Below are 57,671 nucleotides of genomic sequence, written 5' to 3' on the forward strand. Positions count from 1 at the left end.
CAATTATTAACGAAAATGATACCGTATCGATTGAAGAATTGACATTTGGCGATAATGATATGCTTTCAGCGCTTGTCAGTGGTTTTGTCCATGCAGATCAGCTGATTATTTTAACAGACATAAACGGGCTTTATGATGGAAACCCACGGAAGGATCCACTTGCTGAGAAGATTCATTTTCTGGAAAATATTACAGATGACATGGTTAATGGGACTGATGATACAGGTTCAAAAGTTGGCACAGGCGGGATGAAGTCAAAACTACTTGCTGCAAAAACGGCGATGACGCTTGGCGTACCTGTCTTTATCGGCCACGGGAATGGTACAACTAAATTGCTGGACGTATTAAACGGGGAAGGGGACGGCACTTATATTGCCAATCAGTTCCATGCTCCGGTTAATACGAGGAAACAATGGATTGCATTGCATTCGGAAAGTGCTGGGGAAATTTATGTCGATCAGGGTGCAGAAGAGGCCATTTTATATAATGGAAAAAGCTTATTACCTGCAGGCGTTTTTAATGTAAAAGGAACATTCCATAAAGGGGATGTGGTAAACGTATATGGTACAAGCGGTTTTTTGGGCAAAGGTGAAATTAATTGTTCATCAGATGAACTAAAAAAAACAGTCGAAAAACGAGATGACGTGCGTGGTGTTGGAAAGTCCGCTGAAGTTATCCATCGTGACGGCTGGGTGAAAATGGGGAGTGAATAACATGACGGAAGTGCGAAAAAAGGGGCAAGCGGCTAAAGAAGCTAGTTATGTATTGACAGGGGTAACGAGTGATGAAAAAAATGCTGCGTTACATGTTATTGCGGAACAGCTGGTAGCAGATCAAGCGAGCATTCTTGCAGAAAATGAGAAGGATATCAGCGAAGGAAAAGCCAAGGGCCTGTCTGAAGCGGTGCTCGATCGTATTATGTTAAATGAAACACGGATAAAAGAAATGGCCTCAGCGATTAAGCAGATAGCTGAGTTGGAAGATCCGATCGGAGAATTACTTGAAACGATTGAAAAAGAAAATGGTTTGCAGATTCAAAAAAAACGGGTTCCTATAGGTGTCATTGGGATGATTTACGAGGCAAGGCCAAATGTGACGATTGATGCGGCAACACTAACCTTGAAAACAGGAAATGCGGTGATTTTAAGAGGAAGCTCTTCAGCTACATTTTCCAATATCGCACTTGTTGGCTCCATTCACCATGCACTTGAAAAGAGTGCTCTGCCGGTGGATGCGGTGCAATTAATAGAGGACACAAACAGAGAAACGGCAAAAGAATTATTTCAGTTAAACGATTATTTAGATGTGTTGATACCAAGAGGTGGGAAAAAATTAATAGATACCGTTGTCCGTGAATCGACGGTACCAGTCATCGAAACAGGAGCGGGCAATTGCCACATGTTTATTGACGAAACTGCTAAAAAAGGGATGGTGGAGGAAATTGTATTAAACGCGAAACTGCAGCGGCCATCGGTCTGTAATGCAACAGAGTCGATTTTGATTCATGAGAAGTGGTTTGAGAAGCATGGAGCCAGCTTACTTTCTCAACTCGATGCAAAAGGTGTGGAGATATATGGGGATGAAGCAGTTTGTAACGCATTTTCAGAAGCAAGATCTGCGACAGAAGAAGATTGGTATAGTGAATACCTAGGTTTATCTGTCAGCGTTAAGTTGGTTTCAACGAATGTAGAGGCCATCGAGCATATAAATAAATATGGTACGAAACATTCCGAAGCCATTATTACAGAAGACGATCAACATGCTGCTATTTTCCTGCAACATGTAGATGCAGCAGCTGTCTATCACAATGCTTCTACAAGGTTTACAGATGGATTTGAATTAGGTTATGGAGCAGAAATTGGTATTAGTACACAAAAACTACATGCGAGAGGCCCAATGGGGCTACCTGCATTGACGTCGAGTAAATTTTATATATATGGGAATGGGCAGATTCGGAACTAACAAAACGTAAGCGAACAGTTAATGATGCTGTTCGCTTATTTTCATTCCATTTGAAAGGAAAATTGATTCTCTTTTTTAAAGATACCTTTATCATAGACGCGCTCATGAAATGTGACGTTATCTTGATTGTTCGATTGACCGAACAGTGCCTGTGACACCTCGGATTTTGTCGAATTCTGGATCTGATGCTCTGACCGCGGGATAAACAGCTGTGAACGCTGGATGAGGAACTCTGAACGATGAAACAACAGTCCTTCTCACCACAACAATCGGAATGAAGTCTGCCTAGTGCGATTGGGAGGGCTAAAGGCGGAAGCAGGAAACACACAACAGATCGAATCAATCAAATCGTTCATAGATTTGAAGAACAAGTGGATGAGATGAAAACACAAGAAGTGACATATAAATACAAAGTTTCTATGATGCTGGGTAATTGAAATCGGATTATCGCAGTTTGAATTCAGCATAGAAATGGGCTTATTAACAATGGATATCATATCAGCAAAGTGATATAATAAGAATATATTATGGAGGTGCTAATATGCCAAACATTCGCCCAAGTTCGGACTTGAGAAATAATTACAATGAGATATCGGAATTTTGCCATAAATATAATGAGCCAATGTATATTACGAAAAACGGCCAAGAGGATTTAGCAGTTATGAGTATTGAAACATACGAAAAAATTATTGGTAAATTTGAGCTTTATACGTTAATAGATGAAGGTATCAACTCCATGAAAGTAGAGGAAGTTCGTCCATTCAGGGATGCCTTGTCGGACATCCAAAAGGATTTATAAAGTGATTTACAATGTTGTCATTACAACGCCTGCTGAAAATGATTTACGTGAAATAGGCAGGTATATTTCAAAAGAACTCTTGGAGCCTGAATCAGCACAAAAAGTGATTGGAAAAATTGCAGATGCAATCATAAATTTGGAGCATATGCCATATAGAAATGCTCTGGTACATGATACTCGTTTAGCAAAAATGGGAATAAGGCATTTATTAGTAGGGAATTACATTGTATTTTATACTGTAATTGAGGATAGGAGATCAGTTACAATTATACGAATGCTTTATAATAAACGTAACTGGCAGAACCTGTTATGAAAGGGAGAACCACTCAATCTTTTCTCTCCTCAACACCACAAGCGCCCTATCGTAACCTGTAATTCTTTAGGAAAAAAAGTCGTTAAACAACTAAATTAGACTATATGGCATATACGCCTAATGAAATCACCATTTCTCCTAGACTTCCCCCCAATAAAATGAGGCCATCGAGCATATAAATATGGCACGAACATTCCGAAGCCATTATTACAGAAGAAGGAACTAACAAAACGTAAGCGAACAGTTAATGATGCTGTTCGCTTACTTTCATTCCATTTGAAAGGAAAATTGATTCTCTTTTTTAAAGATACCTTTATCATAGACGCGCTCATGAAAAGTGACGTTATCTTGATTGTCGATGAGCAGAACAGTGGAGGAGCGAGTACCATAATCCGGGGTTTGGATGAATAGGGGAGACAGTTTTCGTTCGAACTCTATTCCTACACCTGTTTCTGGTAAATCCTCATCTCGAGCGTGTTCTGCATCTGAAATAATCTCAAAAAGTTCATCGGGTTGGATTTTTTCCTGGTTCATGACATAGTCTCGCAGGTTTTTCTTTCCTTTTGTTACTTTTGGCCATGGAGTGTTCAGCGTATCATTACTTAACCCATGTGTTCCTGGTGCTATTTCGGTTATTTCATCATGTACATTATTGTAATGGAATAATTGGTCTTTATCGCCGACAATTACATTGAAACCCACATATTTACCTTTGTCCTGTTTTAATGTATGAAGAAATGATGTTGCAGAAATATCGTTGGCTAAATAATTCGTAACAATTTCACCCCGAGAATACGTGCCAGCTTGCATGTGATCCGGATCACGAAAATTCGTTAAGGCAGCAAAACGCCCCTGCTTTGTAACGCCAAGCCAGGTTCCCATCTGAACCAAATCCCGTCCTGCCAGAATGTGCGGTTCGTCTTCCCAAAAGTTAGCAGGCGCAGTTGGGCGACCATAAAACTCATCACGGTTCGCAGCAACAATTAATTTATAATTTGGATGATCATTTAAATGAAAATTAATTAAGCACATCGTTACATCCCCCTTTAGGGAGTATTATACGGGAGGGGGAGGGGGCATGTCGACCGAACAGTACCAGGCACGCTCCCAGTTTTTGTCGAATGCTGCTATGAACGCTGGACGAGTGCTCTGAGCGCTGGACAGGACGCTCTGGACGCTGGACGAGAGTCTCTGGACGCGGAACAAACAGCCCCGAAAGCTGAAAGGCGAACAGTGACAGGCACTGTTCGCCTTATAACTATAACTATTCTGTTTTTTCTGCTTGAGGGTCATATGTTTCGGTTTTTTTTACTTCTTCTATTGGATCATCATCATCACTCACGAGGCTGCTGGCTGATTTCTTAAATTCCGAGAGGGTTTGCCCAAAGGCAGAACCGATTTCTGGTAGTTTTTTCGGCCCGAAAATAATTAAAGTGATGATTACAATGAGAATTAAGCCCGGGATGCCTATATTTGTAAAGCCCATTTTCACACCTCCTTTTCTTATAAGTTAGGCAAGCTTACTGTTCTTTGTCTTATTAGCTTCTACAAGTTGTCCATTTTCTTCCCTGAATTTTATAATTCCTTCTGCTGCTCGATATGCGAGAGCTCCCACTGTACCAGTTGGGTTATAGCCTCCATTATGTGCGAATGCAGAAGCACCTACGACAAATAGGTTGTCCACGTCCCACATTTGGGAATAATTATTTACCGCTGAAGTTTCAGGGTCACCACCCATGATGGCACCTCCGGTATTATGGGTTGTTTGATAAGGCACAATGTTATAATGGTCTGTCATTTCAGTGGGTTCAACTATATCCGCCCCCATTTCATGGAGTATATCTGCACACTTATCCATAAGGAAATCATGTAAGTTTCTATCCTGTTCTGTATAGTCATAAGTTAACCGAAGAAGTGGGTATCCAAAGTTATCAGTATAATCCGGATCCAAATCTAAATAATTCTCCCGATGAGGCATGGATGCACCCTGGCAACTAACACTTAATGCTCGGTGATAGTATTTTAACGATTCATTTTTAAATTCCGCCCCCCAATTGGGTGTGTCTTTAGGAACGATATTGTTATTAATAGGACGCTGTCCAGTTTGGGTAATCGCAGCAACTCCACCATGTATAAAGTCTAGATCGGTATGATCAAAATTATCCCCATTATAGTCATCTACAGCAGCACCTAGTGCGCCAGCCCCCATATACGTATTGAATTTTTCATTTTCAAAGAACCCTGTGGCACCTGGAAGGATCTGATAACAATAATTTTTACCAATAACGCCAGATCCCGTTGCCCGGTCATAAGGACGACCGATTCCAGAGTTTAAAAGCAAACGGACATTATTCATCACATAGCTTGTTAATACAACGACGTCTGCTGGTTGAATAAATTCTTCTCCTGTTTGCAAATCTACATATTTAACACCAGTTGCTCTATTGCCATCGTACATCACTTCGGTTACGTTAGAGTGTGTTCTTAAATCGAAATTTCCAGTTTTTTCAGCAGTGGGAAGGACGGTAACATTCGGTGTAGACTTGGCGCCATATTCACAACCGAAACGCTCACAAAAACCGCAATATTGACATTTAGCAATGGTTTCACCATCAGGGTTTTCATAGGCTTCTGATAAATTACCTGAAGGAATATGGCCGGGGTGGAGATCTAAATTATTAGCAGCCTCTTTAAAACGTAACGTAATCGGCGTTTCCTTCATTGGTGGAGTGGGATACGGATTACTTCTTGGTGCGCTCATTGGATTTTCTTCACCACTAATACCAGTTGTTTCTTCAAACTGATAAAAATAAGGTTCTAACTCATCGTAGGTTATTCCCCAGTCTTGGATGGTATAATTTTCATCCAATTTATTTTCTCCATATTTTTCATCAGTAAGTGTCTTAATTTCAAGATCATATGGTAAGAAACGCCAAGTTTGTCCGTTCCAATGTACACCAGATCCACCAACACCTTCCCCAAGTAGGAAGGAACCTAATTGGCGCATCGGAAGTGCGCGCTCATCACTATGATTCCTAAATGTTACTGTTTCTTTAGATAAATCCTGCATCAAATCATATCGGATAGCATATCGATATTCATCGTGAACCTGTTGGAAATCCTCTGTAGATCTACCTTTTCCACGTTCAAGGCCAACGACATTTGCTCCTTCTTTGGCAAGTTCCGCAGCAATGATTCCGCCTGTCCAACCAACTCCAACTGTAACTACTTCTACCTTATCTAATTCTGTCGCCATAATTTTTTTCCTCCATTCCTATATTAAAAATGTGCTCTTAAAGCTTGTGGTTCTTTATTAATAAATTCTTCTTCTTCAATTTCATCTAAGTAACTCATATAGGTGCCTGGATACTCTTTCATCAACCAACCTTCCATATCGCCATTACCGCCGTAAAGTGGATCTGCATACGCACCTTCAATGGTAGCTGAGCGTAGCAATTCAAAAAAAGTAGTAGGCGTAACACCTTTCATTTCTACATCGTCATCTTGAAATCTACTCAATATCTGATCTTGTTGATCTCCTTCAAGATCCAAGAAAGAAGCATCAAAGTCGTTCTGGCTCTCTCTTTCTATTGCTTGAATTCCAATATCGAAGACTTCATGTCTTTTAAGTCGTGTTTGATACCCCTGAAAATCAGAACCTGGATAAAAAGGTCCTTTCATATACTCTCTATCATTATTGCCGTATGATCCAGCCAACTGGTGATCTATAAAAAAAGGAACACCTAACGTGATAGCACCGGGACCATTATCATCTTCGGGGAAAATTCGCTCCGTTGCTTCGCTTAGTATGTTAAAATCCTTTTGTCTGGTAAAATACATAAGCGCACGATTATAATCATTTTCTCCACCAGTTGTTGTTTCCGGAGCAGTTTGTTGATCGTCATTAAAAATATTTGTGCCAAAAAGTGAACCAAGTATACCGCCACCAATTGCACCACCAGCTAAGTAGCTGGAATTTCTAATAAACTTCCGGCGGGACATCCCTGATTGTTTTTTTTCATTTTCATCGGCCAATTTTATTCCTCCTCCATACATATTGAACTATTATAATTTCAATCATTGAGTATGATGCCCAATTTATTTAATTCATACGCATTTGATTATGAAATTCCTTTGGGTATATATAACGCAATTTTCTGAATTATATTGGCGGTAAAGGTAGGCGAACGATGCTTGTTCGCCTAATTTCATGCTTTTGAACTCAATAGAGAATCATTGTTCTTAAGCTAGCTTACTGTTTTTTTTCTTTTGAGCTTCTACAAGCTGTCCATCTTCTTCCCTGAATCTTATAATTCCTTCAGCTGCTCTATACGCCAATGCACCGACCGTACCTGTAGGGTTGTAGCCACCATTATGTGGGAAAGCAGAAGCTCCAATTACGAATACATTATCCATGTCCCACATTTGCAAATAATTATTCAGTACAGAAGTTTCTGGGTCATCTCCGATAATGACACCACCAGTAATATGGTCATTGTGGGCAGGGACGATATCAAAGTGCTCCGTCAGCTCAGTAGGCTCCACAGTCTCGGCACCCATCTCTTCTAAGATTTCAGCACATCTTGCCGTGATAAATTCATGTAGCTTACGGTCATGTTCGGTAAAATCATAAGTAAGTCGGAGCAGTGGGTTCCCGTAGCTGTCTTTATATGTCGGATCGAGTTATTATGTACATTTTTTACATAAATAAACTCAATTAAGAGGTATTGTCAAACAAAAAAAGGCGAACAGTGCCTGGCACTGTTCGCCTTTTGGAAAATCATACGATTAATCGCGACGTATGACTGCTTCTTCCATTTTTATGGTGTTACTCGTTGCATCATTTCCCATTTTTAAATTATCATCTGCTAGAACCAAAATATTTCCAGCTTGGACCTCATCTGTATACTTTTTTGCTTGATGTTCTGATACGCCAGAATTTATTAATTTCTCGTGTAATTCAATATGGGAATCTGTATCTGTATGCTCCGTAAATATTTTTTTTACCTTATCTATAAAGGATTCATCTTCATTTTCAGATGGATCAGTTTTAACCTTTACATCCGTGCGCTTTTCCAAATCCTTCGAATGATCATTATTTGCAAAAATGATAATGTTTTTAGCATTATATCCTTTAAGTTCTAAACGATCTACCACATTCACTGCTTCATCTTTAGAAGGATAGGATCCAATGATTTCTATGGCCATTTTAAAAACACCTCCTGTAGGAAATTATAAACTAGTATTCTTTTCCCAAGGATATAAGTTTTAAAACGTACTGTCTGTTGATTGAACAAAAGCGCAAGCGCCCGTTTAGCAACATACAAACTGCGCCCGCGCATCGCGTGTGGTTCAACGTTGCCACGCAAAGTGGCGGTTTTAGTTGAACTTCCACTGCCGCTTGGCTATTTCGGTAAATAAATTATCCACTGCTTTTAAATTCTATGGTTTCCTGCAACGAAAAAGGCGAACAGTGCCTGGCACTGTTCGCCTTTCGTTTTATCCCCAAACTTCCTTTGCGGTATCCACGATAAATTTCAATTTATCCCATTGCTGTTCTTCGGTTAATTTATTCCCGTGATGCGTAGAAGCGAATCCGCATTGGGGGCTTAGGGCTAACTGCTCTAATGGCACATACTCAGAGGCTTCTCTAATACGTGCTTTAATTGCTTCTTTATCTTCGAGTTCGCCATTTTTCGATGTCACTACACCAAGCACGACCTGAGCTCCGCCATTTGGTATGTGATCCAATGGTTTAAAATCTCCGGAGCGATCATCATCGTATTCCAGGAAAAATCCATCTACTTTTTCTTTTGCCAATAATGTTGGGGCAATATGTGCATAGCTCCCTTCAAAAGCCCAGGTAGATTGATAGTTTCCACGACAGAGATGTGTTGTCACCGTTAAGTCATCCGGTTTTCCTTCCAAAACTCCATTAATGACACGTAATGCAAGATTAATTAAGTCATCTCTGGAAGTTGCCCCATCATTAAACGGGATATCCGGTGAAGATAATCCTGCAATATAGACGTCATCCAACTGTATATAACGTACACCATTATCGTAAAAAGATTTTAATGCATCTTGATACGCTTTTATAATATCGTTTGCGTATTCCTCTATGTCAGGATAAACCGTTTCATTACGTATGCCTTTATTAAATAACTGATTCGGACTTGGAATTGTTTGTTTCGCAACAGCACGTCCGCCGACAATTTCGTTGAATTCGATAAAGTCTTTTACAAATGGGTGATCAGGATTAAATGAAATTTTATCTGTATTACGGACATCGTACTTTTCTGTTTCAACCCCATCAAATGCATATCCTTTTTCAGGTACATAGCCTTCAATTCCGTTTAGGTGCTCCAAGAAGTCGAGGTGCCACCAGGTACGTCTAAATTCGCCATCCGTTACGGCTTCCAAGCCAACTTCAATTTGCTTATCTACAATTCGTTTAATTTCACTCGTCTCGACTTCGCGTAGCTGTTCGGCAGTGATTTTATTTTCTTTAAAATCTTTCCTTGCTTCGTGTAAATTGTCCGGACGCAATAAGCTTCCGACGTGATCTGCTTTAAAAGGTGCTTTGTTTGACATGGTATATCCCTTCTTTCTTCATTTTTTTAGCAGATAGGAAAGTAACTTTCCTACTGCATCAGTGCAACTAAGCGAAAAGCCAAGTTTTCTAATAACGAAAAAACCCTCTTCTTGATATCAAGAAGAGGGTTGACGTCATAATTGGTCACTCTTCTTATCTTCAAGCATTACGCTTCTGGAATTGGCACAGTACTCAAATGAGTCTGTTGCCGAGGTATCAAAGGGCCAGTCCCTCCACCTCTCTGGATAAGAAAATCACATATTTAATTAAGTTATTATTTACTAGATTACAGGTAACTTGAAAAAATGTCAAGATAAAAATCGGAAAATTTACAATGCAACAGTAGATTGCCATATGCCGTTTTATTAAATTATTTTAAATTATTAGATAAGTATATTGACAAATTGTAAAAAGGTGAATTATGATATACATATACAAAATGTCGACAATCGGCAGACCTAAAACGTATTCTTTCCAGACTATGCAATAGACCTAAAATAAATGAAGACAATTTTATGCAGTTCCTCCATAAATGGGTGCAAATTCCCATGAGAAACAAGCCACCCCCAAGGCAGTTTGTTCATATAATGAATTAAACTGCCATAATAAGTAAGGATTTGGTTTATATTCCGTTTATATAGTGAAAACAAACTATAAGAAATGGAAAAATAGCACAAAAAGGAACATTGCAAAATCGTTCAATGAGTGAATACCGCGACACTCTGTTTGAAGGAATCAATTATGTATGAAGGGAAGGGATGGGTGTGTTACAATTTTCGGTTTTGGAATATCAAAAGAGGTTAATGAAAACAAAACAACGGATGGCAGCTGATGGAATTGATGTTTTGCTAGTGACAGATCCAGCAAACATGAATTATTTAAGTGGTTATGATGCTTGGTCCTTTTATGTACATCAGCTGCTAATCGTTATGATAGATGAGGAACAGCCGTACTGGATTGGTCGAGGCTTAGATGCGAATGCAGCGAGGCATACCAGTTGGTTGGATGAAGATCATATTCTTCCATATGCAGATCATTATGTACAATCAACGATTAGACATCCAATGGACTTTGTTTCTGACTTTTTAAAAGAAAGAAAGCGGGATAAACAGGTTATTGCAATGGAGCTTGACGCCTATTATTTTACAGCCAAATCTTATCTTAAATTAGCTAATAATTTGCTCGATTCCAAATTTAAGGATGGAACCAATCTGGTTAATTGGATTCGAATTATAAAATCAGATCAGGAAATAGCCTATATAAAAAAAGCTGCTCAAATTTCTGAAAAGGCGATGGGAGTTGCGTATGAAGCGCTTAATGAAGGTGTTAGGGAAAGTGATGTCGTTGCCGAAATTTCCCATGCGCAAATCAGTGGAACGGAGGAATTCGGTGGGGATTATCCATCTATTGTTCCATTAATACCAACCGGGGAAAAGACATCTGCCTGCCATTTAACGTGGACAGACGACGTATTTAAGGCAGGGGACCCTGTGATTATTGAGTTGTCTGGATGCTATCAGCGTTACCATTCTCCACTGGCTCGAACAGCAGTAGTTGGTTCCCCGAGTGAAGAAATGAGGCATTTGGGTGATGTTGTTGTGGAAGGGGTTAATAGTGCTTTGGATGTCGTTAAACCAGGTATAACATGTGAAGAGGTAGAATTGGCATGGCGAAATTCAATTGAAAGAAATGGTATTAAAAAAGAGTCTCGAATTGGATATTCTGTAGGGCTTAATTATCCGCCTGACTGGGGAGAGCACACCGCAAGTTTACGTCCGGGAGATCGTACCGTATTGGAACCTAATATGACGTTTCATATGATACCAACAATTGATATAGGGCATGCGGGTATGGAAATTAGTGAGTCGTTCAGGGTGACAGAAACAGGATTTGAAAAACTTAATAACTTTCCACAGGAACTTTACGTTAAACCAAATATTCGCTTGGCATAGGATGGAAAGTGAAAAAGATTGAGAGGTAAGCGTAAAGACAGTATTAACTGCCTTTATGCTTATCCGGCCAAACATCTGGATTGATGAGATTTGGTGGTTTTTCTCCATGTATTCCTTTTTCCAAATTAGTTGCCGCAAGTTCCGACATCTTCAATTCTGTCTCATGAGTGGAAGATCCGATATGTGGCAAGGTGACCGTATTTTTCATTTTGAGTAGTGGATTGTCCGTTTCCGTTGGTTCATTCTCAAATACGTCTAATCCTGCTGCAGTAATTTCGCCATTTGTAAGAGCGTCAATTAAGTCCTGCTCGACAATTGTTTTTCCTCTGGATCCATTAATGAATATTGCGGATTCCTTCATTAACTGGAATTCCCTTTTACCAATAAGTCTCTCTGTTTCTGGAGTTAATGGGGTCATAAGGCAAACAAAATCAGATTGACTAAGTAGCTCATCAAGGTCAGAATACGTTGCGTTATATGTTTCTTCTACCTCTGGTTTTCTGCTACGGCTATGGTAAACAATATCCATATCGAAACCAAAATGAGCCCGTTGTGCGATTGCTTGACCAATTCGTCCCATTCCGATAATCCCCAACACTTTATGGTGAACGTTTATACCAAAGTGCTCTGGTTCGATTGATTGGACCCATTCTCCATTTTTAACAAAGTGATCTAACTCCGGGATTCGTCTGGCTGTAGCGATAAGAAGTCCGAAGATGGTATCAGCTACTGTATCTGTTAGGATGCCTGGTGTGTTGGTTGCCATAATATTTCGTTTGCTTAATTGCTCAATATCCAAGTTATTGTGCCCAACAGAGACGTTGCTGACAATTTTAAGGTTGGGTGCTTTTTCCAGTAAATCTTTGTTTACATTTAAGTCTAAACCGATAATTCCTTCTGCCTGATCTAATTGTTTCAAGAATTCAGGATCTGTAGTAGGATCAATATTTTTAAAGAATTGAACATCATATTTTTTTTGTAAATCTTTTAGTACAGGCTTCTCTACACGTTCATAAGCGATAATTTTTTTCTTCAATTGTAGCCCCCATTTCTAAATCTTGATTACTATCAAAATAGCTATAAATGTTTGAGAAGTCAACTTAAAAAGATAATTAATTAATTGACAATTTGAAATTAATTAATTATGATGTAGATACAATGATTGTCGACAATCGGCAATAAACTTAAAAAGATAAAAACATAAAATTTAATTATATAAAAGGGGTGTTTAACATATGGTGGATGAGGATACATTTATATTACAGAAGCCGTTAAGTGAACTGATTGCCGAGCAGCTTAGACAGCGTATTTGGGATAGGGAGGTTGAATTTGGAGAGCGATTACTTGAAGTTGAGCTGGCAGAAACATTTGAAGTTAGTCGCAGTACACTTCGAGAAGCATTGAAGATTCTTGAACAGGAGGGATTGGTGATAAGCAAAGCCCGAAAAGGAACGTATGTAGCACAATTTTCCAATAAGGATCTTGAGGAGATCATTGAATTTCGAAAATTAATAGAGGCACATGCCTTTACAGATGCACTCCCTTATCTGAAAGCGGATCAATTTGAAGATCTGAAAGGTATTATAACCCAAATGAAATCAGAAGTAACAAACAAAAACTGGAATCAGCTGTTTGATCTTGATATGCAATTTCATAGTTATATCGTTAACCTTAGCGGAAATTCGAGAATTATTAAGATCTACGACTCCATTCAAGTACAAATCAGAGCTTATCTCGTGCATCTGGATCAATATTACTCTAGCCCTCAAGCGTTCTATGATGAACATAAGGAATTACTCGACGCCTTATTGACTAAAGATGTTCAAATCGTTAAGGAACGAGTCAGGGATCATATTGCATACGTCGGGGAGAATTTACTCGGTGTAAAACAATAAATAACTTTAAAATGGGAGGCCAACTCAAATGAATAAAAAATTTGCTAACGTTCAAACGGAATTACCAGGACCAAAGGCAAAGGAATTACTGGATAGAAGGCATGCGATCGTACCAGATGCGGTTGGTTATGGGATTCCAACATTTGTAGATTCGGCAAAAGGGGCTTTACTAAAAGATGTGGACGGAAATGAGTTTATTGACTTTGCAGGTGCGATTGGAACGATAAATGCTGGTCATAGTCATGAAACGGTTACGGATGCCTTACATGATCAGATTGATCGTTATATTCATACGGGATTTAATGTCATGATGTATGATCCTTATATTGAATTGGCAGAAAAGATAGCGAAACTGGCTCCAGGGAGTTTTGATAAGAAAGTGATGTTCCTAAACAGTGGAGCGGAAGCAGTGGAAAATGCGGTGAAAATCGCCCGCAAGTATACGAAGCGTCAGGCAGTTGTTTCGTTTGCTGGAGGTTTCCATGGGAGAACATTGATGACGATGTCCTTAACTGGGAAGGTAAAACCATTCAAGTACGAATATGGTCCATTTGCGCCAGAAGTATACCGGGCAGCCTATCCTTATTTCTATCGTCGACCGGAAACAATGAGTGAGGAGGAATACTCGCAATTTTTATTAGATGAAATGGAAGACTTTTTTATTAAAGAAGTGGCTCCAGAACAAGTCGCTGCTGTTATTATGGAACCTGTACAAGGAGAAAGCGGCTTCATTATTCCGGATAAAGCTTTTGTTCAGGGGATTAGTGAATTATGTAAGAAACATGGAATACTTCTTATAGCTGATGAGATACAAACAGGCTTTGGGCGGACAGGAAAATATTTTGCTATGGAGCATTTTGGAGTGGAACCAGATTTAATTACTGTTTCCAAATCAATGGCAGCAGGGTTACCAATTAGTGGTGTGATTGGCCGAAAAGAAGTCATGAACGACGCAAATGCAGGTGAACTGGGTGGAACGTACGCAGGAAGTCCGCTTGGCTGTCGGGCTGGTCTTGCTGTACTTGAAGTAATGGAAAAGGAAAACTTAAATGCACGTGCAGACGTGATAGGTCAACAAGTTATGACAACGTTTAAGCATTTGTATGATCGTTTTGATGTGATCGGGGAAGTTAGGGGTCTCGGTGCTATGTGCGCAATGGAATTTGTTAAAGATCGGAAAAGCAAAACGCCGGATAAACAAGTAACCGATCAAATTTTCAAAGAAGCACAAAGACGTGGTGTCGTTGCACTCAAAGCAGGGGTTCATGATAATGTTCTACGCTTGCTCATGCCACTCGTGATAACAGATGAGCAACTGAAAGAAGGGTTAGAGATACTAGAAGAATCAATTGAAGCAGTGCTCGCAGTAAGTGCAAAATAATGAACAAAAAGCGCAGGTCGCGAAAAATACGTTAGGATATGGAGGGTCAACAAATGACAAAGCACTATTTGATGCATATAAATGGTTTATCAGTAGGTGAAAATTTGGAAACATTGGATATTACGAATCCGGCAAATAATGAAATAGTTGGTACGGTGCCAGTTGGCGGGGAAGCAGAAGCCATACAAGCAATAGATGCAGCGGATGAATCTCTTGAAGAATGGTCCGGGTTGACTGCATATGATCGGGCGAGTTATTTAAAGAGGTTCCATCAGCTCATGTTAGACAATCAGGAAGACCTTGCGCGTACGATGACGATTGAAATGGGGAAACCTATTAATGAGTCAAGAGGTGAAGTAAAGTATGCTGCTAGCTTCATAGAATGGTATGCGGAGGAGGGAAAGCGTGTATACGGAGAAACAATTCCTTCACATGCGACAGCCAAACGGCTTCAAGTATGGAAGAAGCCAATCGGTGTTGTAGCAGCTATTACGCCATGGAATTTTCCGGCAGCGATGTTAACACGTAAAATGGGTCCTGCGTTAGCTGCAGGTTGCACGATTGTAATTAAACCGTCGAGCGAAAGTCCGTTAACCGCCATTAAAATGATGCAACTATGTGAAGAAGCGGGATTCCCTAAAGGTGTTATTAATTTGGTTACAGGATCATCCTCAAAAATAGCAAAAGCTGTTATGGAAAGCGAAAAGGTTCGGAAGTTAACATTTACTGGTTCTACTGAAGTTGGGAAACTTCTAATTAAGCAAAGTGCTGAAAATGTTAAGAATCTATCGTTGGAACTTGGTGGTCATGCACCGCTGATTGTATTGGATGATGCGAATGTTGATGTTGCTGTGAAAGGTGTGATGGCTTCTAAATTCAGGAATGCTGGGCAGACATGTATTTGTGCCAATCGAGTTTACGTTCAATCGGGTATCTATGATGAATTCGTAAACAAGTTTGCCGAAGCAGTAAAAGCACTGAAAGTTGGAAATGGTGAGGACGACTCGGTTGATGTTGGGCCTTTAATCAATGAATCTGGATTAGAAAAAGTAAATCATCATGTCGAGGATGCTGTAAATAAAGGAGCTACGATTGTTACTGGTGGAGAAGCACAAACAAATGATGGTGGTGTCTTTTACACACCAACTGTAATTGGAAATGTCGATTCATCAATGGTTATCATGCAAGAAGAAACCTTTGGCCCTGTAGCACCTGTACAAAAGATAGAATCAGAGAAAGAAGCAATCACTTTAGCAAACAACTCGCCATACGGATTGGCAGCCTATGTGTTTACAGAAAACGTTGCTAAGGGTACCCGTGTAATTGAGAAGTTAGATTATGGAATTGTCGGATGGAATGATGGTGCACCTTCAGCAGCTCAAGTTCCTTTTGGTGGCATGAAAGAAAGTGGTATTGGTCGAGAAGGAGGACGTTACGGAATTGAAGCATTTCTAGAGACGCAGTACGTGTCCATAGGAATGGAGTAATCGAAAGGGTGCCTGATAGGATTGAATGCGATCTCGTAGTCATAAGTTCAGAATCTGGATGATCTAAGGGGAGTGGTGTTCTTTTGGTAAGTCACCATAAAGAAATAACGATAAGAGCAGAAAAAATGGCTTCACAGTTGGTGCAGTGGCGCCGAACATTGCATAAGAATCCGGAATTAAGTTTTCAAGAAGTGGAAACGTCCCGAATGATCGCCCAGATTTTGGAGCAAATTCCAGGTATGCACGTGCAGGTGGAAGCAGGGTATCCTACTGCGGTAGTAGGTACCCTTTCATACGGGGAAGGGCCTACATTTGCGATACGGGCGGATATCGATGCATTGCCGATTGAGGAAGAAAATTCTCATGATTACCAGTCACGATACGCAGGTGTCATGCATGCTTGTGGGCATGATGCACATACGGCAATCGGTTTGGGAGCAGCACATTTATTGAGTGAATCGTTTGAAAATGGGGGAATTCAGGGGACGGTTAAATTTCTGTTTCAACCTGCTGAGGAACGTGCTGATGCGTATGGTTCAACAGGGGCTCCGTATATGATTCAAGCTGGGGTGCTGGATGATGTAGATGGAGTCATTGCACTTCATATGAGCCCAGAGGATCAATTGGGAGAAGTTCGAGTTCATGATGGTTATAGTATGGCGAATGTGGATGTATTTAAAGCAAAAATTAGCGGGACCGGCGGACATGGTGCATACCCGCATCAGGGGACAGACCCTATCTGGATGCTTGGTTCCGTGTTGCAGGCAGTATATGGGATTACGTCAAGACGATTATCTCCACTGGAATCTGGTGTAATCAGCATTGGATCTATTTATACCGGTGTTGCTAGTAATGTGATTCCATCCGAAGTTGACATTCAAGGAACGATTCGCAGCTATCACCCCGATGTTCGTAAGGTCATGCATACTGAACTGGAAAAAGCTTTTTCGCTGGTCACGTTATTAGGTGGCGATTATCAATTAGAAATAATGCCTGAAGATCCCGCGCTAAAAAATGACCCCGTAATCAACCAATTGATTGAAGGAGCCATTCAGGATCTTTATCCGAGCTTTCATGTATTGGATATTCCGTTTGGGCTCGGAGGAGAGGATTTCGCCCATATGACGGAAAAAGTACCAGGTGCCATGTTTTTTCTTGGTTGCGCAAAGGATGATGGAGAGGTCAGAAACCTGCACACTCCAAACTTTGACATTGATGAGAAAAGCTTGCCAATTGGTTTGTCCATCCTAACCGAAACGGCGAGACGTTTTTTAAACAGATAGGAAACGACCCTGGCCACGCTTTTGTAGCCACCATCTACTATGAAAATGGAATAACAGGAAACTCAATCATATGCATGAGGTAAGGGAGGGGTACAGTGACCTCAGATGGCCAAGGAATCAAGACGGTTACCTTAACAGACGTTCAGGAAGCCCATAAGCGGATTTCTCCAGTAGTGAAAAAGTCACCCCTGATTTATTCACCCGCATTGAGTGAATACACAGGAGCATCCGTTCATTTGAAACTGGAGAATCTGAATGTTAGTGGGTCGTTTAAAATCAGGGGCGCAGCAAATAAAATGTTGAGCTTACCATTAGGTGAACAGAAACTTGGCGTTACAACTTTTTCGACAGGTAATTTTGGAATGAGTGTCGCCTATCTTGCCAAGCAGCTGGGAATCAAAGCAATTATTTGCATTTCCAATCGTGTGCCGAAAGCGAAAGTGGATTTGATTCAGGATCTAGGCGCACAGATAGAAATTGTTGGTCAGTCGCAAGATGATGCCGAGGAACGTTGTTACCAGTTGGAGAAAGAACATGGATTGACCGTGGTTCATCCGTTCGATGATCCTTATGTGATTGCTGGTCAAGGAACGATAGGCATGGAGTTGCTTGATGACTTGCCTAAGCTCGATACGGTTATTGGAGGCCTTTCCGGTGGCGGATTGCATTCCGGAATGGGAGTTGCTTTAAAGACCAATGCTCCTAAGCTCCAACTTCTCGGCGTATCACCCATTCATGGGGCAACCATGTATGAAAGTATCAAGCGAGGATTCCCTATATCGGTAGAAGAACAGAATACCTTGGCTGATAGTTTGTTAGGAGGAATTGGGGAAAACAATCAATATACGTTTCATATGGTTCAGCAATATGTGGATAAAATTATGCTGTTGGAAGAGATAGCAATAGCCGAAGGAATGGCTTTCATGTTAGAAAAGCATCGCATGATAATTGAAGGGGCGGCAGCATCTGGAATTGGAGCTATCTTAAATAAAAACGTTCCCTTAGGATCAGAGGTAGCCGTTATTATAAGTGGCTGCAGTGTAGATAATTCAACCGTAATGGACATAATGAATCAGAATCATACGAACTAGTAAGTTGATAATGTTGTTGCAAAAAGGGAGAAATGCTTAAAAAGGTGAGGAGGCCTTCATATGAGTAAAATGTTATTTCAAGATCAACTCATCGAAAGAGATAACGTGGTTGATATAGAGGATCGAGGCTATCAATTCGGTGATGGTGTCTATGAAGTAATTGGTGTATACGACAATAAAGCCTTTATGATGGATGAACATATGGAGCGATTGCAAAGAAGTGCGAGGGAAATCCAATTAGAACTTCCATTTTCCATTGATGATTTTAAAAGTAATTTAGAGGAATTAAGAGCTGCTAATGAGTTGGTGGAAGGAATTATTTACCTGCAAGTTTCCAGAGGTGCTAGCTCCCGGTGGCATGAATTTCCTGCCTCGGATGTATCTCCCGTTATTGTTGCCTATACAAGAGCGGAAGAAAGACCGACCAAGGTAGAGGATGAAGGTGGGACCGCTGTACTCACAGAGGATATCCGTTGGTTGCGTTGTGATATTAAAACACTTAACTTACTTCCGAATGTATTGGCCAAACAAAAAGCTGTCGAAAATGGGGCTGTAGAAGCTATTCTTCACCGCGGAGACATTGTGACTGAAGCATGTGCATCCAATGTGTTTATGGTAAAAGACGGGGAAGTATATACGCATCCTGCAAATAATTATATTCTTAACGGTATTACCCGAATAAAAATAATTGAATTATGCGACGAGTTGGATATAAAGGTACATGAAGCGGCATTCACTGTTGATGAACTGCTCGCGGCAGATGAAGTATTTGTTTCGGCAACAAAATCAGATATTATACCCATTTTAAAAGTAGGTGATCAAACGATTGGTAATGGCTCTCCAGGCGTAGTCACCTTACGTATTTTAGAAGAATTTCGCTCGCTTATACGAGAACTTACAAAGGCGTGATAGATCTTACTATTTGATGAACGAAAAACGGTTAGGCAGACGTATTGGAGGGATGTTATTTTGCTTCAAACACCAACATTATCAGCTTATCACCCGACCACCGCAGAAATAGATCTTGCTGCTTTCAATGAAAATATCACCAAGCTTAAAAAGCTCGTAAAAAAAAGCATGTTGTTAGCCGTAATTAAAACAAATGCTTATGGACATGGTACGGTTCGAATCGGAGAAGAAGCAGTCAAGGCCGGAGCGGAGAGCCTTGGTGTTACAACAGTAGAGGAGGGCGCATTACTCCGTGAAAATGGTATCGATGTTCCTATTCATATTTTAAGTTCGATTACGCCCGAACAAGCATCAGATGTTGTTCGATATGAACTAACTGCATCCGTGTTTTCCATTCGGTTAGCAAAAGCGATCAGTGAAGTGGCAGTGAAACAGCGCAAAACTATTCCAGTCCATTTAAAGTTGGATACAGGTTTACATCGATTTGGCCTCGAACCACATGAAGTGCTATCATTTTGTGAAGTTTGTTATGAACTACCTGGACTTTGGTGGGAAGGTGTATATACGCATTTTTCCAGTGTAGATGAAGGCGACTGGGAAACAACTGAGCGGCAATTTAACTTGTTTATTGATACGGTAACAATGCTGGATGAACAAGGCTTTAATTTTGCAATTCGACATGTCGGTGGATCAACGATTGCCATCGAAAGACCAGATATGCATCTAGATATGGTGAGACCTGGTGTTGCATTATTCGGCTATCAACCAGCAGCACGTCAACGGGATATCATTTCTTTAAAGCCTGTCATGGCCTTGAAATCAAACTTGATTTATGTGCGGGAACTACCCCCGAATACACCAGTCGGATATGGAGGCAGTTATGTTACTCGAACTACGAAAAAAATAGCTGTAGTGCCGATTGGACATGGTGATGGCTATAGTAGAGCATTATCAAATAAAGGGAAAATGCTTATTGGAGGAAAAAGAGTCAAGATTATTGGTACAATATCATTGGATCAAACATTGGTTGATGTGACGGATGTACCTGACGTTACGGAAGGGGAGGAAGTGATCTTGCTTGGTGAACAAGGAGGAGACGAAATAACAGCAGAGGATGTTGCGGATTGGATGGGTAGTATCGTAGATGAAGTAGTTTCCGGCTTTACGGAACGAATAAGAAGGGTGTACGTATAAAATTTCGTTCATCCTGAAAGAGGATGTTCAAAAAGTCTGGTAAAAATGACACATCGAATTTCTTCGTTGGCTTGCTTTTCCTGCGTGCTAGAACGTTAGCTCACGTATTAATTGCTAGGGGAACTTCTACTAAAACCGCCCACGTCTTGTGGGCAACGTCGAAGTCACCACATCCTGTGGAAGTCCGCTACTCAAAGCTACGCCGCCTCGAACTTTCGACGCACAGGACGTGCTAGTGTCGGTGTTGCAGGCAATGGTTTTCGGTGGGGCGAGCATTTACGCGCAGTCCCAGGACGCCTGCGACCTTAGTCGACGCGATCCTTTTTATCCTCCTTTTTGAACACACACTAAAAGCAAAAGGAGAGGTCAACGGTGAAAAATTTTAATATAGCGCTTATACCTGGGGACGGAATTGGTTCGGAGGTTGTTTCAGAAGGTGTGAAAATTTTAAAGGAAATTGAAGAAATGGATGCAGCTATTTCCTTTTCTTTTGCTGAATTTCCGTGGGGTTGTGAGTATTATTTGGAACATGGAAAAATGATGGCTGATGACGGAATCGAGCAGTTACAGCCGTTTGATGCTATTTATTTAGGTGCTGTTGGTTATCCAGGAGTGCCTGATCACATTTCCTTAAGAGAACTTCTTTTACAGATTCGAAAAGGATTTGATCAATATGTTAATTTACGTCCTATTACACTTTTGAATCCATCTTTGACACCATTGAAGTCCAAAACAGAGAAAGATGTTGACTTCCTTGTCATCCGTGAAAACAGTGAAGGGGAATATTCAGGGGCTGGGGACTGGTTATACAAAGGAAAACCAGAGGAAGTAGTCTTACAAACGGGTGTATTTTCCCGAAAAGGAACGGAACGAATTATTCGTTATGCTTATGAGGAAGCACGTAAATCGAATCGGACGTTAACGAGTGTTAGTAAGGCCAATGCCTTGAATTATTCCATGGTTTTTTGGGATGAAGTATTTGAAGAGGTCGGGAAAGAATATCCAGATGTAGAGACGTATTCCTATCTTGTTGATGCTGCAAGCCTGTACTTCGTTGCACAGCCTGAGCGGTTCGAAGTAGTTGTGACCTCTAATCTTTTTGGTGACATTTTAACAGACATCGGTGCTGCAATTACTGGTGGATTGGGTCTTGCAACAGGAGCAAATGTTAATCCAGAAAGAAACTATCCATCCATGTTCGAGCCTGTACATGGATCTGCTCCGGATATAGCTGGAAAAGGAATTGCAAATCCAATTGCTGCGATTTGGTCGGTCAGTCAAATGATGGACTTTTTTGGTGAAGAAAAGTGGGGCGAAGCAATTCTTTCTACGATTAAAACAATACTGAAAGAAACGGAACAACTTACTCCAGACTTAGGAGGACAGGGATCCACAAAATCGGTAGGGGATCGATTTGTTGAGCTCCTTAAGGATAATCGTATTACATAAAGCGAGGGGACGTACGGACGGGTGATAGAACTTGCAGCCAGTGTTAACAGCAACCCTCGAATCTGGGAAACGATCGCCGAATGTCCAAATGTAAACAACAACATATGTAAATGAATGCGTACTGTTGGATTCACGGCTTTAATTAATGGCCATTAATTCAGCAGTTTTTCTATCTCATGCATCAATGTGTATATTAATGTTATGATAATGTATAATGAAAAAAGTCAAAGGGGATTTTTTAATGAACTTTGTTTCCATCGACTTCGAATCGGCTAATGAAAAACGATTCAGCCCCTGTGCAATTGGTATTGTTGTTGCAAATGAGCATGAAATTGTGGATGAATTTTACAGTTTGATTAATCCGTTGATGGAGTTTAAATCATTTCATACATATATACATGGTATTACGGAAAATGATGTATCCACAACTGTGGCCAATACTTGATAAATACGTATCAAATAACATTGTTATCGCGCATAATGCTAGTTTCGATATGAGTGTAATCAGGCATACATTGGATTATTTTAATCTTCCTTATCCGGAGATGGACTATCTTTGTACAGCGAATATTTCTAAAAAGGTATGGCCAAACTTAATGAATCATAAACTAAATACATTGGCTGATCATCATGGTATTGAATTCGAACATCATCATGCACTTGAGGATGCGCGGGTTGCTGCCAAGGTTATGATGAAGGCTATTTCAGCGTATCAGGCCGGTTCGATGGATTTATTTTTAGCAGTTAAGAAAGTATAAAAACTTTCTTACTGCATAAGTGCAACTAAGGTTGTTACCTAAAGGCTTGGTGACAACCAAGTTTTCTAAGAAAAATGTAGGATGACCAAAGGTAGAATTTACGAACACGGATATGTTCCGCCTCGTGTAAAACCAGTCAAGCGCACGCGGAAGTTACAATTTTAGGAAGAGGCTTTTACAATGAAAAAAAGTGCTATGCTTGGCGGAGCGTTAGGAATTTTGATTTCCGTGATTGCTCAATTATTTGCAGTTGTAGATGATTCGTATACAATTGGGAATATCGGTTTTTTGGGTATGTTGAGTGGTGTGATTGGTGTCATTGCAGGTTATCAAATTAATAAAAAGAATGATGTTGCGTTAGTCGGTCTTGGTATCGCGATTATTTTAGGTACGATAGCCTTGTCATTCCTTTATCTCATCCCTACCATTCTTATGATAATACCGTTTGTAAAGGTGTTTAATAAACGTTAATTTATGGAGGAATAAAAATGGCTGAATTAAATTATGAAATCAAGAAAACCATCGGTGTGCTTTCAGAGTCACCAAAAGGTTGGACAAAAGAGTTAAACGTTATCAGTTGGAATGGTCGCACGCCAAAATATGATTTAAGAGATTGGGCTCCTGAAAAAGAGAAAATGGGAAAAGGTGTTACGATGACGGAAGAAGAACTGATGCAGTTGCGAGTTCTTTTGCAAGAGATTGAATAATGTTATAGGTTTTTAAGGCTGCTATACTTACGAAAAGAGACAGGTTTAATTAGTTGTGAAAATAGGTTATTTAGAGAAGGAGAGCGTATACATATGAACAAAAAGCGTTGGTTCGCACTGCTCGCTGTAGCAGTTTTGATTATCTTTTCTTTAGGGTTTCGCATGGTAACAAGCGCTGTTACAGCTGATTTCGATGAGTTATTCAACGTGCCAGATAGTGAGTTCGGACAGGATGTTATCGAAGAGGGGGCGCCAAATAATAAAATTGCCGTCGTAAATTTAAATGGAATTATTCAACAAGATGATGTAAGTCCGTTAATGAATACAGGTGCTTATAATCATGACCGATTTTTGAAAATGCTTGATGAAGCCGCTGAAGATAATACAGTGAACGGAATTATTGTACGTGTGAATACACCTGGTGGAGGTGTTGTTGAAAGTGCGGAAATTCATGATAAAATTGTTTCAATTCAAGAAGAGCAAGAGAAACCTGTATATGTGTCGATGGGTAATACGGCAGCATCAGGTGGGTACTATATAGCAGCTCCTGCTGATAAAATTGTCGCACATGAAGCTACAATGACTGGCTCAATTGGTGTTATTATGGAGAGCTTCAACTTCGCAGAATTTGCTGATGAACATGGTATTGATTTTAACACGATTACAAGCGGTGAATACAAAGATATTATGTCCGCTTCACGTGAAATGACGGATGATGAACGTGAAATTTTGCAAGAAATGATTGACGACTTACATGGAGATTTCGTGCAAGTAATCGTTGATGGACGTGAGATGTCTGAATCAGAAGTTAGAGATGTAAGTGATGGCCGAATTTACACAGGATCACAGGCACAAGAGGTCGATCTGGTCGACGAATTGGGGTCCATGGATGACACGATTGCAATGATGAAAGAGGATTACGACCTAAATGATGCAAGCGTAATCGAGTATCAAAGTGGTTTTGGACTTAATCAATTCTTAGGTGGAACTGTCCAAAACATGTTCGATACAGAAACTGACATAATGGGAATTAAAGATCTATTAAGACAATCGAATGCGCCGCGTGCGATGTATTTATATACGGAATAAGGGGGTGCCGGAATGAATGAGGAACATGAATATAAGATAGCAGATGAAGCATCCCTACAACGAAGGTATGCAGGATTCTGGATGCGATTTTGGGCATACCTGGTTGATTTAATTATTGTATTCAGCATTAACGGCATCTTACTTAGCCCGTTTAAATTTATAAACAATGGTGCGCCTGTTGATATAGGATTCTGGACATTGACAGGAGTAATTGGATCGGCCGTTTTTTATCTATACTTTTTGTTAATGACAAGGTTTCTGGGACAGACAATAGGTAAGATGTTATTTGGTTTAAGAGTCGTTAGGGAAGATGCAGAGCCATTAAAATGGAGTGATCTTCTTTTCAGGGAGTTAGTTGGAAGGTTCTTACATCGTGTGTTTTTCTTTGCGGCAATTATTTACGTTGTTGTCGCCTTTACTCCAGAGAAGCAGGGCGTTCATGACATGATAGGAAATACGAGAGTTGTGTTCGAATAGAGGTAAAAAGCAAGGTTTTCTGTAGAAATCAGGAAATCTTGTTTTTATATATACAATAACCAGGTGGTCTGAATAGATCACCTGGTTATTGCATTACTGTAGATTATTAATTATTGACCTTGTTGATTTTGCTGAGCTTGTTGTGCTTGCTGTTTTGCTTGTTGCAACTGTTGATGTGCTTGCTGTACCTGAGGATCCTGTTGTGCTTGTGGACCAGCTTGAGATTCAGCATTTTGTAGGCCTTGTTCAGCTTGTTGCAGTTGTTGTTGAGCTTGCTGCATTTGCTGTGGATCTGCACTAGCCTCTGCTTGTTGTACCGCTTGTTGTGCTTGTTGAGCTTGCTGAGCAGCTTGTTGTAATTGCTGCTGTTGTGGATTTTGTTGTGCCATAAGAAATAACCCTCCAAAATTTTTTTGAGCTCAATGCTCTCTAACTAGAATGCCTCACAAATTAATTAATTATGTATGATTTTACGCATTTTTTTAAAAAAGAATAAAAAAGATAGAATTACTTGCTACAAATAATTAACTGAATTAAAATAAAAGAAAGAATATTTGAAACATCCCATCAGAAAAATTATTGGAGGAGTGAAAGGATGAGCATGGAGATAAATGTCCACAGTGAACTTGGAAAGGTTTTAGATCGGGCAAGACGCAATACATTAGCAGATTTATTGGCAAGAACACGAGATCGAAATCCAGATAAATTTGCGTTGGCTTACAATGAGCAGCGTTTGAATTATGCGGAACTAGATGATGTGGTGAATCAAACGGCACATGCATTTTTAGCGGATGGGATGCAAAAAGGTGATATGGTGACGGTTATGTCTAAGAACAGCTTAGACTTCGTGGTAGTTAATTTTGCCCTGGCGAGAATAGGAGCTGTCATGATACCAATTAATTATATGCTTAGCATTGAAGATGTAGCGTATATTTTAGAGCATGCAGAAGTTAGCGGACTCATTGCCTCAGAAGAATATGCAGCTGTGCTCGATCAGTCGGCTGGTAGCCTGAACATTAAACAACGTTATGTGATGGATGTTTCTACATCCGTAAATGAACTACCTGAATGGACACCATTATCGATCGCACGCGCGGAGAGACCAACAGATATTGTTGAAGCAGAAATTGCTGACGATGACCTTGCACATGTACTTTATACGAGTGGAACGGAATCGCGGCCAAAGGGCGTTATGCTATCCCATAAAAGTATTATCAGTGAATATGTTAGCTCCATTGTTGATGGGAAAATGGATGCCGGAGATATAGCAATTCATGCATTGCCTCTTTATCATAGTGCACAGCTCCATGTATTTCTCGGTCCAAGTATATACGTTGGAGCAAGTGGAATTATCTTAGGTGCAGCAAGTCCTGAGTTAATTTTAAAAACAATTGAAGAAGAGGGTGCAACACAATTGTTTTGTCCACCAACCGTGTGGATAGCCTTGCTTCGTCATCCGGATTTCGATAAGCGAGATTTATCAACATTAAAAAAGTGTTATTATGGAGCTGCAATCATGCCTAAAGAAATTTTAAAAGAGCTTGACGCGCGATTGCCAAATGCGGGATTCTGGAATTTTTACGGACAAACAGAAGTCGCTCCACTTGCAACGGCACTTCAACCAGAGGATCAGCTACGTAAACTGGGATCGGCAGGGGTTGCAACGTTAAATGTGCAAACAAAAATCGTGGATGATGATGATGATTCATTGCCGGTTGGGGAAGTGGGCGAAATTGTTCATCGAACTCCACATGCAATGAAAGGTTATTTACACGATCCAGAAAAAACAGCAGAAGCCTTTAAAAATGGTTGGTTTCATAGTGGGGATTTAGGCGTTATGGATGAAGAAGGCTATCTCACGATTATTGATCGAAAAAAGGATATGATAAATACTGGTGGTGTAAACGTTTCAAGCAGAGAAGTTGAAGAGGCCATTTACCAACTGGATGGCGTGTCTGAAGTCGCGGTTGTTAGTATTCCGGATCCATATTGGGTGGAAGCAGTTACAGCGATTATCGTTCTAAAAGAAGGCGTCACATTGACGAAAAAGGACGTAGTTGACTTTTGTAAAGGCAAGCTATCGACATTCAAGGTTCCAAAATATGTGGACTTTTCAGATGAGTTGCCGAAAAATCCAAGTGGAAAAGTAATGAAGCGATCGTTAAGGGACCGTTATGAAGACCTTGGCGAAAAATAATAATCCGTTTTTTAAAAAGCATAGATTGAAACTTATTTGTCATACTAAGAGTGGAGGTGTTCTTAGTGAGTAAAAAAAATAATAATACCAACCGAAGTAAAAGAAGAGTCAACGATTCAAGTCTAAATCCTCAAGGCTTGTCTGAGGATGTAGCCAATCAGGAGCCTAAATCCCAACTTGAACAACGTGCTAAAAAGAAGAATACGAAGATTTAGAAGGTGAATCGAATGGATCATACATTGAGTTATTTACGCGAATCTTTGTCCAATTATATGGAGAACGATATGTGCCAACAAATTGTTAAAAAAATGCAAGCTAATAAGTACGCGAACGAAGAAGAGCTTGCCAGAGATTTAGATGAAGAAGAAACGAGCTATTTAAATCAGGTATTAGAAAATGAGTTAGACTATGCCAAAAATGTGCAGGATGATAGCAGGGTAAAGGGACTAAATGAAGTGCACGAATTATTATTTTAATAAAAGAGATTTTCCTATTGAAATTTTTCAACTCCCGTTATATAATATATTCACAAGCTACATTGTACGTATTCAAATAAGTTTTAACCTCTAACAGATGAATAGGGAGTTTTATATAGAAATTGAAATGTCGAGCCGTCATTATGTAGCGGAAGACAGGAATTTTTCTGCAAGCACCCACTTAGTGAAGTGGTGGTTTAAAACTTTTTTACTAAATACGGCAATTGTGGCTATAACTACACAATTAAGCGAGACTAGCTTCCTAATGGAGGCTGGTCTTTTTCTTTTTTATAAAATAAACATTTTCCCTACATAATATATGGTAAAATGTAATGTGAGGCTAAGTTAATAGCAGACAGCAAGGGGAAAGAATAAATGACGAAAGATCGAATAGAAGATATACAAAAGATAAATAAAGCTCCAATCGTTGCGGTATTTTTAACTGGCGCATTTTTAGCAATATTGAATCAAACGTTAATGGCAACTGCAACACCACATATAATGGAAGATATGAATCTAACAGAAAACACTGCTCAATGGCTAACGACAATATTTATGCTGGTCAACGGAATTATGATTCCTGTTACAGCATTTTTAATTGAAACATATACAACCCGAAGGCTCTTTCTGACCGCAATGCTAACCTTCGCATTCGGTACATTGGTTTGTGCTGTGGCACCAAATTTTGCCATATTAATAACGGGGCGCGTAATTCAGGCAGCAGGTGCTGGTATTATGATGCCGTTAATGATGACGATATTTTTATTGATATTCCCGATTGAAAAGCGTGGAACGGCAATGGGGATGGTTGGCTTGGTAATTAGTTTTGCACCAGCAATTGGCCCAACTCTTTCCGGATTTCTTGTAGAGTATTTTCATTGGCGTTCGCTGTTTTATGTTGTGTTTCCATTAGTTATCATTGATATTATTATCGCTTATTTTGTATTGAAGAATGTAACAAATCGAACATTTCCAAAGGTGGATATATTATCCATATTCTTATCAACAATAGGTTTTGGTGGGTTATTGTACGGATTTAGTAGTGCTGGTAATTTTGGTTGGTCCAGTACGGTTGTTATTCTATCCTTATTGCTTGGCTCTATATCGCTCACGATATTTATTTTCCGTCAATTTAAGCTTAAACAACCTATGTTGGAATTTCGGGTTTTAAAAAATCGAACATTTACAATTGCAACAATAATAGGCATGATTACGTTTATAGGCTTAATTGCTTCTGAAACCATTTTACCAATTTACATGCAAAACATGGCCGGATTTAGTGCATATGAATCTGGACTGGTAATTCTACCGGGTGCGTTAATAATGGGATTCATGTCACCAATAACGGGTCGGATATTTGATCGTTTTGGTGCGCGTTACCTTGTAATAACCGGTTTGACAATTTTAACCATCACAAGCTTTTTATATACAAATTTAACGCCAGATACGTCATTAGAGTATTTGACCATCGTTTTTGCTATACGGATGTTTGGAATATCGATGGTAATGATGCCAGTAACAACCGCTGGGCTTAACCAGTTGTCCACCAAATTAATTCCACATGGAACGGCGATGAACAATACGATGCGCCAAGTAGCTGCTTCCATTGGTACTGCTGTTTTAATAACTGTCATGACAGCTTCCGCATTAAATACAGGAGAGGACGCAATGCCTAGTGATATGGTACACGGTGTTAATGTGGCTTTCTATGTTGCCACAGGCTTATCGCTAGTAGCTCTTGTATTAGCCTTTTATATTAAACGGATTACACCTGCAGAAGAACGAGCTGCATGGAGAGCACAGGAAGCGGAAGAGAAATTAAATAGTAGGGATTACAGGGGGGATGTAGATTGAAAAAGAAACTATTAATTATCTCTGGTGTTATCGTAAGCTTACTGGTTGTTGGAGTGTTCTTGGCCACGAATTATTTTTACGGGGAGAGTGTAAAGCGGGGAAGTGAAGTTGAGTTACACAGTGAAGAAGTTGAAACTGTCGCAAGTCAGCAAGATGAATCAATCGTAGAGGAAGCGAAGCAATGGTTTGATGAACAGGATACAGAAGTGCTTGAACAGATTTCTTACGATGATTTATCCTTAAAAGCAATTTATATAGAAAATGAAGTCTCAACAGGTAAAACTGTTGTTTTGGCTCATGGGTATCGTGGTATGAAAGAAGATATGAATGAATTAGTAAAATTTTATTATGATCAAGGGTTCGATATATTAATGCCAGATGCTCGTGGACATGGTGAAAGTGAAGGAGATTATGTAGGCTATGGATGGCATGATCGCCTTGATTACGTGCAATGGATAGAGATGCTTGTTGATAGCTACGAAGCTGAAGATATATTTTTACACGGGAATTCGATGGGGGCTTCCTTAGTGTTGATGACCAGTGGTGAAGATTTACCGGAAGAAGTTAAAGGTATTGTTGCGGATAGTGGATACACCACTGTTAAAGAAGAATTAACGCATCAGCTGAATCATTTATATAATCTACCGGCTTTTCCATTGCTTGATATAACAAGTGTGATGACCAATATTAGGGCAGGCTATACATTTGAAGAAGCTTCTGCCATTGACCAAGTAAAAAACACTACACTTCCAGTATATATTATTCACGGTGAAGAGGATGATCTTGTGCCAACGGAAATGGCTTATGAACTGTATGATGCTGCTGGCGGCGAAAAGGAGCTTTGGATTGTTCCTGATGCCGGCCATACGGATGCTCATACGGTTACTACTGCAGAATTTCAGGAACGATTGCAACGTTTTATTGATGGTGTGTTAGGGGATTAATTATTAAAAAGAAAATGTTATAATAAAACAAAAGGGAGTAATTCGATTGATTTCTAATACAGTCGAACGTAGACCCACGAAAAGGTTTAGCAGCAAAGAAGATCTGGACAAATTAAGGAAGTTCGTAAATGCTGAAAAAAAGAAATCTGGTTATAATGAGGAAAGAACAATCTCGCAAATTTTCTTTGAAAACGCTAAAAAACAAGGACGCCATATTTAATAGGCGTCCTTTATGATTCTTCGGTATTTCTTTTCGAAAGGCCTCATTAATGTACTTGAATGATTTGCCATTCTCTTTATTAATAAAACGCTTTAATCTTTCCAGCTTCTATTCGGTGTATTTCGATTTGCAAATGCTACTTGATTCATTTCTCCCATGGTTGTTTCCTCCAATCGGGGTTCCTCTTATTAATATATACCTTTGTAATTTCAATATGTCTTCCACTTTTTAATGAAATGAGGTTAATTTGTTATTTGGACATTAAAACGTATACACAGCAATAAAATAGTAGTACTTGAATTACCTCAGATTTTTGAACTACTTATACCAAATCGCTCCTTTCCTTTTGGTATCATAGAATGGAGCGTTTTTTAGATTAAAAAATGCGAAAATCGTTGCAGGAAGATAGCCGGTTATGGCGAATCTTTATAAATAGGAGCAATCACAACATGGAGGACAAAATGACAAACATTCGAGTAAAACACACATTGATTGATGAAAGATCAATTTTAGAGTTATTACAAGGCTATAATCTTGGCCCTATTAGCAGGTGTAGCTTTTTGACGAGAGGGCTAAATGATACTTACCTGATCATCACCCCAAGAAAGCAATATATATTCAGAGTTTATCGTTATGGTTGGCGAAATAAAGAGGCAATTCAATTTGAAATAGATGCCCTTCAGCATTTGAAAAATAAAACATTTACTATTTCACACCCCATTGCAAAACGTGATGGTACTTATTTAAATGAAATAGATGCACCTGAAGGGTTACGTTATGGGATGCTTTTCTCGTATTCTCAAGGAGAGAGACCTGCAATTAACGCACGTAATGCTCAACTGATAGGGGAATCGCTTGGTAAATTGCATCATAAAACCGATGATTTTCATTCTGAATATAATCGCGGTTTTAAGATAGATTTAAACCATTTATTGGATGAACCTACAGCAATGATTTTACCTGTTATTAATAAATTTTTCGGGAAAAAGGTAGAGGGAGACGTGCAGGAAATTGTAGAAAATCTTAAGACAGGACTCCGTAATAAAGAGCTTGAAATCGGCTTTTGCCATGGAGATTTTCATAACCATAATATGCATGTTGAAAATGGAAAAATTGAAGTATTTGATTTTGATGGTGCTGCAATGGGATTTAGAGCCTATGATGTTGCAGTGTCCTGGTGGAATTTGCTCACGAATTATGGCGAGAAGGAAGAAGAATGCTGGGAGGCGTTTTTAAAGGGTTATTCGTCCCAACGAACATTAGCAAAAGATGATTTCGCTAGCTTACCGTTACTTATTACAGCACGAAGGTTTTGGCTCCTCGGTACCATGTTGCAAAATGAAGACGTATGGGGGACGAACTGGATAAATAAGCAATCATTGGAATTATTTATACTACAGATCAAGACAGACATGATACGTGAAATGTAAGAGGTGAAAAAATGGAGACATTGCCAATTTGGTTCTGGATTATGTTTTATTTGTTCTTGCTGCTAACGCTAACCAGCGCCATATACAGTAACTTCAAAAATAGACGAATCTACTTGTCGTATATTAGTATCATATTATCACTCCTGGTTCCAGTCATGGGATTTTTATTTAGTTTGGGAAGAGCTGAAAGCCAGACTGAACTAGGATATCTTTTTGTTCAACTAGGGGCGGGGGATATATGGGCTGTTTTAATAACGCTGTTTCTTGTTTATTTTGTCGTGTGGTGGGTTTTATTGATTAAAGAGGAGATTGATATATATGCGATTATGGAAAAAATCCAGAATACAAGGTTCTGGAATAATAGCAAATAAATGTTTTTTCTATAGTGCATTAGCCCTTTATCTTGTAACAATGATATTGAATTTCCCATTTCCGCATGAGGAACCTTTTGGCGGAACAGTTTTTTCTGTGTTAAACATACCGCTTCAGACAACAAATGGTCTACATTATCTAGGAATCATTACACTTATCCTATTCATAGCAAGTCTATTTTTCCTTGCCAAGTCATTAAAAAAATATCATATTCGTATTCTAATACTGGCATTTATACTGTCAGGTTTCCTTCCTTCGATTATGATTGATGCTTATCAAAGTACTTTTGCTACGGGTGTCTATGCTGTGACGTATGAGGGAGATTCTAGTAATTGTGCGTTTGATAGGGCTGATTCCGAAACATTGCATGGAATCTGTGAGCTGTCCTTTGAAAATCATAGCAATGAAGGTGTACAGTTTTCGTTGGAATTTTATGATAAATATCAGTTTGAAGATGTATTCCTTCATAACATTTATGAATAACGATTCTCCTTATGATATTGAATTGAATGCACGTGAGCATAAAAGCGTAACAGTTGAGACGTATATAGATGTTTCAGAAATGGAAAATCCTATTCAAGGTGGAAGTGCGCAAAGTATGAATATTATTATAGAAGATGATGACGGCAAGAACAGGAGATTGTAAGGTGGAAAGATTGTCTCTTTATTAAATAAGGAGTAATGAGCTTCATATAGAAAGAAGGAACGTTTATGATTTATAAAGCGGATATTACTGTAAGGAAAAAACTATTTCCTATGTTCGATAGTATGAATGACACCATTATTCTTTCATGTCTTCAAGGGCATATGGGGAGTGCTTGGGTGGATGACCTTGAAAAACCTACCGTTGCACAAATTTCAGTAGGAGATTTTGTATTCTATGCTGGAAACCCTCATGCAAAAGAAGCTGAAGTGTTATTACAAAATTTGCCTGAAAACATTTTGGCAATTGTTCATACAGATGAATGGAAAAATCGTATAGAAACGGTTCATAAAGCTTCAATAGAAAAAATTCAGCGATATAGTTTCAAAAAGAATGTTGAAGATCTAGATCGTAAGCATATTGAGAAATTTTTATCTAGGCTTCCAGAAGGATATGAATTAAAAAGAATCGATGCATCTTTGGCGAAGGAACCCTCTTTGCATGAGATTTCCAAGGACTTCATAGGACAGTTTCATTCGATAGATGATTATGTAAAAAGAGGGGTTGGCTTTGCTATTTTGTATGATGGAAAGGTTGCATGCGGAGCATCGTCCTATAGTATTTATGATAAAGGAATAGAGATCGAAATTGCTACACATCACAAGCATAGAAGGAAAGGCTTAGCGACTGTAGCAGCAGCTGCATTGATTTTAGAATGTCTTGACAGGAGGCTGTATCCAAGCTGGGATGCGGCGAGTCTTGAGTCTGTAAAGTTAGCACAAAAGCTTGGGTACGTTTTGGATGGGCCGTATGATACGTACTATATTAAAAAGTAGATTGAAATGACTTAAAATAAAATCATATGAATGTTGAAAGGGGAATGAATGATGAATGAAAATTATCCGATAATGGAAAATGCTGAGGCGTTTTATTTCCCAGGTAATCAAGTAGGTGTTCTGGTAAGTCATGGGTTTACCGGGACGACACAAAGTATGCATTATTTAGGAAAGCGAATTGCTGACGAGGGATATACTGTTTATGGTCCTAGACTAACTGGTCATGGTACACATTATGAAGACATGGAGAAGGCGACAAATCAAGATTGGATCACAGATGTGGAAGCGAGTTTCTTGATTTGCAAATAAAGTTGAAGGAGAGTTTTGAATAGATGAGATAATTAGTGCAGAACTGGAGAAGTTTTAATGCAGATGAAAAAATCTTATAGAAAAATGTATGTACAGAGTCAAACAGGGAGCAGGAGATACTCATGAAGCAGTTTGAAACGGATAGATTAATTTTAAGGGATATTCATTTAGAAGATGCTGATGTAGTCGAAGAATTTGCAAGCGACTATCAATTAGCAAAAACAACGTTAAATATCCCTCATCCATACCCAAAAGGTTCAGCAAAAGAATTCTTAGCTAATTGTATTAAAGTTCAAAAGGAAGGAAAATTAAAAGTTCTAGCTGTTACGTTGAAACCAACTAATGAATTTATAGGAATGGTAAATATAAGTATTCATAAGAAGTTCCTTAGGGGAGAACTAGCTTATTGGATTGGTAAGCCATTTTGGGGAAACGGATATGCAACAGAAGCAGCAAAAGAAATGGTGCGAATTGGTTTTGATGAATTAATGTTAAATAGAGTTTTTGCACAATCATTTACAATGAATCCAGGATCATATCGAATAATGGAAAAGATAGGCCTGCAACATGAAGGTCTTTTACAAGAACATGTTAGTCGAGATGGTGAATTTTATGACATAACGGTATATGGCATTACTGAGAAACATTATAGATAAGAAGGAGAAATAAAATTTGAAATCAGAAAAACAAAAAATGATTAGCGGTGAATTGTATAACCCCGCTGACTTGGAATTATAAGCAGACCAGTTACATGCCAAAAAATTAACCAGATTATATAATCAAACAATGGAAACTGAAAGTACAAGACGAACGGAAATAGTGAAAGAACTTTTTGGTACCACTGGTGAAAGTATATTTATTGAACCGAATTTCCGATGTGATTACGGCTATAATATTCATGTCGGGGATAATTTTTACGCGAATTTTAATTGTGTGTTTCTGGATGTTTGTGAAATTAGGATAGGTGATAACTGCTTTATAGCCCCAGGGGTACATATCTATACCGCGACACATCCATTAGATCCGTACGTTCGAAAATCCGGGATAGAATCGGGGAAACCGGTTATCATGGGAGACAATGTATGGATTGGTGGTGGTGCAATCATCAACCCCGGAATACATGTAGGAGATAATGTGGTGATTGGATCAGGTGCAGTTGTAACAAAGAATGTTCCTGATAATGTAGTTGTAGGTGGGAATCCAGCAAAGGTTATTAAAAAGGTTGAGATAGAATAATCATGGAGTGATTTTATGGATAAAAAAATTAGTTCATTTCCACCTGTCTTACCTAATGTGCCCAAGGTGCTCATTCTCGGATCTATTCCTGGGGGTGTGTCTTTGGAGAAACGACAATATTACGGGAATCCCCGTAATCATTTCTGGGCCATTCTTTATGAACTTTTTGATCAGGAACCGCTCGATGATTATAAAGATAAACTTGATTTTGTGAAAAAACATGGGATTGCCTTATGGGACTCAATAGGTATATGTTACCGAGAAGGTAGTTTAGATGCTAATATTTTGGAAGAGGAACCAAATGATATTGCAGGATTATTAAAAGAGCAAGCTACCATTAAATTAATTGCATGCAATGGTGGAAAGTCTCACCAAACGCTTAGGAATAATTTCCCTGTTGCTAATTTAGGGGTGGAAGTCGTTAAAATGCCGTCAACTAGTCCAATCCCTGGTAAATATACAAAATCCTTCGAAGAAAAAGTAGCGATATGGAGGAAAATTTTAACGGTTATAAGTTAGTTGCGTGATTACATTACAATCTTATTAAGAATGAATAATTAGTTGTATTTAATTAATAAATAGAATACAATAAAAATGAGTCGTAAGGGCTACTTACGACTCAATACAATTCCCGCAAAGTAAGACGACTCGTCTAGGGAATGAAAAAAGTAATTGTCCTAGGTGGCTTTCACATCTGGATGATTACTTTTTTTCTTGGCTGCTGAACACAACTAACAAAATGAGTGTTGCGAACGAAAACATCAACTCAAGTGCACTGTCAATTGAGATCACAAGCTTCAACCCCTTTCATTAGGGTTTTAAGCCGCCATACAAAAAGTTCATCTTTGCGCTTTCCAGAGCACACCTTGCAGGACCTGTATATGTATATTATACAACAAAATAAATTGGAAAAGTCATAATTATTGAAAAATGGTAAAATTTTCCCATTGAATTTTGGGTCAACACTAAAATCTATGGTTGATAATAGTGAATAAATATGGTGAAAAACTAGTTAGCGAAGGAAAGACACGGAGACTCCTCGAAAATTCAGGACCAATTTTCTTCGTGCGATGCAATGCTGCCGTAGCCTTCCTTGTCCTGTGGGAAAGCGCAGTGGGAAGACCCCGCAGGAAAAAAGCGAACTTCTTTTTTTTCGAGGAGGCTGAGCTCAAGCCCACGGAAAGCGTAGTGTTTTTCCGCAGCGGCACCATAATTTATAATAACAGCTAGTTTGTCAACAATAGATTTTGATGAAGAGACCGAATTTTCAGTATTCACAAATATTGCCAGGTTCTTATTTTTGGTGTGGTCAAAGAAACACAGTAAAAAGGATAAATTTCTACTTCAATGTAAAGATATACCATCATAATAAGGTTTCATCATTTCATTATTCTAGTATAATAGGCTTATAGTCTTATATATTGGGAGGAGAACCAATGTGAAAAAGAAACGTTGGATAAAAATTGGTATAGGACTCTTTAGTGTCCTATTCATTATAAATGGCATTGCTAGCTTTTATTTTTATGATTTGGCAATTGAACGTAATGTAAAAGATTTTCTAGTAGGTAATGCGGATTTGGATGTTTCAGCAGAAGCAATGGATGTATTTACCGAGGGTGATTGGCGCCAGTGGTATCAGGATGAGAACTTTGAGCAGATGGAGATGACCTCTTATGATGGTTTGGAGCTTAAAGGCTATTTTCTAGAAGCAAAAGAGCCTACTGATAAAACTGTTGTATTAGCACATGGGTACCTTGGACATGCGGGTGACATGGGGTTATACGGTCAATATTATTACGAAGAACTTGGCTATAATGTTTTCACAGCAGACTTACGTGGTCATGGTGAAAGTGGCGGCGATTATATTGGATTTGGTTGGCATGACCGCATGGATTATACAGACTGGATTGACCAAATTATAGAAAAAGAGGGTCCGGAATCCCAAATTGTATTGCACGGGGTATCAATGGGAGCTGCAACCGTTTTAATGGCGAGTGGAGAAGTGTTACCTGATAACGTACAAGCAATTGTCGCAGATAGTCCGTATACGAGTGTGTATGAATTATTTGAGTACCAATTGAATCGTATGTTCCATTTACCTGCCTTCCCTGTGTTACCAAGTACGAGCCTGGTAACAAATATGCAGGCTGGATATACACTTAAAGAAGCTTCAACATTAGAGCAAGTGAAAAAGGCTGATGTGCCGATCTTATACGTTCATGGCGATGCGGATACGTTCGTACCGACGGTAATGTCGCAGGAATTATATGATAAAACAAAAAGTGAAGCAGAGATGATAACGTTCGAAGGAGCGAATCACGGTGAGGCTTTCGTTATTCAGGAAGAAAGATATATAAATGAATTAAATCAATTTTTACAGAAGTATATGGACTAGAATGTGAGGGTTTTCTGTTAAGTGGCAGGGAACCCTCTTTCTTTATGCTGTTTAACGGACAGATCGGTTTAATACGACACGTCTTGGGATTGCGAGCAAATGCTCATCCCACCGAAAACCTTTGGGACTACGATTACTCGCCCCACCAAAAACACCTGTGCGTTCACCGGCTAGGGTCGCGACGTCCTGTCGCAACGCCGGCATTAGCACGTCCAGTGCGTTGAAACTCTAATGAATGAAGTTTACTTATACAATAAAATGCATAATTATAAATATAAACTTATAAATATGCTTGCATAATTATCTTTTGAGGTTTATAATAATCAATAATCAGAAGTGAAACGAAAGGAAGATAGCTTTGAAAAACGTAGCAATTATTGGTGGTACCGGGTACGGGGCAATTGAATTAATACGGCTGCTGCATGCTCATGAACATATGCAGGTAAAGAAAATCATTTCACATTCAGAGCACGGTGAACAACTTGCATCCATCTACCCGCATTTGACTGATTTTATAGATTATCCAATGGAAGAGTTAGAGATTGAAAGTTTAAAAGCAGATATCGATATTGTGTTTTTTGCGACACCGGCTGGAGTATCAAAACAACTTATTCCTAAATTAGAAGATTCCCAGCTACAATGCATTGACCTATCAGGGGATTTGCGAATCACGGATCGATCGCAATATGAATCCTGGTATGGAGGAGGAGCGGCACCACAAGAAACGTTGGACCATGCAGTATATGGATTGTCGGAGGTTTACAGGGAAAAGGTGAAAGAAGCGAAAATTCTATCCAATCCAGGATGTTACCCAACGTCCAGTTTACTTGGACTTATACCAGCACTGGAGGAAAATATTATTACCTCCCATCCCATTATTATTGATGGGAAAACCGGTGTATCTGGAGCAGGAAAAAGCCCGACTGCTATGACTCATTTTTCAGAAACAAACGATAACGTTAAGCCGTATAAAATCGCCAAACATAAACATATTCCGGAAATAGATCAATATTTATCAGCAGTTGCAAGTGAGCCAATTGCGGTTACGTTTGCAGCACATCTCATTCCGATGACGCGCGGCTTAATCTGTACGATGTATGCACAGCTAAGGAAAGACATTTCTACAAAAGAAGTGATTGATCTGTATAAATCTTTTTATCAGTCCGATCCCTTTGTACGAATTCGCGCAGAAGGAGGGTTCCCAACGACTAAAGATGTCTATGGGAGTAATTTCTGTGATATAGGAATACAGGTTGATGAAAGAACAAATCAGCTCATTATTGTATCTGCAATTGATAATTTAGTTAAAGGTGCTTCTGGTCAAGCGATTCAGAATGCAAATTTAATGAATGGTTGGGATGAACAGCACGGATTAAATAGTTTACCAATATACCCATAAGAAAGGATGAAAATAGATGGTTGCTGTAACAGATAAAGAGATTCATATCATAAAAAACGGAAATGTAACGAGTCCACATGGTTTTTCCGCAGGAGGATTACACACAGGAATACGAAAAACAAAACTGGATTTTGGCTGGATTCATTCTGACAATCCTGCAACTGTAGCAGGCGTCTATACCTTAAATACTTTTCAGGCAGCTCCTCTTAAAGTGACAAAAGAAAGTATTGAAAAAGATAATAAAATTCAAACCGTAGTTGTTAACTCAGGTGTTGCTAATTCCTGCACAGGAAAACAGGGGATGTCTGACGCGTTGGAAATGCAAAAATTAACGGCTGATAAAATGAATGTTTCTACCGATCATGTTGCTGTAGCATCAACTGGTCTCATCGGTGTCCCCCTTCCAATGGACAACATTCGTACAGGGATAGAAGCGATGACAAATAGGGAACACTATTCTCCTGCTAATTTTGCTACTGCGATTTTAACAACCGATACGGTGACGAAACATATGGCAGTACAAATAGAAATTGATGGAGAAACCATTACAATTGGTGGAGCAGCAAAGGGTTCTGGCATGATCGACCCGAATATGGCGACAATGCTTTCTTTTATTACGACGGATGCCGTGATAGATCATGAAAGTTTGCAAAAGGCCTTAAAACATACGACAAACCAAACATTTAATATGATTACAGTTGATGGTGATTCTAGCACAAACGATATGGTTTTGGTTATGGCAAACGGACAACAGAATAATAGCGTATTAAATGAGTCTCATCCCCAATGGAATGATTTTTTACAAGCATTCCAGTACGTCTGTGAGGGACTGTCTAAACAGATTGCCAGAGACGGGGAAGGGGCAACGAAACTGATCGAAGTAAACGTGACAGGAGCCGCTTCAAATGAAACTGCAAGTCAGGTTGCCAAGGCAGTTATTTCTTCCAGTCTAGTGAAAACTGCTATCTATGGATCAGATCCGAACTGGGGACGAATTATAACTGCTGTGGGATATAGTGAACAGCCTGTTGACCCTGATAAAGTATCTGTATCACTTGGGGAGATTGCGGTTGTAGAATCAGGGCTTCCAGTAGATTTTGATGAAAATGAAGGGAAGCAGTACTTAGAGAATGAAACAGTCAAACTGAATGTAGATTTACAAGATGGACCCTATGAGGCGACTGCATGGGGCTGTGATTTAACCTATGATTACGTCAAAATTAATGCTTCTTATCGAACGTGAGGTGCGAGTGATGAATTGTATTGTTTTAAAAATGGGTGGCAGTATTTTAGAAAAGCTTCCGGACTCCTTCTATGAGATGATCGTTGACTTAAAGAAAACGGGTGTATGTGAACCTGTGATTGTTCACGGGGGAGGACCAGGAATTAATCGAATGTTACACCAATTGAAAGTGGAAAGTCCGTTCGTCGATGGTCTTCGAGTGACGACAAAAGAAGTATTAGATGTTGCTGAGATGGTGATGAGCGGATCGATTAATAAAAGTATTGTCAGCAACCTACAAAAGGCAGGGGGAGTAGCATATGGAACAAGTGGCGTGGATGGCTCCTTGTTACAAGCGACTCCGTTCGATCCTACAGGAGCACTAGGTTATGTCGGGGAAGTAGCCAGTGTGAATGATGATTGGCTAAAGGTCATTATGAGTCATGGAATTCCGGTTATTTCACCAATTGGTATCGATCAATCAGGCCAGCGATACAATATTAATGGTGATATGGCTGCCGCAGCCGTTGCTCAAAGCTTGAAAGGAAAGCTTGCACTGATCAGTGATATACCTGGCGTAATGGAGACAATTTCAGGCAAGCAGGTGATCCATCCTGTGCTTACAAAAGAACAAATTGATGAAAAAATTAAAACGGGTGTTATCTATGGTGGAATGATTCCAAAAATAAAGTCGGCTATGGACGGATTATCGGCCGGCGCAACAGAATCCGTTATCTTAAATGGATTAACACCTGCTGATCTGAAAAATTATATAGAAGGAAAAGAAGCAGGCACAAAAATAATAGCCGAGAAGGAGGCAAATCATGTCTGAAACTGTGACAACTCCAACCACGTCAGCAGTAATGAATACGTACGGACGGTTTCCTATAACACTAGTAAAAGGAAAAGGCAGCTACGTGTGGGATGATAATGATGAAAAATTCCTTGATTACACTTCTGGCATCGCCACCTGCAATTTAGGGCATGTTCCAGAACAGGTTAAGTCTAAAGTTATGGAACAACTTGATACATTATGGCATTGTTCCAATCTCTATGATATACCTTCCCAACAAGAACTGGCAACTGTATTAGCAGAGAACAGTTGTTTTGATAAGGTGTTTTTTTGCAATAGTGGTGCGGAAGCAAATGAATCCGCGATTAAAATAGCAAAAAAATATGCGAAGGATAAAGGTCATTCGAAAAAGACAGAGTTCGTAACATTCCATAATTCATTTCATGGTCGTACAGGAACGACAATGGCAGCAACAGGACAGGAAAAAATTCAACAAGGGTTCACTCCGTTAACACCTGGCTTTCGTTATTTGCCATTTAATGATGCGAATGCGCTCGCGCAAATAAATGACCAACAAACAACTGCAGTTATTTTGGAACTCGTCCAGGGCGAAGGGGGAGTATACCCTGCCGAGCAAGCTTGGATTAAGCAGCTGGAAGCGTTATGTAAGAAGGAAGATATTCTACTAATTATAGATGAAATTCAAACAGGGATTGGAAGAACAGGGACATTGTTTGCCTATGAACAATATGGAATTGAGCCGGATGTTATAACGGTGGCAAAAGGATTAGGATCCGGTTTTCCAGTAGGTGCGATGCTAGCAAAAGAAGCTGTTGCTAATTCATTTCAGCCCGGAACCCATGGAAGTACCTTTGGCGGAAATCCACTAGCGATGAGTGCTGGCTTGGCAACCATAGATACAATTCTAAGCGAAGATATACTTCCGGAAGTAAGTGCTAAAGGGTTATGGTTAACGAGCAAATTAGAAGAATTGCAGCAGGAGTTTTCTAGTATTGAACAAGTAAGAGGTCTTGGCCTTCTAATAGGCATTCAATTGTCAACTGACGCGAAAGTTTTGATAAGTGAATGTAGAAAAAGAGGATTACTCGTTCTTCCTGCAGGAGCAAATGTACTCAGAGTTTTGCCTCCCTTAACCACAACATATGAAGAGTTAGAACGTTTTGTTGATACACTTAAGCAAATTTTAACCGAGTTAGAGGTGAGTTTACCATGACGAAGGGTTATCTTGTTTTAGAAACGGGTGAAGCATTCAGCGGGGATTGGATCGGTGCTGAGCGTGAGATAGCTGGGGAGCTCGTTTTTAATACGAGTATGACAGGGTATCAGGAAATGGTAACAGATCCATCCTACGCAGGACAAATTTTAACATTTACCTATCCTTCCATTGGCAATTGTGGTGTTAACGGGGAAGATGAGGAAAGTAAAAGTATCTCCGTTTCAGCCGTGATTGCAAGCGATATTTGTGAGGAACCTAGTCATTATCAATCGACTAGAACGTTTTCAGAGGAATTAAAGCAGGCGAATATTCCTGGCCTAACGAATGTGGATACACGTGCATTAGTTGCGGTTATTCGTAAACATCATACCGTTCGTGGGAAAATTGTCGCAGAATGGAATAAGGATTCACCGCTAATCGAATGGAAAGAGAAGGACAGTCTGGGTTTAATACGTGATGTTGCAATAAAGAGGTCCGAAACGTATGGAAATGGATCGTATCATGTGGTTCTCGTTGACTTTGGTTATAAAAAATCTATTGTAGATGCTTTACTGGAACAAAATTGTACCGTAACAATCGTTCCGTATGATACATCATTAGAAGCAATTGAAGCACTTGATCCAGACGGAATCTTATTAAGCAATGGACCTGGAGATCCAATCGAGATGACGACTTTTCTCCTAAAGATAAAAACATTGACCAAAAATTATCCTACACTAGGTATTGGTTTGGGGCACCAGCTTATTGCATTAGCTCATGGTGGAAAAACGAAGAAAATGCCTGTTGGACATCGTGGGGGTAATTATCCGGTAAAAGAGTTAGGAACAGGTAAAGTTCGAATGACATCACAAAATCATGGTTATGTAGTGGAAGAAGACAGTGTGGATAACCAGGTTTTTCAAGCAATATTCCGAAACGTAAATGATAAGTCTCTCGAAGGGATGAAGCATGTCAGTCTTCCTGTTCAATCGGTTCAATTTCATCCGGAAGCACATCCAGGCCCAAGTGATACAGCATATATTTTTGAAAGATTTGTACAACAGGTAGCTACATGGGGAGGGAGCAAGTATGCGGAAACATCACTCATTCAATAAAGTTTTGGTAATTGGTTCCGGCCCAATCGTAATTGGTCAGGCAGCAGAATTTGACTATGCTGGTACACAAGCTTGTCTGGCATTAAAAGAAGAAGGCATTGAAGTTGTCTTAGTAAATAATAACCCAGCAACGATAATGACGGATAAAGATATAGCGGATCATGTTTACATGGAACCTCTCCAAGTGGATACATTGGAAAAAGTTATTGCAGAAGAAAAGCCTGATGGAATGATCGGAACATTGGGCGGGCAAACGGGACTAAACTTAACCGTGGAACTTTATGAGAAAGGTATTCTTGACCACTATAATGTGGAGCTGTTAGGTACGTCCGTCCCGTCGATACAAAAGGGCGAGAGTCGAGAGTTATTTCGTAACCTTATGCTAGAGATTGATGAACCCATTTCTGATTCAAAAATTATCGAATCCGTCGAAGAAGGAATTGAATTTATCCAGGAGATTGGTTATCCAGTAATCTTACGCCCTGCCTATACGCTTGGAGGTGAAGGTGGGGGATTTGCATATAATGATGCGGAATATGTAGATTTTCTAAATAAAGGATTATCATTAAGCCCAATTAATCAGGTGCTAGTCGAGAAAAGTATTAAAGGATGGAAAGAAATTGAATATGAAGTAATGCGAGATGCTAATGATACCTGTGTGATAGTTTGTAATATGGAGAACATGGATCCTGTAGGTGTTCATACTGGGGATTCGATTGTAACTGCACCTTCTCAAACGTTATCAGATGTTCAGTATCAGATGTTGCGAACCTCTTCACTTAAGGTTATCCGTGCTTTAGATGTTGTTGGAGGTTGCAATATTCAATTTGCCCTGAACCCAGAATCCAATGAGTATTGTATTATCGAAGTAAATCCACGGGTAAGCAGGTCGTCGGCATTAGCGTCAAAAGCTACTGGTTATCCAATTGCTCGTATCGCTACAAAATGTGCCATTGGCTACCCATTAGATGAGATTCTTAACCCGATTACGGGAAATACGTATGCATCGTTTGAACCAGCCTTGGATTATGTTGTCGTAAAGCTACCACGTTTTCCATTTGATAAATTCACAGAGGCAGACCGAACGCTAGGAACACAAATGAAAGCTACTGGTGAAGTAATGGCGATTGATCGAACATTTGAAGGAGCGCTGAATAAGGCAATCCGTTCTTTAGAAATGAATGTGTACAGTCTTCATTGGCCAGGAATGAATGTATATAGTCAGGATAAACTAACGGAACTTCTTTCAACGCCTAACGATTTACGACTATTTGCTATTGCTGAAGCTTTTACAAGGGAAATGAAATTGGATGACTTGATCAAATTAACAGCAATTGATTGCTGGTTTCTAAGAAAAATTCAAAAAATAATCCAATTTGAACAATCGCTGCTAGCGTATAGTTGGCCACATGTACCGGAGGAAATACTGAAAGAGGCCAAGCAGCTGAATATTAGTGATAAACGGGTTGCAGAATTAGTTGAGACAACACCTAGACTGCTTCGAACAGCATATAAAGAACGATCTATTAAACCGGCTTATAAATTAGTAGATACATGTGCAGGAGAATTTGATGCGATCACACCTTATTATTATTCCACATGGAATGGAAATGATGAAGTTATCACAAATGACGAGCGTAAGAAAATACTTGTCTTAGGGTCAGGTCCTATCCGCATTGGCCAAGGTGTGGAATTTGATTATTGTTCGGTTCATGCAGCATTAGCTGTGAAAAAAATGGGATATGATGCTGTCGTTATCAATAACAATCCGGAAACAGTCAGCACTGATTATACTGTCGCAGATCGTTTATATTTTGAACCATTAGCACTTGAGGATGTTCTAGGTGTTATTGAAAAAGAAAATATAACTGGTGTGCTCATTCAATTCGGTGGACAAACGGCAATTAATCTAGCAAATGATTTGGAAGATGAAGGGATACATGTGTTAGGTACAAAACCAGCACAAATTGATCAAATGGAAGATCGGGAGCAGTTCTATGAGGTGTTAAACCAATTAAATATCCCGCATATTGCAGGGCATATTGTCCATGGAACGGGTGAATTATCATCAGCAGCTACTGATTTAGGTTTCCCGGTAATCATTCGTCCTTCCTATGTTATTGGCGGGCAATCTATGTTTGTATGCTACAATCATAACGAATTAGAGCAATATGTGAAACGAATACAGAAGGATACAAACGACAGTTGTTGGCCGTTATTAATCGATCAATATATTTCTGGTTTGGAATGCGAAATTGACGTAATCAGTGATGGAAAAGACATCGTCATACCAGGAATTTTTGAACACTTGGAAAAAGCTGGCGTACATTCTGGGGATAGTATAACGAGTTTCCCACCTGTTTCTTTAGCGGAACAAACGAAAAATACGATAGTTGACTATACGCGTAAGATAAGCCAAACGGTGCCGATTATCGGAATGATGAATATACAATTTGTTATTCAACATGAAACGGTTTACGTATTAGAAGTGAATCCGCGATCATCGAGAACCGTACCAATAATGAGTAAAGTAACGGATATTCCGATGATTGAATGGGCGGTTCGGACGCAATTAGGTACACTGCTGACAGAAATGACAACGGATTTAGCATTACTACCAGAACCAGTTTATCACACCATAAAAGCACCGATCTTCTCAGCCAGTAAACTGAAAGATGTGGATCATGCATTAGGACCGGAAATGAAATCAACGGGTGAGATCATCGGATTAGGCTGGAATCAAAAAGAAGCATTAAAAAAGGCATCGCCTATTATTGATTATCTCGAGGGACCAAATCAGGATAGATTACAGGTTTTTGTTTCTGTGTCAGACCGTATGAAATCGGAAAGTGTTGCTATTATTACCGAATTTATAAACTTAGGTGCTAACATTACAGCAACAGAAGGAACGGCTAAATACTTGGAAGCAAGTGGCATTTCAACAACAAGCATGTTAAAAGATAAAGATGACTTGTTGCGTCATTGGAGAAATAGTGCGCCTCATATTGTTCTCAACATTCCGAATCAGGGAAGAGAAAAAGAAAAGATTGGATTTTATATCCGTGAATTATCTGTACGTTATCAAATTCCTTATTTCACGAGTTTGGAAACATTACAAGCGATGACGGATTGGTTCAGAGACGAGACGATAGAGGAAACGCCTAGATCGTTACAATCTTATGTTCAGCACCTGATAAAGGATGTTCAAGCCGTACGATAAAAATTACAATCACTAATAGGGGGGACATGATATGGGAAGATTGAAGCAAAACAAGTGGTCCCTCCAAACGGACCACTTGTTAACGATAGCAGATTTAACAGGCGAGGCCATTATATATTTAATTGAAGAAGCCATTGTATTGAAAAAGCAACTCAAAGAGGGGATACCACACCCACATCTTAAAGGGAAAACACTGGGGATGATTTTTGAAAAGGCCTCAACCAGAACAAGGGTCTCCTTTGAAGTTGGGATGATGCAGCTTGGGGGACACGCATTATTTCTAAATTCAAAAGATATACAATTGGGAAGGGGGGAGACTGTATCTGATACAGCCCAGGTTATGTCTCGTTACGTGGATGTCTTAATGGTTCGAACGTTTGCTCACGAGACGTTAGAAGTATTTTCCGAAGCTTCCTCCGTACCTGTTATTAACGGACTTACAGATCCTCATCATCCGACACAGGTCTTAGCTGATCTGATGACAATTTATGAGAATAAAGGAAAACTAGAAGGATTGAAGATATGCTATGTTGGGGATGGAAACAATAATATGACCCATTCACTCCTACAAGCTGCCGCACTCACAGGTATGCATATGGCCGTAGCAAGTCCAACAGGTTATGAACCGGATAATAGTATTTTTCAGCAAGCCAAAATTAAGGGGGAACAAACAGGGGCTGAGATAAGCTATTATGAATCACCAATAGACGCAATTCAGCATGCTGATGTGGTTATCACTGACGTATGGGCAAGTATGGGAGAGGAAAATGAATTAGAAGAAAGAAAAAAATTGTTCCAACCATTTCAAGTGAATAAAGAGCTTACACAAAACGCAAAGCAAGATTACCTTTTCTTACATTGTTTGCCTGCACACCGTGAAGAGGAAGTAACAACAGAAATCATTGATGGTAAGCACTCTGTCGTCTTCGATGAAGCTGAAAATAGACTTCATGCACAAAAGGCGTTATTAACGTTATTGATGGGAAATTAATTTGGAGTGAATTTTTATGTGTGTTTTTGTATAATGATACGTAACAATTAATAAAAATACAAACAGTCGAAGAAGGAAGTATTATTTAAGCATTCGATTCGTATTTCCGGTTTTCCATCTTAGTAGAAAAATTGATTATGTCCGTGTTTCAAGCAGAACTTGTTAAGGACTATCCTGATGATTTACGAGGGCATAGTTGCTTGATTTTAAGTTTTGTTAATGGTAAAGCGGTTCATACTGTTTGTGGAATTCATAAAAAACCCGCATTGCCCAAAGGGAAGTTGCGGGTTTTTCGTCTATTGAAATTAATTTGAATGAACAGCAAAGTACTTATAAATACTTCTCAAACCAGCGGCCAATATGATTTAAGCGTTCGATTCTCATTTCCGGTTTTCCGCTTCGGCTTAGTTCGTGGCTTGCATCCGGAAAGCGGACGAATTCAACATTTTTGCGTAAATGCTTTAATGTGACAAACAGCTGCTCACCTTGTTCTATCGGACAACGGAAGTCCTTTTCGCCGTGCAGAATCAATAATGGTGTTTCTACATTTTCTGCATATTTCAATGGGGAGAAATTCCATAGTTTCTCAGGGTCTTCCATTAAATGTTTACCAAGTTCCCATTTGGTGAAGAAGTAGCCAATATCACTCACACCATAAAAACTTAACCAATTACTGATTGAACGTTGGGTTACCGCTGCTTTAAAACGGTTCGTATGTCCAACGATCCAGTTGGTCATAAACCCGCCATAGCTTCCTCCGGTTACACCAAGCCGATTTTCATCAATAAAGCTGTAATTTTCCAGCACATAATCGACGGCGCTCATTAAGTCGGTAAAATCTTTCCCACCATAATCAGAGCGGACAGCGTCTACGAATTGTTGCCCGTAGCCATGGCTTCCTCTTGGATTTGTGTACAGTACAACATATCCTTTTGCTGCAAGTAATTGCATTTCATGGAAGAATGCTTGGCCATACATGGCATGCGGACCACCATGAACCTCTAATACAAAGGGATATTTCTTTCCTTCCTCAAAACCATATGGACGAAGGAGCCATCCTTGAATTTCCCAGCCATCATCTGCGGTTACGGTCAATGTTTCTGGTTCAGCAATAGATACTTCATCTAAAAACGTGGCATTCGCATTGGTTAGCCGCTTCAATTCAGATTCACTGTTCAGCTGATAAAAGTTACATGGATTTGTTGGTGTATTGATCCCGAGGATAAACGTTTCAGCTCCTGGATCATAAGAAAATCCAAATACATGGTTATCATCCTTATAAAGTAGTTTCAAATCACTGTCCAATGTAACTTGATACAATCCTGTAGCTCCAAAATCAGTAGCAATAAAGAAGAGATGTTTTTCATCTTTTGCCCAAATTGGTCCTGTAGTGGATTGGCCTAATTTTATGTCTCCAATCATTGCATCACCAAGTTGGATATCCCATTCTTCGCTCAGACAGGTACGTTCTTTTGTCTTGACATCGAATATATAGAGCTCATTTAACGTCGCTCCATCATACACATACTCATGACCGAAACTAGCAATCTTATCTCCATTTGGTGAAAAGCTTGCGTTATGGTAGGCTCCTTCCCCGTTTGTAAGCTTAGTGATATCTTTTGTTGTTCGATTTAACAAAAATAGATCACTGATCAACTCATAATCAGCATCTTTGTTTAAATTGCCAGCAAACAATACGAGGTTTCCATCAGGCGAAATATCCAGATATCCATGATCCGTATCATCCGAGGTTAGTTGGGTGAATGTTTCCTTCTCCATATCAAATAAAACAAGTTGTGAACGCTTGTTGCTATGAAATCCATTTGCATCGGATTTATATTTTAGGCGATTGATAATAAGTGGCTGCTTTTTCTTTTCTTCCGCTTCTTTTTGGCGCTCTTCTTTTGATTGTTCTTTTTGACTATGAACATCATCGTCGGCTTCTAAGGAAGCACTAAAAATAATGTGTTTTCCATCCTTCGACCAATTAGGTTTTCCTGCACCATTCTTAAACGTTGTTAGCTGCCTTGCTTCGCCGCCGTCCGTATGTAGAATCCATAATTGAGGTAAACCGCTTCGGTTGGATTGGAATACGACCTGTTTTCCATCAGGTGAAAAGCGTGGATTACTATTTTTTACGTCACCAAACGTCCATTGCTGTGCTTCACTATCATTTACATGTTGGAAAAATAAGTGGGACTCATACTCTTTCTTATCGTTAATAGTTGTTGATACATAACTATAGGTGGATCCATCTGGTGAGAACCGTGGATCACTAAATACCTCTAGCTTTGTAAAATCCTCTGCTTTTATTGCGCGTTTTGAATTGGACATTAATAGCCTCCTAAAGTTAAAAAGAATTTTCTGAAGTTTGGTTCATTGTAAACTATTTCGAGTTACGAATCAATTAGATTGCCAGATTTTTGGTAGCTATTATCCACCAGCCCAAATCCATTTCGGTTGTAAGCGATCCCTACACGAAACGGTTAAATAACATGGGTGAATTTTCAGCTAATTGATCAAAAAAAGAAACCTTTCGTTACGAATAACAAAAGGTTAGACATTGTGCTTGACATTGGTGTCTTTAATCGCTGCATCTTCCTCATATGCTTTCTGTAGTTGCTTTGTAATCTTTCCAGGTTTTCCATCAGCAATTTGCTTATTGTCAACTTTTATAATAGGTGTAACTTCGGAAGTGCTGCTAGTTAAGAATAGTTCATCTGCGTTAGAAATGTCTTCGATTGTAAATCCTTCTTCATTAAAAGGAATAGCGAGATCGTCAACAAACTTTTCAATACGCATACGAACACAACCGTGCAAAATTTTAGTTGTCGTAGGATGTGTGTAAATCGTTCCATTTTTAACCAGATAGACATTAGATGCACTACATTCTGTCACAAATCCGTCCTTGTGCAGGATAGCTTCATAGCAACCATTTTCTTTAGCTGTCTGTTTGGCGAGTACATTTGGTAAAAGGTTTAAACTTTTAATATAGCAATAATCCCAGCGAGCATCGTGTTCGGTAGTGGCAGAGACACCCGTTTCAAGGTTTTTAATATTACGTGGTAAATCCTGGATATATGCATACATATTTGCAGGTGTATCTACTGGGAAAACATGATCACGCGGTGCTGAGCCACGGGTTAATTGTAAATAAAGTTTTCCATCTACAGTCATATCATTTTGCACCAATAATTTAATCAAATTATTGGTTAATTCTTCTTTGGATACCGTAAGTTCAATCTTTATGGCTTCTGCAGAGCGGTAAAGGCGATCAATATGCTCTTCCAGTAAATAATAAGCTCCGTTATAGATTCGAACGACTTCATATACGCCATCCCCAAATTGTAGACCACGTTCTTCATATGGGTATGTTAATTCATCACGGTGTGTAAACCTGGATTGCGTTAAAATAATTGGATAAATGGACATCATTCAATCCTCCTTAAAACATTGTTACTATTTTATATCTAATTTTTCGAATTGTAAATAGACTATAGATCTAATTTACCAGTTTAACAGAAATTCGACTAAATACGGCACGTCCTTGAGACAAAATCGCGATTTACTACAAAATTTGTTAAAAAGTGATTTTTTCTATTGCTTTGAATGTAAAAACTTGTTATAGTTAAAAGTACATTAACAAATGAGTTACACAATACATATTGAGTCATGAACCAATTTAAATTAGTTTTTACAGCGATGCGGGTGTAGTTTAGTGGTAAAACCTCAGCCTTCCAAGCTGATGATGTGGGTTCGATTCCCATCACCCGCTCCATACATAAGTCTTAACGCAGTGTTTCGTAATTAGCTTACGAAATGTTGCGTTTTTTATTTCTATTATCTATATCTACTGCTTTACTTGAATTTTATGTTTTGACCATAGTATTCTTAAAGTACTAAACTACTGAATTTGAGGGGTTTTCATGAAAAAACTATTACAACAATTAAAACAATTAGATAATAAGAGCTATAAAGCTTATAAAGATGTGCAGGGGCATTATAGTCATGATGATTATGAGTTATATATAGATTATGTTCAGGGCGACCCTTTTGCGACGCCATCGAAAATAAGGGTTGTAATTGGGCGGCATAAGCGCTCGGTAAAAACCGATTGGTTGCAGTCCTATTCAAGAAAAACCGCTACTGAAAATATAATTGCCCATACAGTTGGCAAAGCTATTGCTAATCACCAATTCTCTATAAAAGGAACCGGTAAAAGTGGAGCAATCCTGTTTGATAGTCCAGGCCAAGAAGTTCTTGAACGGAGTGCTGTTCAAATAACTTCCGAATCGATTACCGTTTGTATTTCCGTAGGACTTCCTGCAAACGGACGAAAAATTAATGGAAGAGAAGCAGAAAAGTTATTTGCTCAAGCAATACCAACGATTATTCAAAATTCCATTTTTACTATTACAGATAAACAAATTGTTAAAGCCATAAAACTGGCCGATCAACAGGATGCCATCCGTTTAGAAATGCAGCAAAACAATTGGATTTCTTTTATTGCAAATGGATCTATTCTCCCAAGGGCAAGTGGTGTCAGTAATCGTCCGTTACAAAAAGCAATTCCGTTTCACAGCCCATCAGAAAATGAGGTGTCTATTGATATTCCTCACCAAATAGAACCTATTAAAGGAATGGCAATTAAGAAAGGTATAACCTTGATTGTTGGCGGTGGTTATCATGGAAAAAGTACCTTGTTACAGGGGATTGAACGTGGTGTTTATTCCCATGTAGAAGGAGATGGCCGTGAGTATGTATTAACAGATCCTGATGCCGTGAAAATCCGTGCAGAGGATGGAAGAAAGATTACAGGTGTGAATATTTCACCATTTATTAATAATTTACCACACGGACAAGATACACAATTCTTCTCCACGGAAAACGCGAGTGGAAGTACATCACAATCAGCTAATGTGATGGAGGCGCTCGAAGTCGGTGCAACGACCTTGTTAATCGATGAAGATACGAGCGCAACAAACTTTATGATTCGAGATCATCGTATGCAGCAATTGGTGGTTAGCGATAAGGAACCAATTACTCCTTTCATTGATAAAGTAAAACAAATGCGCGATCAGCTTGATGTATCGACAGTTCTTGTGATGGGTGGTTCCGGTGATTATTTTGCAGTAGCGGACTCCGTTATTATGATGGAGGCATATGCCCCTCATAACGTAACGACTCAGGCTAGGGATATCATGGAAGCATATCCATTAGAACGTGATACGTTATCAGAAGATGCATTTGGATCGATAACCAATCGGTATTTCAAGCAAAACACCTTGCAAACAAAAAAGGGGAATCGTTCGAAGACGCAAGCTAGAGGATTATCGAAAATTAGTATGGGAAGAATCGATATCGAATTTGATGATACCGAACAATTAGTGGATCCTTCGCAAACGCGAATGATTGCGGAAATCATTCAATATTTGGATCGGCCAAATGCCCTGCAACGTAAATCATTAAATGAACTCCTAACAGAACTGGAACAGCAAATAGATACCCGGGGGCTGGCTTCGTTTACGACGTTTAAGAATCAACATCCTGGCGATATTGCTCGGCCACGCCGCTATGAAATCGCTGCTGTATTAAATCGAATCCGTACAGCAAACGTTAACCAAAAATAGAAGGGGAGGGTTTTTATGAATACCGAACAACTTAAACAGGAAATTATCGACTATAGTAAAGAAATTGGTATTGATAAAATTGGCTTTGCCTCTGCAGATGTATTTGGTGAATTAAGAGAACGCCTGAGACGTCAACAGGAACTAAAGTATCAATCAGGCTTTGAAAAAGGAACGATTGAAGAACGAACAGAACCAGAGCGCTTATTACCTGAAGCGCAGTCCATTATTTCAATTGCTATAGCCTATCCATCTCGTATGAAAGATGCACCAAAGAGTACGAAAGAAGAACGGAGGGGGCTTTTCGCGCGGGCATCATGGGGAACGGATTATCACACGGTTTTACGCGATCGCCTGAGAAAATTGGAAGCTTTTATCAAGGAGAAAGTTCCAGATGTGCAAAATAAATTAATGGTTGATACGGGAGAACTTTCGGATCGAGCAGTGGCGGAACGCGCTGGAATTGGATTCAGTGGTAAAAACACTTCCATCATAACGCCTGAGTTCGGTTCTTATGTCTATCTCGGTGAATTAATGACGAATGTTCCATTTATCCCAGACGACCCGGTTGACGATAGTTGCGGGGAATGCACAAAATGTATTGATGCTTGTCCTACAGGTGCTATCGTTGAAGGTGGGCAATTAAATGCACAGCGGTGTATCGCATTTTTGACACAAACAAAGGATTATTTACCAGACGAATTCCGTACAAAAATCGGGAATCGTGTCTATGGTTGTGATACCTGTCAATTAGTCTGTCCGAAAAATAAAAAGGTCGATTTTCATAATCATCCAGAACTTGAACCTGAGCACGATGTTGCTAAGCCAAAACTTAAACCAATGTTACGTATTTCCAATCGTGAATTTAAAGAAACATTTGGCCATATAGCTGGATCCTGGAGGGGAAAAAAGCCTCTACAGCGTAATGCACTAATTGCCCTTGGGCATTATAAGGATAAGACCGCTGTTGAAGAGATGATTGCTGTCATGAATAATGATCCACGACCAGTAATCCGGGGGACAGCTGGATGGTCATTAGGGAAAATTGGTACAGAAGAAGCTTACGAAGCCATTACTATTGCAATGAAAAATGAAACGGATGTGGGTGTGCTGTATGAAATGCAGAAAGGACTTGATTTTCGACAGGAACTATCTATGAAGTAAATTTTATTCTTAAAAGAAATACTTTGCCAAGCATCCTCTCCATATATTCATAATGGAGGGGATTTTAATGGGAATGTTAAAGGAAATATGGCTTGATTTTTTTAAGAGTGAACGCAATGCAGATGATTGGTGGACGCGAAAAAAAGCATTATTAAAAAAACGAGAAGCTGAAATTGTGCGTATTGAAGGGAATGGAGAAATTTTTCGCAAGGTTCGTTATGAAAATGAAATGGAATACGCTTATTTACTACATGTAACATTTTTAACGAAACAGCAGGATGTTTTTCATATGGAAGAACAGGTTATACCATATGAATTCCAGTTAGTTGATGGAGAAATAACAAATCATAAACAAATACCCCCCGAAATTCAGAAGCGTTCGAAACAACCAATTGTACCAGAGCAATCAGTTGAAAATGAAGACTTGCGTTTTTCCTATGATCGCCTAGCTGCCGTGCAATATGCAGAACGATGGTGGAACAGTTACAATCCTGAATATAGAAAGTTTGATGTGGATTGTACGAATTACGTGTCACAATGCCTACATGCAGGTGGTGCACCAATGCGGGGGGCTCCGGTTAGAGATCAGGGTTGGTGGTATCAAGGTGATAACTGGAGCTTTAGCTGGGCGGTTGCACACTCCTTAAGATGGTATTTAAGTGGGTCTGCAGAAGGATTGCAGGGAAAAGAGGTAGAAAATGCGGAAACACTAATACCGGGTGATGTGATTTGCTATGACTTTGAAGGTGATGGGCGCTGGGATCATAACACGATCGTTGTTGCAAAAGATTCACATAATATGCCGCTCGTCAATGCTCATACAGATAATAGCCGGAATCGCTATTGGTCCTATGAGGATTCTAGAGCCTGGACCCCCAATACGCAGTATAAATTTTTTAGGATTGGTGAGTAGTAAAGGTTGTTCAGAACTAGTCGTGGTATAATAGGATGGTTATAAATGATGGTAAGGAGAAATGAATACGTGAGTTTACATGTTGTTTTATATCAACCAGAAATACCTGCCAATACAGGGAATATTGCGAGAACATGTCTGGGAGCGAATGCTACCCTCCATTTAATCCATCCACTAGGCTTTTCTACAGATAATAAAATGGTGCGCCGAGCTGGATTGGATTACTGGGAAGATGCAGATGTTTTAGAATATGATTCGATTGATCAATTGTATGAAAAGTATCCAGAGGGAGCGTTTTACTATATTGAAAATTTCGGTACGAAGCACTATACAGACTATGATTATAGCAATATTAACGAGGACTTATTCTTTGTTTTCGGCAGAGAAACAGATGGGATTCCGAGAGAACTGCTAGAAGGCAAAGAGGACAGGTGCCTGCGAATTCATATGACGGATAAGGTGCGCTCCCTTAATTTGTCTAATACAGCGGCAATCATTATTTATGAAGCGTTAAGGCAACAAGGTTTCCCACATATGAAGTAAAAAAACGCCATGTAAAAATTTACATGGCGTTTTTTAGTTGCATAGGAAACTATAGAATTTAAATGCTGTGGATAACTTAGTTACCGAAATATCCGCGTCCAGTTCCAGCGCCTAGCAACTATCAAACTTCACACTCCTCCACTACGATAAAGAAGACTTGCCGATTGGCTCCGCCAGAGGCTTAGTCGCACTTATACCCTTGTGGTGAAAGTCAACATCGACTCACATTGCGCAGTGGAAGTGCGTGGCAACGTTGAACCACCCGCGATGCGCGGGCGCAGTTTGTACGTTGCTAAACGGGCGCTTTCACTTTTGTTCTTATTGATTTTTTTTAGGGACACCTGGTTTGGACTCGTATGCTGAAGTTAGGCATGCTGTTAAAAATACAACAATTACACCCATTATTAATGCTAAGTTCATGCGAGCATCCTCCTTTTACATCTATCTGAATCAGATGGTGAATAATTTTCATTATACCCACATTATACAGAAGAATCCCGATAATTGAAAGGAAAGGTTAAAACTTTTGATCATACACCGAATGTATAAGAGTTTCTAAGGATGCAAAGAATGTACGCATAAAAATCTTTTTAACGAATGCCAATTTTTTCAAAAATGAAAGGGGAAAGTCGATCACATATACGACAGAATAATAGGAATATTTATTTTAATAATCTTTTTTTAAATATCGAATTAGATATATTGTATCCTTGCATAAAATAGAGTATATTAGTTGATGAAGTCAATTGTCAGTTCTATAATGTATATGAGCGTAAATAATCGCAATGAAGCGGTTAAAGTTAACTTCTAATGGGGGTATCAGACGTGGCACAGAATGAAGAATCTAGTGAAAGATTCTGGAGACAGTTTAACGGTCCAAATATGGGGTATGTAGAGGAACAGTATGATTTATATAAAGAGGATCCAGAAGCTATAGATCCGACTAACAAAGAAATGTTCGATAAATACGGGGCCCCTCAATGGTTAAAAGCAGGAGATAGCGAAGCCCAAGTTATTTCTGAGAAAACATCTAAAAATGATATCAAAAAGTTAACCTCGGCAATGAAACTTGTTGAGGCTATTCGTCGTTATGGGCATTTGGAGGCAGATATTTATCCAGTAGGTCTTCAAAGGGAACGAAAATCTGATTTAGTTAATCCAAAGAAATATGGGTTAAGCGATGACGACCTAGAAAATATACCAGCCAATTGGTTG

The 57,671-nt window shown here is 39.3% G+C and carries 56 protein-coding genes, 1 tRNA gene, 1 other RNA gene, 2 pseudogenes and 1 riboswitch (2 of these 61 cut by a window edge); of the genes and pseudogenes, 49 read left to right on the forward strand and 11 right to left on the reverse strand.

Translation table 11 applies throughout. From position 1 onward, the window contains the following. The 4 genes from proB to OLD84_RS06500 all read left to right on the forward strand — a co-directional run. Positions 1-713: the 3' portion of a glutamate 5-kinase gene (gene proB / locus OLD84_RS06485; RefSeq protein WP_209463237.1), read on the forward strand. 388 nt of this gene lie to the left of the window's left edge; only the last 713 of its 1,101 coding nucleotides appear in the window; its start codon lies off the left edge, out of view; its stop codon occupies positions 711-713. A 1-nt stretch (position 714) separates the two neighbouring features. Then, positions 715-1,962: a glutamate-5-semialdehyde dehydrogenase gene (locus OLD84_RS06490; RefSeq protein ID WP_209463238.1), complete on the forward strand. Its 1,248-nt coding sequence runs from the start codon at positions 715-717 to the stop codon at positions 1,960-1,962. 541 nt (positions 1,963-2,503) lie between these two features. Next, entirely contained in the window at positions 2,504-2,761 is a 258-nt protein-coding gene (locus OLD84_RS06495; RefSeq protein ID WP_209463239.1) for a type II toxin-antitoxin system Phd/YefM family antitoxin, read from the forward strand. Position 2,762: 1 nt separating this feature from the next. Continuing rightward, on the forward strand, positions 2,763-3,074 hold the full coding sequence (locus tag OLD84_RS06500; RefSeq protein ID WP_209463240.1) for a type II toxin-antitoxin system RelE/ParE family toxin: 312 nt from the start codon (positions 2,763-2,765) through the stop codon (positions 3,072-3,074). Between the two features lie 267 nt (positions 3,075-3,341). Here the strand turns inward: OLD84_RS06500 and OLD84_RS06505 are convergent, their stop codons facing one another. The 7 genes and pseudogenes from OLD84_RS06505 to OLD84_RS06535 all read right to left on the reverse strand — a co-directional run bounded on the left by OLD84_RS06505 (position 3,342) and on the right by OLD84_RS06535 (position 9,668). After that, positions 3,342-4,106 carry an NRDE family protein gene (locus OLD84_RS06505; protein ID WP_209463241.1) on the reverse strand — a complete coding sequence of 255 codons (765 nt, stop codon included), beginning with the start codon at positions 4,104-4,106 and terminating at the stop codon, positions 3,342-3,344. Between the two features lie 232 nt (positions 4,107-4,338). Then, positions 4,339-4,560, reverse strand: coding sequence for a twin-arginine translocase TatA/TatE family subunit (tatA, locus tag OLD84_RS06510; protein WP_209463242.1), 222 nt, complete (start codon positions 4,558-4,560; stop codon positions 4,339-4,341). Positions 4,561-4,584: 24 nt separating this feature from the next. Next, complete coding sequence (locus OLD84_RS06515) at positions 4,585-6,330, reverse strand: GMC family oxidoreductase (protein WP_209463243.1); 1,746 nt, start codon at positions 6,328-6,330, stop codon at positions 4,585-4,587. A gap of 23 nt (positions 6,331-6,353) precedes the next feature. Further along, positions 6,354-7,109 (reverse strand): gluconate 2-dehydrogenase subunit 3 family protein, encoded by a 756-nt coding sequence (locus OLD84_RS06520; protein WP_245301572.1) that lies wholly within the window; start codon positions 7,107-7,109, stop codon positions 6,354-6,356. A gap of 207 nt (positions 7,110-7,316) precedes the next feature. Further along, positions 7,317-7,757 (reverse strand): annotated as a pseudogene (locus OLD84_RS06525) (GMC oxidoreductase); the annotation flags it as partial. Positions 7,758-7,862: 105 nt separating this feature from the next. Further along, positions 7,863-8,282, reverse strand: a complete 420-nt coding sequence (locus tag OLD84_RS06530; RefSeq protein ID WP_209463245.1) for a YflT domain-containing protein — start codon at positions 8,280-8,282, stop codon at positions 7,863-7,865. Between the two features lie 291 nt (positions 8,283-8,573). Beyond that, positions 8,574-9,668, reverse strand: coding sequence for a 5-methyltetrahydropteroyltriglutamate--homocysteine S-methyltransferase (locus OLD84_RS06535; protein ID WP_209463246.1), 1,095 nt, complete (start codon positions 9,666-9,668; stop codon positions 8,574-8,576). A gap of 151 nt (positions 9,669-9,819) precedes the next feature. Next, positions 9,820-9,921: riboswitch (SAM riboswitch) on the reverse strand. Between the two features lie 551 nt (positions 9,922-10,472). Between OLD84_RS06535 and OLD84_RS06540 the strand changes: the two genes are divergently transcribed. Continuing rightward, positions 10,473-11,621: a M24 family metallopeptidase gene (locus OLD84_RS06540; RefSeq protein WP_245301573.1), complete on the forward strand. Its 1,149-nt coding sequence runs from the start codon at positions 10,473-10,475 to the stop codon at positions 11,619-11,621. 43 nt (positions 11,622-11,664) lie between these two features. On the opposite strand, the gene OLD84_RS06545 is transcribed toward OLD84_RS06540, so the two are convergent. Further along, the gene (locus OLD84_RS06545; RefSeq protein WP_209463248.1) at positions 11,665-12,657 is read right to left on the reverse strand and encodes a 2-hydroxyacid dehydrogenase; all 993 of its coding nucleotides are present in this window, start codon (positions 12,655-12,657) and stop codon (positions 11,665-11,667) included. A 199-nt stretch (positions 12,658-12,856) separates the two neighbouring features. On the opposite strand from OLD84_RS06545, the gene OLD84_RS06550 reads away from it, so the two are divergent. The 14 genes from OLD84_RS06550 (at position 12,857) to OLD84_RS06615 (ending at position 25,341) form a co-directional block, all read left to right on the forward strand. After that, positions 12,857-13,516 (forward strand): GntR family transcriptional regulator, encoded by a 660-nt coding sequence (locus OLD84_RS06550; RefSeq protein WP_209463250.1) that lies wholly within the window; start codon positions 12,857-12,859, stop codon positions 13,514-13,516. Positions 13,517-13,544: 28 nt separating this feature from the next. Next, a complete protein-coding gene (gabT, locus tag OLD84_RS06555; protein WP_209463251.1) occupies positions 13,545-14,897 on the forward strand; it encodes a 4-aminobutyrate--2-oxoglutarate transaminase in 1,353 nt (450 codons plus the stop codon). Between the two features lie 53 nt (positions 14,898-14,950). Further along, positions 14,951-16,384, forward strand: coding sequence for an NAD-dependent succinate-semialdehyde dehydrogenase (locus OLD84_RS06560; RefSeq protein ID WP_209463252.1), 1,434 nt, complete (start codon positions 14,951-14,953; stop codon positions 16,382-16,384). Between the two features lie 83 nt (positions 16,385-16,467). Continuing rightward, on the forward strand, positions 16,468-17,667 hold the full coding sequence (locus OLD84_RS06565; protein ID WP_245301574.1) for a M20 metallopeptidase family protein: 1,200 nt from the start codon (positions 16,468-16,470) through the stop codon (positions 17,665-17,667). A 95-nt stretch (positions 17,668-17,762) separates the two neighbouring features. Continuing rightward, positions 17,763-18,758, forward strand: a complete 996-nt coding sequence (locus OLD84_RS06570) for a pyridoxal-phosphate dependent enzyme (protein ID WP_209463253.1) — start codon at positions 17,763-17,765, stop codon at positions 18,756-18,758. Positions 18,759-18,818: 60 nt separating this feature from the next. Continuing rightward, on the forward strand, positions 18,819-19,667 hold the full coding sequence (gene dat / locus OLD84_RS06575) for a D-amino-acid transaminase (protein WP_209463254.1): 849 nt from the start codon (positions 18,819-18,821) through the stop codon (positions 19,665-19,667). A 60-nt stretch (positions 19,668-19,727) separates the two neighbouring features. Next, positions 19,728-20,861, forward strand: a complete 1,134-nt coding sequence (gene alr / locus OLD84_RS06580; protein WP_209463255.1) for an alanine racemase — start codon at positions 19,728-19,730, stop codon at positions 20,859-20,861. 372 nt (positions 20,862-21,233) lie between these two features. Then, positions 21,234-22,310, forward strand: coding sequence for a tartrate dehydrogenase (locus OLD84_RS06585; protein WP_209463256.1), 1,077 nt, complete (start codon positions 21,234-21,236; stop codon positions 22,308-22,310). Positions 22,311-22,551: 241 nt separating this feature from the next. Next, entirely contained in the window at positions 22,552-22,755 is a 204-nt protein-coding gene (locus tag OLD84_RS06590) for a 3'-5' exonuclease family protein (RefSeq protein WP_245301575.1), read from the forward strand. Continuing rightward, complete coding sequence (locus OLD84_RS06595; protein WP_245301576.1) at positions 22,724-23,068, forward strand: exonuclease domain-containing protein; 345 nt, start codon at positions 22,724-22,726, stop codon at positions 23,066-23,068. The genes OLD84_RS06590 and OLD84_RS06595 overlap by 32 nt, the downstream gene beginning before the upstream one ends. 180 nt (positions 23,069-23,248) lie before the next feature. Then, positions 23,249-23,539 carry a hypothetical protein gene (locus OLD84_RS06600; RefSeq protein WP_209463257.1) on the forward strand — a complete coding sequence of 97 codons (291 nt, stop codon included), beginning with the start codon at positions 23,249-23,251 and terminating at the stop codon, positions 23,537-23,539. A 17-nt stretch (positions 23,540-23,556) separates the two neighbouring features. After that, positions 23,557-23,775 carry a YdbC family protein gene (locus OLD84_RS06605; protein ID WP_209463258.1) on the forward strand — a complete coding sequence of 73 codons (219 nt, stop codon included), beginning with the start codon at positions 23,557-23,559 and terminating at the stop codon, positions 23,773-23,775. A gap of 93 nt (positions 23,776-23,868) precedes the next feature. Then, positions 23,869-24,864, forward strand: a complete 996-nt coding sequence (sppA, locus tag OLD84_RS06610) for a signal peptide peptidase SppA (protein ID WP_209463259.1) — start codon at positions 23,869-23,871, stop codon at positions 24,862-24,864. Positions 24,865-24,876: 12 nt separating this feature from the next. After that, positions 24,877-25,341 (forward strand): RDD family protein, encoded by a 465-nt coding sequence (locus OLD84_RS06615; RefSeq protein WP_209463260.1) that lies wholly within the window; start codon positions 24,877-24,879, stop codon positions 25,339-25,341. Positions 25,342-25,451: 110 nt separating this feature from the next. On the opposite strand, the gene OLD84_RS06620 is transcribed toward OLD84_RS06615, so the two are convergent. After that, positions 25,452-25,730 carry a hypothetical protein gene (locus tag OLD84_RS06620; protein ID WP_209463261.1) on the reverse strand — a complete coding sequence of 93 codons (279 nt, stop codon included), beginning with the start codon at positions 25,728-25,730 and terminating at the stop codon, positions 25,452-25,454. A gap of 212 nt (positions 25,731-25,942) precedes the next feature. Here OLD84_RS06620 and OLD84_RS06625 point away from each other — a divergent pair, with 212 nt between their 5' ends. The 24 genes and pseudogenes from OLD84_RS06625 (at position 25,943) to OLD84_RS19460 (ending at position 48,523) form a co-directional block, all read left to right on the forward strand. Beyond that, entirely contained in the window at positions 25,943-27,538 is a 1,596-nt protein-coding gene (locus tag OLD84_RS06625) for an acyl-CoA synthetase (protein ID WP_209463303.1), read from the forward strand. Positions 27,539-27,603: 65 nt separating this feature from the next. Further along, positions 27,604-27,753, forward strand: coding sequence for a small, acid-soluble spore protein L (sspL, locus tag OLD84_RS06630; RefSeq protein ID WP_209463262.1), 150 nt, complete (start codon positions 27,604-27,606; stop codon positions 27,751-27,753). 12 nt (positions 27,754-27,765) lie between these two features. After that, a complete protein-coding gene (locus OLD84_RS06635; RefSeq protein WP_209463263.1) occupies positions 27,766-28,014 on the forward strand; it encodes a sporulation protein in 249 nt (82 codons plus the stop codon). Between the two features lie 51 nt (positions 28,015-28,065). Then, positions 28,066-28,251, forward strand: a non-coding RNA gene (gene ssrS / locus OLD84_RS06640) — 6S RNA. A gap of 138 nt (positions 28,252-28,389) precedes the next feature. Beyond that, a complete protein-coding gene (locus tag OLD84_RS06645) occupies positions 28,390-29,868 on the forward strand; it encodes an MDR family MFS transporter (RefSeq protein ID WP_209463264.1) in 1,479 nt (492 codons plus the stop codon). Continuing rightward, on the forward strand, positions 29,865-30,812 hold the full coding sequence (locus OLD84_RS06650) for an alpha/beta hydrolase (RefSeq protein WP_209463265.1): 948 nt from the start codon (positions 29,865-29,867) through the stop codon (positions 30,810-30,812). Before OLD84_RS06645 ends, OLD84_RS06650 begins: the two co-directional genes overlap by 4 nt. Positions 30,813-31,493: 681 nt before the next feature. Then, positions 31,494-32,462 carry a phosphotransferase enzyme family protein gene (locus tag OLD84_RS06655; RefSeq protein ID WP_209463266.1) on the forward strand — a complete coding sequence of 323 codons (969 nt, stop codon included), beginning with the start codon at positions 31,494-31,496 and terminating at the stop codon, positions 32,460-32,462. 11 nt (positions 32,463-32,473) lie between these two features. Continuing rightward, positions 32,474-32,833 carry a hypothetical protein gene (locus OLD84_RS06660; RefSeq protein ID WP_209463267.1) on the forward strand — a complete coding sequence of 120 codons (360 nt, stop codon included), beginning with the start codon at positions 32,474-32,476 and terminating at the stop codon, positions 32,831-32,833. Further along, positions 32,781-33,317, forward strand: coding sequence for a hypothetical protein (locus tag OLD84_RS06665; RefSeq protein ID WP_209463268.1), 537 nt, complete (start codon positions 32,781-32,783; stop codon positions 33,315-33,317). The genes OLD84_RS06660 and OLD84_RS06665 overlap by 53 nt, the downstream gene beginning before the upstream one ends. Beyond that, the gene (locus OLD84_RS06670) at positions 33,310-33,480 is read left to right on the forward strand and encodes a hypothetical protein (RefSeq protein WP_209463269.1); all 171 of its coding nucleotides are present in this window, start codon (positions 33,310-33,312) and stop codon (positions 33,478-33,480) included. Before OLD84_RS06665 ends, OLD84_RS06670 begins: the two co-directional genes overlap by 8 nt. A gap of 65 nt (positions 33,481-33,545) precedes the next feature. Further along, positions 33,546-34,313 carry a GNAT family N-acetyltransferase gene (locus OLD84_RS06675; protein ID WP_209463270.1) on the forward strand — a complete coding sequence of 256 codons (768 nt, stop codon included), beginning with the start codon at positions 33,546-33,548 and terminating at the stop codon, positions 34,311-34,313. A gap of 48 nt (positions 34,314-34,361) precedes the next feature. After that, positions 34,362-34,622: an alpha/beta hydrolase gene (locus OLD84_RS06680; RefSeq protein ID WP_209463271.1), complete on the forward strand. Its 261-nt coding sequence runs from the start codon at positions 34,362-34,364 to the stop codon at positions 34,620-34,622. 122 nt (positions 34,623-34,744) lie between these two features. Beyond that, a complete protein-coding gene (locus tag OLD84_RS06685; RefSeq protein ID WP_209463272.1) occupies positions 34,745-35,278 on the forward strand; it encodes a GNAT family N-acetyltransferase in 534 nt (177 codons plus the stop codon). A 16-nt stretch (positions 35,279-35,294) separates the two neighbouring features. Beyond that, positions 35,295-35,858 (forward strand): annotated as a pseudogene (locus OLD84_RS06690) (sugar O-acetyltransferase). A gap of 15 nt (positions 35,859-35,873) precedes the next feature. Then, entirely contained in the window at positions 35,874-36,377 is a 504-nt protein-coding gene (locus OLD84_RS06695) for a DNA-deoxyinosine glycosylase (protein ID WP_209463273.1), read from the forward strand. Between the two features lie 919 nt (positions 36,378-37,296). Then, positions 37,297-38,253 carry an alpha/beta hydrolase gene (locus OLD84_RS06700; protein WP_209463274.1) on the forward strand — a complete coding sequence of 319 codons (957 nt, stop codon included), beginning with the start codon at positions 37,297-37,299 and terminating at the stop codon, positions 38,251-38,253. Positions 38,254-38,611: 358 nt separating this feature from the next. Next, entirely contained in the window at positions 38,612-39,652 is a 1,041-nt protein-coding gene (gene argC / locus OLD84_RS06705; protein ID WP_209463275.1) for an N-acetyl-gamma-glutamyl-phosphate reductase, read from the forward strand. A gap of 16 nt (positions 39,653-39,668) precedes the next feature. Beyond that, entirely contained in the window at positions 39,669-40,895 is a 1,227-nt protein-coding gene (gene argJ / locus OLD84_RS06710; protein WP_209463276.1) for a bifunctional glutamate N-acetyltransferase/amino-acid acetyltransferase ArgJ, read from the forward strand. Positions 40,896-40,905: 10 nt separating this feature from the next. After that, positions 40,906-41,706: an acetylglutamate kinase gene (gene argB / locus OLD84_RS06715; protein WP_209463277.1), complete on the forward strand. Its 801-nt coding sequence runs from the start codon at positions 40,906-40,908 to the stop codon at positions 41,704-41,706. Then, on the forward strand, positions 41,699-42,901 hold the full coding sequence (locus OLD84_RS06720) for an acetylornithine transaminase (RefSeq protein ID WP_209463278.1): 1,203 nt from the start codon (positions 41,699-41,701) through the stop codon (positions 42,899-42,901). The genes argB and OLD84_RS06720 overlap by 8 nt, the downstream gene beginning before the upstream one ends. Continuing rightward, a complete protein-coding gene (locus tag OLD84_RS06725; RefSeq protein ID WP_209463279.1) occupies positions 42,898-43,998 on the forward strand; it encodes a carbamoyl phosphate synthase small subunit in 1,101 nt (366 codons plus the stop codon). Before OLD84_RS06720 ends, OLD84_RS06725 begins: the two co-directional genes overlap by 4 nt. Continuing rightward, a complete protein-coding gene (gene carB, locus OLD84_RS06730; RefSeq protein WP_209463280.1) occupies positions 43,973-47,218 on the forward strand; it encodes a carbamoyl-phosphate synthase (glutamine-hydrolyzing) large subunit in 3,246 nt (1,081 codons plus the stop codon). The genes OLD84_RS06725 and carB overlap by 26 nt, the downstream gene beginning before the upstream one ends. 31 nt (positions 47,219-47,249) lie before the next feature. Further along, on the forward strand, positions 47,250-48,209 hold the full coding sequence (gene argF, locus OLD84_RS06735; protein WP_209463281.1) for an ornithine carbamoyltransferase: 960 nt from the start codon (positions 47,250-47,252) through the stop codon (positions 48,207-48,209). A gap of 131 nt (positions 48,210-48,340) precedes the next feature. Next, positions 48,341-48,523, forward strand: coding sequence for a DUF4258 domain-containing protein (locus tag OLD84_RS19460; protein ID WP_390336820.1), 183 nt, complete (start codon positions 48,341-48,343; stop codon positions 48,521-48,523). 16 nt (positions 48,524-48,539) lie between these two features. On the opposite strand, the gene OLD84_RS06740 is transcribed toward OLD84_RS19460, so the two are convergent. Then, positions 48,540-50,543: a S9 family peptidase gene (locus OLD84_RS06740; protein WP_209463282.1), complete on the reverse strand. Its 2,004-nt coding sequence runs from the start codon at positions 50,541-50,543 to the stop codon at positions 48,540-48,542. 222 nt (positions 50,544-50,765) lie between these two features. After that, a complete protein-coding gene (gene dat, locus OLD84_RS06745; protein WP_209463304.1) occupies positions 50,766-51,641 on the reverse strand; it encodes a D-amino-acid transaminase in 876 nt (291 codons plus the stop codon). Between the two features lie 272 nt (positions 51,642-51,913). Here dat (OLD84_RS06745) and OLD84_RS06750 point away from each other — a divergent pair. From OLD84_RS06750 to OLD84_RS06775, 6 genes are all read left to right on the forward strand, one after another. Further along, positions 51,914-51,987: transfer RNA gene (locus OLD84_RS06750), tRNA-Gly, on the forward strand. A gap of 148 nt (positions 51,988-52,135) precedes the next feature. Further along, on the forward strand, positions 52,136-53,839 hold the full coding sequence (locus OLD84_RS06755) for an ABC-ATPase domain-containing protein (RefSeq protein ID WP_209463283.1): 1,704 nt from the start codon (positions 52,136-52,138) through the stop codon (positions 53,837-53,839). 15 nt (positions 53,840-53,854) lie between these two features. Then, the gene (gene queG / locus OLD84_RS06760; RefSeq protein ID WP_209463284.1) at positions 53,855-55,000 is read left to right on the forward strand and encodes a tRNA epoxyqueuosine(34) reductase QueG; all 1,146 of its coding nucleotides are present in this window, start codon (positions 53,855-53,857) and stop codon (positions 54,998-55,000) included. 67 nt (positions 55,001-55,067) lie between these two features. Then, positions 55,068-55,913 carry an amidase domain-containing protein gene (locus tag OLD84_RS06765; RefSeq protein ID WP_209463285.1) on the forward strand — a complete coding sequence of 282 codons (846 nt, stop codon included), beginning with the start codon at positions 55,068-55,070 and terminating at the stop codon, positions 55,911-55,913. Positions 55,914-55,982: 69 nt separating this feature from the next. Next, positions 55,983-56,456 carry a tRNA (cytidine(34)-2'-O)-methyltransferase gene (locus OLD84_RS06770; protein WP_209463305.1) on the forward strand — a complete coding sequence of 158 codons (474 nt, stop codon included), beginning with the start codon at positions 55,983-55,985 and terminating at the stop codon, positions 56,454-56,456. 825 nt (positions 56,457-57,281) lie between these two features. Beyond that, positions 57,282-57,671 carry the 5' portion of a 2-oxoglutarate dehydrogenase E1 component gene (locus OLD84_RS06775; protein ID WP_209463286.1) on the forward strand. Its footprint extends 2,475 nt past the window's final position, so 390 of the gene's 2,865 nt are visible here — the first part of the coding sequence; it begins with the start codon at positions 57,282-57,284; its stop codon lies off the right edge, out of view.

It is taken from the genome of Virgibacillus natechei (assembly GCF_026013645.1).
GTDB lineage: Bacteria > Bacillota > Bacilli > Bacillales > Amphibacillaceae > Virgibacillus_L > Virgibacillus_L natechei.

Bases quoted from the DNA above. Each gene is read 5' to 3' on its own strand.
- OLD84_RS06490 (WP_209463238.1), top strand. From the start codon at position 715: ATGACGGAAGTGCGAAAAAAGGGGCAAGCGGCTAAAGAAGCTAGTTAT.
- OLD84_RS06495 (WP_209463239.1), top strand. From the start codon at position 2,504: ATGCCAAACATTCGCCCAAGTTCGGACTTGAGAAATAATTACAATGAG.
- OLD84_RS06505 (WP_209463241.1), bottom strand. From the start codon at position 4,106: ATGTGCTTAATTAATTTTCATTTAAATGATCATCCAAATTATAAATTA.
- tatA (WP_209463242.1), bottom strand. From the start codon at position 4,560: ATGGGCTTTACAAATATAGGCATCCCGGGCTTAATTCTCATTGTAATC.
- OLD84_RS06515 (WP_209463243.1), bottom strand. From the start codon at position 6,330: ATGGCGACAGAATTAGATAAGGTAGAAGTAGTTACAGTTGGAGTTGGT.
- OLD84_RS06530 (WP_209463245.1), bottom strand. From the start codon at position 8,282: ATGGCCATAGAAATCATTGGATCCTATCCTTCTAAAGATGAAGCAGTG.
- OLD84_RS06535 (WP_209463246.1), bottom strand. From the start codon at position 9,668: ATGTCAAACAAAGCACCTTTTAAAGCAGATCACGTCGGAAGCTTATTG.
- OLD84_RS06540 (WP_245301573.1), top strand. From the start codon at position 10,473: ATGAAAACAAAACAACGGATGGCAGCTGATGGAATTGATGTTTTGCTA.
- OLD84_RS06550 (WP_209463250.1), top strand. From the start codon at position 12,857: ATGGTGGATGAGGATACATTTATATTACAGAAGCCGTTAAGTGAACTG.
- gabT (WP_209463251.1), top strand. From the start codon at position 13,545: ATGAATAAAAAATTTGCTAACGTTCAAACGGAATTACCAGGACCAAAG.
- OLD84_RS06560 (WP_209463252.1), top strand. From the start codon at position 14,951: ATGACAAAGCACTATTTGATGCATATAAATGGTTTATCAGTAGGTGAA.
- dat (WP_209463254.1), top strand. From the start codon at position 18,819: ATGAGTAAAATGTTATTTCAAGATCAACTCATCGAAAGAGATAACGTG.
- OLD84_RS06590 (WP_245301575.1), top strand. From the start codon at position 22,552: ATGAACTTTGTTTCCATCGACTTCGAATCGGCTAATGAAAAACGATTC.
- OLD84_RS06595 (WP_245301576.1), top strand. From the start codon at position 22,724: ATGATGTATCCACAACTGTGGCCAATACTTGATAAATACGTATCAAAT.
- OLD84_RS06600 (WP_209463257.1), top strand. From the start codon at position 23,249: ATGAAAAAAAGTGCTATGCTTGGCGGAGCGTTAGGAATTTTGATTTCC.
- OLD84_RS06605 (WP_209463258.1), top strand. From the start codon at position 23,557: ATGGCTGAATTAAATTATGAAATCAAGAAAACCATCGGTGTGCTTTCA.
- sppA (WP_209463259.1), top strand. From the start codon at position 23,869: ATGAACAAAAAGCGTTGGTTCGCACTGCTCGCTGTAGCAGTTTTGATT.
- OLD84_RS06615 (WP_209463260.1), top strand. From the start codon at position 24,877: ATGAATGAGGAACATGAATATAAGATAGCAGATGAAGCATCCCTACAA.
- OLD84_RS06620 (WP_209463261.1), bottom strand. From the start codon at position 25,730: ATGGCACAACAAAATCCACAACAGCAGCAATTACAACAAGCTGCTCAG.
- OLD84_RS06625 (WP_209463303.1), top strand. From the start codon at position 25,943: ATGGAGATAAATGTCCACAGTGAACTTGGAAAGGTTTTAGATCGGGCA.
- OLD84_RS06635 (WP_209463263.1), top strand. From the start codon at position 27,766: ATGGATCATACATTGAGTTATTTACGCGAATCTTTGTCCAATTATATG.
- OLD84_RS06645 (WP_209463264.1), top strand. From the start codon at position 28,390: ATGACGAAAGATCGAATAGAAGATATACAAAAGATAAATAAAGCTCCA.
- OLD84_RS06655 (WP_209463266.1), top strand. From the start codon at position 31,494: ATGACAAACATTCGAGTAAAACACACATTGATTGATGAAAGATCAATT.
- OLD84_RS06660 (WP_209463267.1), top strand. From the start codon at position 32,474: ATGGAGACATTGCCAATTTGGTTCTGGATTATGTTTTATTTGTTCTTG.
- OLD84_RS06665 (WP_209463268.1), top strand. From the start codon at position 32,781: ATGCGATTATGGAAAAAATCCAGAATACAAGGTTCTGGAATAATAGCA.
- OLD84_RS06670 (WP_209463269.1), top strand. From the start codon at position 33,310: ATGAATAACGATTCTCCTTATGATATTGAATTGAATGCACGTGAGCAT.
- OLD84_RS06675 (WP_209463270.1), top strand. From the start codon at position 33,546: ATGATTTATAAAGCGGATATTACTGTAAGGAAAAAACTATTTCCTATG.
- OLD84_RS06680 (WP_209463271.1), top strand. From the start codon at position 34,362: ATGATGAATGAAAATTATCCGATAATGGAAAATGCTGAGGCGTTTTAT.
- OLD84_RS06685 (WP_209463272.1), top strand. From the start codon at position 34,745: ATGAAGCAGTTTGAAACGGATAGATTAATTTTAAGGGATATTCATTTA.
- OLD84_RS06695 (WP_209463273.1), top strand. From the start codon at position 35,874: ATGGATAAAAAAATTAGTTCATTTCCACCTGTCTTACCTAATGTGCCC.
- argJ (WP_209463276.1), top strand. From the start codon at position 39,669: ATGGTTGCTGTAACAGATAAAGAGATTCATATCATAAAAAACGGAAAT.
- argB (WP_209463277.1), top strand. From the start codon at position 40,906: ATGAATTGTATTGTTTTAAAAATGGGTGGCAGTATTTTAGAAAAGCTT.
- OLD84_RS06720 (WP_209463278.1), top strand. From the start codon at position 41,699: ATGTCTGAAACTGTGACAACTCCAACCACGTCAGCAGTAATGAATACG.
- OLD84_RS06725 (WP_209463279.1), top strand. From the start codon at position 42,898: ATGACGAAGGGTTATCTTGTTTTAGAAACGGGTGAAGCATTCAGCGGG.
- carB (WP_209463280.1), top strand. From the start codon at position 43,973: ATGCGGAAACATCACTCATTCAATAAAGTTTTGGTAATTGGTTCCGGC.
- argF (WP_209463281.1), top strand. From the start codon at position 47,250: ATGGGAAGATTGAAGCAAAACAAGTGGTCCCTCCAAACGGACCACTTG.
- OLD84_RS06740 (WP_209463282.1), bottom strand. From the start codon at position 50,543: ATGTCCAATTCAAAACGCGCAATAAAAGCAGAGGATTTTACAAAGCTA.
- dat (WP_209463304.1), bottom strand. From the start codon at position 51,641: ATGTCCATTTATCCAATTATTTTAACGCAATCCAGGTTTACACACCGT.
- OLD84_RS06755 (WP_209463283.1), top strand. From the start codon at position 52,136: ATGAAAAAACTATTACAACAATTAAAACAATTAGATAATAAGAGCTAT.
- queG (WP_209463284.1), top strand. From the start codon at position 53,855: ATGAATACCGAACAACTTAAACAGGAAATTATCGACTATAGTAAAGAA.
- OLD84_RS06765 (WP_209463285.1), top strand. From the start codon at position 55,068: ATGGGAATGTTAAAGGAAATATGGCTTGATTTTTTTAAGAGTGAACGC.